The organism is Streptomyces bungoensis (assembly GCF_001514215.1).
Taxonomy (GTDB): Bacteria; Actinomycetota; Actinomycetes; order Streptomycetales; family Streptomycetaceae; genus Streptomyces; species Streptomyces bungoensis.
Map to the genome: position 1 here is coordinate 111,659 of NZ_KQ948855.1, position 45,106 is coordinate 156,764.

At 72.6% G+C, this 45,106-nt stretch carries 43 protein-coding genes and 1 riboswitch (1 of these 44 only partly in view); of the genes, 17 read left to right on the forward strand and 26 right to left on the reverse strand.

Annotated elements, in window-relative coordinates:
• A protein-coding gene (locus tag AQJ66_RS13000; protein WP_061920413.1) for a TetR/AcrR family transcriptional regulator crosses the window boundary here: on the reverse strand, positions 1–449 show its 5' portion. It extends 214 nt beyond the left edge of the window; 449 of the gene's 663 nt are visible here — the first part of the coding sequence; its start codon is at positions 447–449; its stop codon lies off the left edge, out of view.
• A gap of 57 nt (positions 450–506) precedes the next feature.
• Here AQJ66_RS13000 and AQJ66_RS13005 point away from each other — a divergent pair, with 57 nt between their 5' ends.
• Positions 507–1,484, forward strand: a complete 978-nt coding sequence (locus tag AQJ66_RS13005) for a hypothetical protein (protein WP_061920415.1) — start codon at positions 507–509, stop codon at positions 1,482–1,484.
• 73 nt (positions 1,485–1,557) lie between these two features.
• Here the strand turns inward: AQJ66_RS13005 and AQJ66_RS13010 are convergent, their stop codons facing one another.
• Genes AQJ66_RS13010 through AQJ66_RS13025 form a run of 4 tightly spaced genes read right to left on the reverse strand, consistent with a single transcriptional unit; the run spans position 1,558 to position 6,293 of the window.
• Positions 1,558–2,703, reverse strand: a complete 1,146-nt coding sequence (locus tag AQJ66_RS13010) for a hypothetical protein (RefSeq protein WP_061920416.1) — start codon at positions 2,701–2,703, stop codon at positions 1,558–1,560.
• Between the two features lie 44 nt (positions 2,704–2,747).
• Positions 2,748–3,686 carry an N-acetylneuraminate synthase family protein gene (locus AQJ66_RS13015; protein ID WP_061920417.1) on the reverse strand — a complete coding sequence of 313 codons (939 nt, stop codon included), beginning with the start codon at positions 3,684–3,686 and terminating at the stop codon, positions 2,748–2,750.
• Between the two features lie 13 nt (positions 3,687–3,699).
• Positions 3,700–4,938, reverse strand: coding sequence for an N-acylneuraminate cytidylyltransferase (locus AQJ66_RS13020; protein WP_061920418.1), 1,239 nt, complete (start codon positions 4,936–4,938; stop codon positions 3,700–3,702).
• Positions 4,939–4,979: 41 nt separating this feature from the next.
• Positions 4,980–6,293: a DUF6716 putative glycosyltransferase gene (locus AQJ66_RS13025; protein WP_061920419.1), complete on the reverse strand. Its 1,314-nt coding sequence runs from the start codon at positions 6,291–6,293 to the stop codon at positions 4,980–4,982.
• 198 nt (positions 6,294–6,491) lie between these two features.
• Here AQJ66_RS13025 and AQJ66_RS13030 point away from each other — a divergent pair, with 198 nt between their 5' ends.
• From AQJ66_RS13030 to AQJ66_RS13040, 3 genes are all read left to right on the forward strand, one after another.
• A complete protein-coding gene (locus AQJ66_RS13030) occupies positions 6,492–7,469 on the forward strand; it encodes a glycosyltransferase family 2 protein (RefSeq protein WP_061920420.1) in 978 nt (325 codons plus the stop codon).
• Positions 7,466–8,800 (forward strand): alpha-2,8-polysialyltransferase family protein, encoded by a 1,335-nt coding sequence (locus tag AQJ66_RS13035; protein WP_061920422.1) that lies wholly within the window; start codon positions 7,466–7,468, stop codon positions 8,798–8,800. Before AQJ66_RS13030 ends, AQJ66_RS13035 begins: the two co-directional genes overlap by 4 nt.
• Positions 8,801–8,979: 179 nt before the next feature.
• The gene (locus tag AQJ66_RS13040; RefSeq protein WP_061920883.1) at positions 8,980–10,011 is read left to right on the forward strand and encodes an acyltransferase family protein; all 1,032 of its coding nucleotides are present in this window, start codon (positions 8,980–8,982) and stop codon (positions 10,009–10,011) included.
• A gap of 6 nt (positions 10,012–10,017) precedes the next feature.
• On the opposite strand, the gene leuE is transcribed toward AQJ66_RS13040, so the two are convergent.
• Complete coding sequence (leuE, locus tag AQJ66_RS13045; RefSeq protein WP_061920424.1) at positions 10,018–10,668, reverse strand: leucine efflux protein LeuE; 651 nt, start codon at positions 10,666–10,668, stop codon at positions 10,018–10,020.
• A 127-nt stretch (positions 10,669–10,795) separates the two neighbouring features.
• Positions 10,796–12,376 (reverse strand): acyl-CoA mutase large subunit family protein, encoded by a 1,581-nt coding sequence (locus tag AQJ66_RS13050; protein WP_061920426.1) that lies wholly within the window; start codon positions 12,374–12,376, stop codon positions 10,796–10,798.
• 80 nt (positions 12,377–12,456) lie between these two features.
• Between AQJ66_RS13050 and AQJ66_RS13055 the strand changes: the two genes are divergently transcribed.
• Entirely contained in the window at positions 12,457–13,353 is an 897-nt protein-coding gene (locus AQJ66_RS13055; RefSeq protein WP_079060207.1) for a L,D-transpeptidase family protein, read from the forward strand.
• Positions 13,354–13,573: 220 nt separating this feature from the next.
• On the opposite strand, the gene AQJ66_RS13060 is transcribed toward AQJ66_RS13055, so the two are convergent.
• Both AQJ66_RS13060 and AQJ66_RS13065 read right to left on the reverse strand, forming a co-directional pair.
• On the reverse strand, positions 13,574–14,770 hold the full coding sequence (locus tag AQJ66_RS13060; RefSeq protein WP_061920428.1) for a hypothetical protein: 1,197 nt from the start codon (positions 14,768–14,770) through the stop codon (positions 13,574–13,576).
• Entirely contained in the window at positions 14,770–15,432 is a 663-nt protein-coding gene (locus AQJ66_RS13065; protein WP_061920430.1) for an RNA polymerase sigma factor, read from the reverse strand. Before AQJ66_RS13065 ends, AQJ66_RS13060 begins: the two co-directional genes overlap by 1 nt.
• A gap of 302 nt (positions 15,433–15,734) precedes the next feature.
• Between AQJ66_RS13065 and AQJ66_RS13070 the strand changes: the two genes are divergently transcribed.
• On the forward strand, positions 15,735–17,360 hold the full coding sequence (locus tag AQJ66_RS13070) for an IS200/IS605 family accessory protein TnpB-related protein (RefSeq protein ID WP_061920432.1): 1,626 nt from the start codon (positions 15,735–15,737) through the stop codon (positions 17,358–17,360).
• Between the two features lie 183 nt (positions 17,361–17,543).
• Here AQJ66_RS13070 and AQJ66_RS13075 read toward each other — a convergent pair whose 3' ends face one another.
• The 4 genes from AQJ66_RS13075 to AQJ66_RS13090 all read right to left on the reverse strand — a co-directional run bounded on the left by AQJ66_RS13075 (position 17,544) and on the right by AQJ66_RS13090 (position 19,757).
• On the reverse strand, positions 17,544–18,374 hold the full coding sequence (locus tag AQJ66_RS13075) for a hypothetical protein (protein ID WP_061920434.1): 831 nt from the start codon (positions 18,372–18,374) through the stop codon (positions 17,544–17,546).
• Positions 18,375–18,436: 62 nt separating this feature from the next.
• Positions 18,437–19,066 carry an RNA polymerase sigma factor gene (locus AQJ66_RS13080; RefSeq protein ID WP_061920435.1) on the reverse strand — a complete coding sequence of 210 codons (630 nt, stop codon included), beginning with the start codon at positions 19,064–19,066 and terminating at the stop codon, positions 18,437–18,439.
• Between the two features lie 135 nt (positions 19,067–19,201).
• Entirely contained in the window at positions 19,202–19,471 is a 270-nt protein-coding gene (locus tag AQJ66_RS13085) for a hypothetical protein (RefSeq protein ID WP_061920437.1), read from the reverse strand.
• Positions 19,472–19,535: 64 nt separating this feature from the next.
• On the reverse strand, positions 19,536–19,757 hold the full coding sequence (locus AQJ66_RS13090; RefSeq protein WP_061920444.1) for a hypothetical protein: 222 nt from the start codon (positions 19,755–19,757) through the stop codon (positions 19,536–19,538).
• A 229-nt stretch (positions 19,758–19,986) separates the two neighbouring features.
• Here AQJ66_RS13090 and AQJ66_RS13100 point away from each other — a divergent pair, with 229 nt between their 5' ends.
• The gene (locus AQJ66_RS13100; protein WP_061920447.1) at positions 19,987–22,671 is read left to right on the forward strand and encodes an FG-GAP-like repeat-containing protein; all 2,685 of its coding nucleotides are present in this window, start codon (positions 19,987–19,989) and stop codon (positions 22,669–22,671) included.
• A gap of 82 nt (positions 22,672–22,753) precedes the next feature.
• Here the strand turns inward: AQJ66_RS13100 and AQJ66_RS13105 are convergent, their stop codons facing one another.
• The 4 genes from AQJ66_RS13105 to AQJ66_RS13120 form a co-directional block, all read right to left on the reverse strand.
• Positions 22,754–23,155 carry a hypothetical protein gene (locus tag AQJ66_RS13105; protein ID WP_107118926.1) on the reverse strand — a complete coding sequence of 134 codons (402 nt, stop codon included), beginning with the start codon at positions 23,153–23,155 and terminating at the stop codon, positions 22,754–22,756.
• Positions 23,156–23,285: 130 nt separating this feature from the next.
• A complete protein-coding gene (locus tag AQJ66_RS13110; RefSeq protein WP_061920449.1) occupies positions 23,286–23,861 on the reverse strand; it encodes a hypothetical protein in 576 nt (191 codons plus the stop codon).
• A gap of 89 nt (positions 23,862–23,950) precedes the next feature.
• Complete coding sequence (locus tag AQJ66_RS13115; RefSeq protein ID WP_061920451.1) at positions 23,951–24,625, reverse strand: DUF4328 domain-containing protein; 675 nt, start codon at positions 24,623–24,625, stop codon at positions 23,951–23,953.
• Positions 24,626–24,687: 62 nt separating this feature from the next.
• The gene (locus AQJ66_RS13120) at positions 24,688–26,343 is read right to left on the reverse strand and encodes a beta-N-acetylhexosaminidase (protein ID WP_425264276.1); all 1,656 of its coding nucleotides are present in this window, start codon (positions 26,341–26,343) and stop codon (positions 24,688–24,690) included.
• Positions 26,344–26,510: 167 nt separating this feature from the next.
• On the opposite strand from AQJ66_RS13120, the gene AQJ66_RS13125 reads away from it, so the two are divergent.
• The 7 genes from AQJ66_RS13125 to AQJ66_RS13155 all read left to right on the forward strand — a co-directional run bounded on the left by AQJ66_RS13125 (position 26,511) and on the right by AQJ66_RS13155 (position 32,033).
• Entirely contained in the window at positions 26,511–27,080 is a 570-nt protein-coding gene (locus AQJ66_RS13125) for a 2-oxo-4-hydroxy-4-carboxy-5-ureidoimidazoline decarboxylase (protein ID WP_061920453.1), read from the forward strand.
• 189 nt (positions 27,081–27,269) lie between these two features.
• Entirely contained in the window at positions 27,270–27,650 is a 381-nt protein-coding gene (gene sdhC / locus AQJ66_RS13130) for a succinate dehydrogenase, cytochrome b556 subunit (RefSeq protein ID WP_079060209.1), read from the forward strand.
• 7 nt (positions 27,651–27,657) lie between these two features.
• Complete coding sequence (locus AQJ66_RS13135) at positions 27,658–28,140, forward strand: succinate dehydrogenase hydrophobic membrane anchor subunit (protein ID WP_061920457.1); 483 nt, start codon at positions 27,658–27,660, stop codon at positions 28,138–28,140.
• 19 nt (positions 28,141–28,159) lie between these two features.
• Positions 28,160–29,914 (forward strand): succinate dehydrogenase flavoprotein subunit, encoded by a 1,755-nt coding sequence (gene sdhA, locus AQJ66_RS13140; protein ID WP_061920459.1) that lies wholly within the window; start codon positions 28,160–28,162, stop codon positions 29,912–29,914.
• A complete protein-coding gene (locus tag AQJ66_RS13145) occupies positions 29,914–30,693 on the forward strand; it encodes a succinate dehydrogenase iron-sulfur subunit (RefSeq protein WP_061920460.1) in 780 nt (259 codons plus the stop codon). The genes sdhA and AQJ66_RS13145 overlap by 1 nt, the downstream gene beginning before the upstream one ends.
• A gap of 135 nt (positions 30,694–30,828) precedes the next feature.
• On the forward strand, positions 30,829–31,239 hold the full coding sequence (locus AQJ66_RS13150) for a VOC family protein (RefSeq protein WP_061920462.1): 411 nt from the start codon (positions 30,829–30,831) through the stop codon (positions 31,237–31,239).
• Between the two features lie 53 nt (positions 31,240–31,292).
• Positions 31,293–32,033, forward strand: coding sequence for a TetR/AcrR family transcriptional regulator (locus AQJ66_RS13155; RefSeq protein ID WP_061920463.1), 741 nt, complete (start codon positions 31,293–31,295; stop codon positions 32,031–32,033).
• Positions 32,034–32,076: 43 nt separating this feature from the next.
• Here the strand turns inward: AQJ66_RS13155 and AQJ66_RS13160 are convergent, their stop codons facing one another.
• The 3 genes from AQJ66_RS13160 to AQJ66_RS13170 all read right to left on the reverse strand — a co-directional run bounded on the left by AQJ66_RS13160 (position 32,077) and on the right by AQJ66_RS13170 (position 35,547).
• Positions 32,077–33,636, reverse strand: a complete 1,560-nt coding sequence (locus AQJ66_RS13160; protein WP_061920465.1) for an ABC transporter substrate-binding protein — start codon at positions 33,634–33,636, stop codon at positions 32,077–32,079.
• Positions 33,637–33,854: 218 nt separating this feature from the next.
• On the reverse strand, positions 33,855–35,291 hold the full coding sequence (locus AQJ66_RS13165) for a metallophosphoesterase (protein WP_061920467.1): 1,437 nt from the start codon (positions 35,289–35,291) through the stop codon (positions 33,855–33,857).
• Positions 35,292–35,307: 16 nt separating this feature from the next.
• Positions 35,308–35,547 (reverse strand): SCO4848 family membrane protein, encoded by a 240-nt coding sequence (locus AQJ66_RS13170; RefSeq protein ID WP_061920469.1) that lies wholly within the window; start codon positions 35,545–35,547, stop codon positions 35,308–35,310.
• A gap of 91 nt (positions 35,548–35,638) precedes the next feature.
• Here AQJ66_RS13170 and AQJ66_RS13175 point away from each other — a divergent pair, with 91 nt between their 5' ends.
• Positions 35,639–36,892, forward strand: a complete 1,254-nt coding sequence (locus AQJ66_RS13175; RefSeq protein ID WP_061920471.1) for a D-alanyl-D-alanine carboxypeptidase family protein — start codon at positions 35,639–35,641, stop codon at positions 36,890–36,892.
• Here the strand turns inward: AQJ66_RS13175 and AQJ66_RS13180 are convergent.
• The gene (locus AQJ66_RS13180; RefSeq protein ID WP_061920473.1) at positions 36,840–37,808 is read right to left on the reverse strand and encodes a YihY/virulence factor BrkB family protein; all 969 of its coding nucleotides are present in this window, start codon (positions 37,806–37,808) and stop codon (positions 36,840–36,842) included. The genes AQJ66_RS13175 and AQJ66_RS13180 overlap by 53 nt on opposite strands.
• Positions 37,809–37,893: 85 nt before the next feature.
• Here AQJ66_RS13180 and dprE2 point away from each other — a divergent pair, with 85 nt between their 5' ends.
• A complete protein-coding gene (dprE2, locus tag AQJ66_RS13185) occupies positions 37,894–38,649 on the forward strand; it encodes a decaprenylphospho-beta-D-erythro-pentofuranosid-2-ulose 2-reductase (RefSeq protein ID WP_061920475.1) in 756 nt (251 codons plus the stop codon).
• Between the two features lie 53 nt (positions 38,650–38,702).
• On the opposite strand, the gene AQJ66_RS13190 is transcribed toward dprE2, so the two are convergent.
• The 5 genes from AQJ66_RS13190 to AQJ66_RS13210 all read right to left on the reverse strand — a co-directional run bounded on the left by AQJ66_RS13190 (position 38,703) and on the right by AQJ66_RS13210 (position 43,992).
• Positions 38,703–39,281 carry a 2'-5' RNA ligase family protein gene (locus AQJ66_RS13190; RefSeq protein ID WP_061920477.1) on the reverse strand — a complete coding sequence of 193 codons (579 nt, stop codon included), beginning with the start codon at positions 39,279–39,281 and terminating at the stop codon, positions 38,703–38,705.
• 237 nt (positions 39,282–39,518) lie between these two features.
• The gene (gene trpS / locus AQJ66_RS13195) at positions 39,519–40,586 is read right to left on the reverse strand and encodes a tryptophan--tRNA ligase (protein ID WP_279617321.1); all 1,068 of its coding nucleotides are present in this window, start codon (positions 40,584–40,586) and stop codon (positions 39,519–39,521) included.
• A gap of 125 nt (positions 40,587–40,711) precedes the next feature.
• A complete protein-coding gene (locus AQJ66_RS13200) occupies positions 40,712–42,160 on the reverse strand; it encodes a glycine hydroxymethyltransferase (RefSeq protein ID WP_061920481.1) in 1,449 nt (482 codons plus the stop codon).
• Between the two features lie 32 nt (positions 42,161–42,192).
• Positions 42,193–42,282, reverse strand: a riboswitch (ZMP/ZTP riboswitch).
• Positions 42,283–42,441: 159 nt separating this feature from the next.
• Positions 42,442–43,626: a glutathionylspermidine synthase family protein gene (locus AQJ66_RS13205; protein ID WP_061920484.1), complete on the reverse strand. Its 1,185-nt coding sequence runs from the start codon at positions 43,624–43,626 to the stop codon at positions 42,442–42,444.
• A 21-nt stretch (positions 43,627–43,647) separates the two neighbouring features.
• Positions 43,648–43,992, reverse strand: a complete 345-nt coding sequence (locus tag AQJ66_RS13210; protein ID WP_061920485.1) for a hypothetical protein — start codon at positions 43,990–43,992, stop codon at positions 43,648–43,650.
• A gap of 158 nt (positions 43,993–44,150) precedes the next feature.
• Here AQJ66_RS13210 and AQJ66_RS13215 point away from each other — a divergent pair, with 158 nt between their 5' ends.
• Positions 44,151–44,990, forward strand: coding sequence for a DMT family transporter (locus AQJ66_RS13215; protein WP_061920487.1), 840 nt, complete (start codon positions 44,151–44,153; stop codon positions 44,988–44,990).
• Positions 44,991–45,106: the final 116 nt, after the last annotated feature.

Sequence of the window (45,106 nt, forward strand, 5' to 3'; positions counted from 1 at the left end):
GCCGTGGCCGGTGGATGCTCCGCCAGAGCTTCGGCCAGGGCGGCCTCGGCGTGTTCGCCGATCTCGCGTTCGCGTGCGCGCAGAGCGGGGCTGTCATGGATGACCCGCCAGAACCCGGGTGCGCCGGGGTGGAGCCCGAGCATGGGTTCGTTCTGGCGCAGGGCGACCAGCAGGTCGTCGCGAACGACCTCCACCGGGCAGGTCCCGGGTGCCCGGCCGCGCACCAGGGCGGCGAGACGACCCTCGGCCTCGGCCTGACGGTCGAAGAAGAGGTCCTCCTTGGTGGAGAAGTAGTTGAACACGGTGTTGGTGGACACACCCGCCTGCCGCGCCACGTCGGCGACCGTGACCCGGTCGAAGCCGTGCTCCATGAACAGCACCAGCGCCGCGTCGGCGATCGCCGTGCGGGTCCGCTGCTTCTTGGTCTCTCGAAGGCCCACGGCCCACATGATAGTGTCGCCACAAATTTGGTGTGACACCAAAATTATTCTGCAGGGGGATCGACCATGGCTCTGACCTTCGGCATCTACCCGGGCGCGCTCCTGGGCGACGACAAGGGGATCGTCCGTCCGGTCAGGCCGGACCTGCCGGACCGCATAACCGACGCACTCGACGCGCTGCAAGGCACCGCGGCGACCCTGTCGGTCCGCGCCTACCACCCGTTCGCCGAGACCGTGGCACCGCGGGAACCGCCCACGCCCACCGACCCGCAGGCGTACGTGCGACGTGGACGCAGACTCGACCTCGTGCTGCCCTTCCGCGAGCCGTCCGGCCGGCTGGAGGCGTGGCTGGAGTTCATCCGTGAAACCGTCCGGACTCAAGGACCCCGTCTGGCATCACTGCAGATCTGCGAGGAACCGAACGCCGATCTCCCCGTCCTCGACGGCAGCATCCCCAACGTCCTGAACGCCCTGGTCCAGGGAGTCGTCACGGCCAAACAGGAAGCCCTGGCCCAGGGGCACGCTCTGGCGGTCGGCTTCAACGCGGTGCCGACCTTCGATCCGGCCGACACGTTCTGGTCCGAGCTCGCCGCTCTGGCCGGCACACGCTTCCTGGAGAGCCTGGACTACGTCGGCCTGGACTTCTTCCCCGACGTCTTCCGGCCGATCGCCGTCGACCAGCTGGCCGGAGCGGTCACCGCGGTCCTCACCGCCTTCCGGCGCACCCACCTGCCGAAGGCGGGTATCCCGGACACCGTCGCGCTCCGTGTGTGCGAGAACGGCTGGCCCACCGGCCCGGGCCGCCCCGACCAGCGACAGGCCGTGGTCCTCGAGACGGTCGTCCGAACGGTGGCCGCCCTCGCGGCCGACCTCAACATCGACGGTTACTCGTTCTTCTCCCTGCGGGACGCCGACAGCGGGGCCGACGGACTGTTCCACCGGTTCGGCCTCCTGCGCGACGACTACACCCCCAAACCGGCCTTCGAGACGTACCGCCGACTCATCGGCGAACTGGGCGGCCCAGGGGCCGTCCTCCCCCGGTGACACCCCACGCCGGCCCGCGCCACCGGAGGCCGCCGCGACGCCCTCGTCGCCGGTTCCACCTCGCGGGCAGCTCTCAGGCCACCACCGCCGCCAGCCGGTGCACGTCCCGTGCCGTCCCCGTCACCCCCGACAGGAAGCCCTGGGCCCGTGGTGAGGCGTGGTCCGTCAGCCAGGTGGGGTCGATGTCGCAGACGGCCACGCGGACGCCCGTGCCGGTGAGGGCCAGGGGGAGGGTGTGGACGACCGTGGAGGGGAAGCTGAGGATGGTGCGGCCGATGGGGCCGCGGCGGGCTATCAGTTCCAGGGGGAGGTCGGGGCGGACTATCTCCAGGCCCGTCTCGGCGGCCAGGCGGTGGAGTTTGTCGGTGCTCTCGCGGCGGTGGGCGAAGTAGCGGGTGGCGCCGTGGGTCTTGGCGAGGTTGCGCACGGCGTCGAGGTAGCGGTCGCCGTCCACGACTCCCGTCTCCACCAGGGAGGTGCCGACCATGTCGGCCGTCTTCGTGATGCGGGGCGGGCCGAAGCGGGCGCGGGTCCAGGCGAAGTCGTTCGCGGTGACCGTGACGCCGTCCGGGACCTCCGTCATCGGCATGGAGGAGAACACCTCGACCCTGCGGCGGGCGCTCGGGGTCAGGCGGCGGCGGGCCGAGGAGGAGACCGGCGCGAAGAGCAGGTCGCGCGGGCCGGGGCGGCCGCCCTTGCGGTGCCAGCGGACCAGGCGTTCGCCGCGGGCGAGCTGGGCGACGAACTCCATCGTCGCCGTGCCGTCGTCCACGACGACCAGGTCACGGGCGCGCGTGATGGTCAGCAGGAGCTGGACGTAGCGGGAGAAGGGGTCTCCCATGACGATCCGGTCGGCGCGGCGCAGGGGGCCCGCGAGGCCGCCGATGGTGTGGAAGGGGGCCGTGGTGCCGCCGCGGGCCTCCTCCCAGCGCACCCCGTACCCCTCGTCCCGGGCCAGGTCCGCCATGCGGCGCAGCTGGCCGCGGGTCATGGGGTCGGTCGGGGAGAGGACGACGACGGTGAGCTCCGCGCCGGCCGGGGTCGGGCCGCCGGCCACCGTCCGCCTCACCTGTGAGGGCAAGGACGGCAGGGAGTCCTGCCCGGCGCCGCGCAGGCCGTGCAGGTGGGCCCACTCCAGTACGTTCAGCAGCTGTACCGGGCTCTCCACGAAGGCGAGCGTGTGGGCGGGGTGGCCGGCGTGACCGGCGCGGGGGCTCATCGGGGTACGACCGTCCCGTCGTAAGGGAGTCAGGAGAGCGGGGGTCAGACCGCGACCGGCTCGCCCGCCGCGGCCGCGATGTCCGCCTCGGCGACGACGCCGGTGACGCGGCGCAGCTTCTTCATCGGGCCGAGCTCGGAGTCGTAGACCTTCTTGACGCCGTCACCGAGGGACGCCTCGATGGTGCGGATGTCGCGGACCAGGCGGGTCAGGCCCTGCGGCTCGACGGAGGCGGCCTGGTCGGAGCCCCACATGGCGCGGTCGAGGGTGATGTGGCGCTCGACGAAGGTGGCGCCGAGGGCGACGGCGGCCAGCGTGGTCTGCAGGCCGGTCTCGTGGCCGGAGTAGCCGATCGGGACGTTCGGGTACTCCTTCTCCAGCGTGTTGATCACGCGGAGGTTCAGCTCCTCGGCCTTCGCCGGGTAGGTGGAGGTGGCGTGGCACAGCAGGATGTTGTCCGAGCCGAGGACCTCGACCGCGTGGCGGATCTGGCGCGGGGTCGACATGCCGGTGGACAGGATGATCGTGCGGCCGGTGGCGCGCAGGGCGCGCAGCAGCTCGTCGTCGGTCAGGGAGGCGGACGCCACCTTGTGCGCCGGGACGTCGAACTTCTCCAGGAAGGCGACGGCCTCGGTGTCCCACGGGGAGGCGAACCAGGCGATGCCCTTCTCCTTGCAGTACTCGTCGATCTGGCGGTACTCGTCCTCGCCGAACTCCACCCGGTGGCGGTAGTCGATGTAGGTCATGCGGCCCCAGGGGGTGTCGCGCTCGATGTCCCACTGGTCGCGCGGGGTGCAGATCTCCGGCGTGCGCTTCTGGAACTTCACGGCGTCGCAGCCGGCCTCGGCGGCCACGTCGATCAGCTTGAACGCGTTCTCCAGCTCACCGTTGTGGTTGATGCCGATCTCGCCGCAGATGTAGACCGGGCGGCCGGGGCCGGCCTCGCGCGAACCGAAGGTACGGATACGGGAGTTGGTGCTCATGGCTGAGATGTCCTTACTTGGGGAGGGAATCGAGAGAGGGGCCGAGGATCCAGCTGGCGATCTCCCGGATCGCGCCGTCACCGCCGGGGACGGTGGTGACCGCGCGTGCGGCGCCGCGTACGACGTCGTGGGCGCTTCCGACCGCCACCGGCCAGCCGACGAGGGCGAAGCAGGGGAGGTCGTTGACGTCGTTGCCGACGTAGAGCACGCGCTCCGGCGCGATGCCCTGTTCCTCGCACCACTGCTTGAGGGCGAGGTCCTTGCGGTCGATGCCGTGCAGCACCGGGAGCTTCAGCTTCCGGGCCCGGGCGGCGACCACCGGGTTCTGTTCCGTGGACAGGATCAGCATCCGCAGACCGCTCCTGCGCAGGGCGGCGATGCCGAGCCCGTCTCCGCGGTGCACGGAGACGAACTCCCGTCCGTCGGAGTCGATCAGCACCCGGTCGTCGGTCTGGGTGCCGTCGAAGTCGAGGACTACGGCGTCGATGTCGTCGTAGGTGGGGAGCGAACCGGGGAGGTCCGCGTCGAAGAGGGGGGCCAGGGCGCGGGCCCGGGCCAGGTCGTGCGGGTCGTCGATCTCCAGCACGCGCGCGGGGTCGGTGCGGACGAGTTCCGTGCGGCCGAAGAAGCGGTGCCCGTGCTCGCGGAAGCCCGCCGCGTCCATGGCGTAGGCGGCGCCCGTCTCCAGGAAGTCCTGGGGGCGGTCCTGGCGGCGCGGGCGGTAGGCCTTGTCGTGGTTGACGCCCACCCCGCCCTGGGGCTCCGTGTCGGCCTCGCGCCACACGAAGCCGTGGAAGGGGGCCACGGTCACCGCCGTGTCCGCGCCGTCCTCGGCGACCGCGCCGGCCACCCCGTCGATGTCCTCGCGGACGAGGAACGGGCTGGTGCACTGCACGAGCAGGACCACGTCGACCGCCGCGCCGTGCAGCGCCTCGTGGGCGTCCATGGCGTGCAGCACCGCGGCCTCGGAGGTCGCCGTGTCCCCGGCGATGGCGGCCGGGCGCAGCACGACCTCGGCGCCGGCCTCGCGGGCGGCGGCGGCTATGGCCTGGTCGTCGGTGGAGACGACGACGTCGGTCACCAGCCGGGTGGCCCGGCACTCGCGCACCGCGCGGGCCACCAGCGGGACCCCGCCGACGGGGGCGAGGTTCTTCGCGGGCACGCCCTTGGAGCCGCCGCGCGCGGGGATCACCGCGAGCACGCGGCGCACCGAAGCGCCCTGGCCCGCTTCCGGGTTGGCCGGGTTGGACATGGGGTCTCCTTGGAAGGTCCCGGGAAAGCCTGGGAGGGTCGTCACAGCTCCCCCATCCGGCGGATCACCGGGGCGACGCGCTGCACGCCGTGGCGGTAGGCGCCCCGCGCGGCGCGGCGGACGATCTGGCGGACCGGTCCGGGCTCCTTGTCGGCGGCGGGCGCGCCGGGCAGCGGCACGCCGTCGGGGCCGAGGTGGTGCCGGGCGAGGATGCCGGGGAGATAGCCGGGTGCGGTCGCGGGGGTGTAGTAGGGGGTCAGGGGCGGCAGGCCGCCGGGGCGGCCGAGCAGCTTGGTGATGCGTGCGCGGGCGGTGTCGAAGGCCGTCGCGTAGCCGCCGTCGGCGGCGACGCCCTGCCGGGCCACCCACTCCTCGTCCGGCGCCGGCCGGTGCCCGGCGTCGAGCTGGTCCCAGGAGGCGAGGCAGCCGGAGCCGGTGAAGTGGTGGTTGCCGAGCGCCTCGCGCACGCCCAGGTCGGTCAGGACGACCGTGGGGACGCGGCGGTGCAGGGCTTCGAGGGCGGCCGTGGAGCTGACGGTGACCAGCAGGTCGGTGCGGTCCAGCACCTCCCCCATGTGGCCGTAGACCAGGCGGAAGTTGGCGGGCAGATCCCTGCCCTGGACCAGCTTCTGGTACGGCAGCTCCTCGATGTGGGTGGTGTGCTCGCCGGGCTTGGAGCGCAGCTTCAGCAGCACCTCGCGCTCGGGGTGCCTGCGGGCGTGCTCGATCAGCCGGTTCAGCAGGTACGTACGGTCCTTGCGGCTCGCCGGCACGGACGGCTGGGCCGCGAACACCACCGTGTAGGGGTCGTGTTCGCCGGTGTACGGCGCCCCGCCGAGGAAGGGCAGCGCGACCTCGGTGACCGAGGAGGCGTCGGCGCCCACACCCTCGTACACGGCACGGAACCGGTCCGCGTCGTGGCGGGAGTTGGCGAGGACGAGGTCCGCGCCGTGCCGCAGCAGCAGGCCGTCGGCGAGCTTCTCGTAGACGACACCGACGTAGCCGGTGACGACGACGGGCCGCTCGCCGGTGCCGGCCCAGACGGCGCGCAGCCCGTGCAGCATGGCCTGGACGCCGCCGCCGACCAGCGCGAGGACGAGGACGTCGTACGACCCCTCCCGCATGGCGCGCAGGAACTCCACGCCGGTGACCTCGCGCAGGGAGTCGGCGTGGACGCCGACCTCCTGCAGCTGGCGGGCGGTGGGGGTGGCCCGGCCCCGCAGGAGGTAGCCGTCGAGGCGGATTCCGTCGCCGGTGGGGGTGACGCGCTGCGCGGTGAGCGCGCCCCACTTCCACCGGGTGTCGGAATCGGCGAGGACGGCGACCCGCAGGGAGTTCGTAGCACTTGCTGGCACGTCGAAGACGCTAGGAAGCCATTCCGAGGTTCCGCCCAACCCGAAAGCAACAGACGGTTAACAGCACATCGCCGAATGGCGAATCGGGCCGGGAACGCGCGGGAAAAAGGCCTGGTTCACAGCTTCGCCATACGTCGTTCACCCGGCATCAAGCAGGGCGTCAAGACGAATGACGGGCTTCGCCCTAACGTCCCTGGCGTGGTCAAGCTCTCCGTCATCGTGCCGTTCTACAACGTGCAGCAATACGCGCCCGACACCCTCAGGAGTCTGAGCGCGAACGCGCGTGAGGACTTCGAATTCATTCTCGTCGACGACTGTTCCCGCGACGGGACACCAGACATCCTCGCGCGCGCGGAGCGCGAGCTGCCGGGCGCGGTCCTCGTCCGGCACGAGCGGAACGGGGGGCTGGCGACCGCGCGCAACACCGGCATCGACCGGGCGCGCGGCGAGTACCTGACCTTCCTGGACGGCGACGACTGGCTCGCTCCCGGCTACCTCCCGCGGCTGGTCTCGGCCGTCGAGGAACTGGGCTGCGACTTCGTGCGCACCGACCATGTGCAGTGCACGGCGCGGGCCCGCGCCGTGCACCGGGTGCCGGTCGGGCGGCGGAACGTGGTGCTCGACCCGCGCGAGGCGATACTGCCCGCCGACCGGTCCACGTCGGTGGACTACGCGTACGCGTGGGCGGGCGTCTACCACCGCCGGCTGGTGGACCGGGGGCTGCTGCACTTCACCGACGGGCTGCGCACGGCCGAGGACCGGCCGTGGATCTGGAAGCTGCACCGGGAGGCGGAGTCCTTCGCCGCGGTGAGTCTCCTCGGCGTGTTCTACCGGCGCGGGGTCGCCTCGTCACTCACCCAGATCGGCGACATACGCCAGCTCGATTTCATTCGCGCCTTCGACCAGGTCGTCGCGGAAACCGCCACGGACCCGGAGGCGGACGCGCTGCTGCCGAAGGCCGTCCGCACGTATTGCGCCATCATTTCCCATCATCTGGGATCCATCGAAAGGTTCGAGCCCGCGGTGGCGAAGAAACTGAAATCCCTGAGTGCCGCCGCGCTGCGGCGCATGCCGCAGGACGTGCTGGACGAGGCGCTGGACTCCATGGACCTGCTGCGCGCCACCAAGCTGCGCCGGCTGCGCCGCCGTCCCGCCCCCGCGGGAGCCGCCGCGTGAGCACCCAGATCTTCCAGGCGTCGACGCTGTACGGCACGGCCACGCTCGCCGCCGCCCTGGACTCCGGCTGCTTCCGCCCGGCCGGCCGGCGGATCCTGCTGGTCTGCAACAACGCGGCCACGCCCGAGACCACGCCCGGCCTGGACGAGATGCCCGGGTTCGAGAAGCTGCGCGACCGCTTCGACGACGTGATCTCCTACAACGAGACGATCTTCCCGTTCCACCCGGGCGGCTGGGCGCCCCGCGTCGACGACCTGCCGCTCTGGGAGCGTTTCCTGCGCCACGAGTGGCAGCTGGGCGACGAGGACGTCGAACTGGCGGTGGAGTCGATCCAGGTCAACCCGTCCCTGGCGCTCGCGCAGATCTTCACCGGCGCCCCGGTCACGGTCTACGCCGACGGACTCATGAGCTACGGCCCGACCCGCAACAAGATCGACCCGCTGGTCGGCACCCGCGTGGACCGCGTGCTCCACCTCGACCTGGTGCCCGGCCTGGAGCCGCTGCTGCTCACCGAGTTCGCCGTGCCCGGCGAGATCGTGCCGACGCCCGCCTTCACCAAGGTGCTCGCCGAACTCGCCCCGCTCGGCGACGGCCTCCCGGCGGTCGAGGAACCCGCGCTGCTGCTCGGCCAGTACCTGTCCGCGCTGGAGATCCTCACCCCGGAGCAGGAGGAGGCCCTGCACGTCCGGATGCTGAAGGGCGCGGTCGCGCTCGGCCACACCCGGGTGGTGTTCAAGCCGCACCCCAGTGCCCCGGCCCGCTTCACCCGCTCCCTGGAGCAGGAGGCGGAGAGGCTGGGCGCCGAGCTGACCGTGCTCGACACGCCGGTCCTCGCCGAGGTGCTGTACCAGCGGATGCGTCCGGCGCTGGTCGTCGGCTGCTTCTCCACCGCCCTGCTCACCGCCTCCGCACTCTACGGCCTCCCGGTCGCCCGGGTCGGCACCGAACTGCTGCTGGAGCGGCTGACGCCGTACGAGAACAGCAACCGGGTGCCGGTCACCCTCGTGGACGCCCTGCTGCCCGAGCTCGGCGACCGCGCCGCCGTCACCGCGCAGCGCCCGGGCATGGACGTGGCGGCGCTGGGCGCGCTGGTGCGTGCCGTCGGCTTCGCGATGCAGCCGAAGATCCTGCCGGGGCTGCGACCGGAGGCGGAGGGCTGGCTCGCCGGGAACCTGGACCAGCGGACGCTGCGCTACTTCAAGCGCAAGCGGCTGACGTCGCTGGCGCTGCCCGGCGGGGTGCCAGCCCAGCTGGCGTTCATCCCGCGCAACGCCACCGTGCGCCGGATGGCCCGCAAGGCGCGCGGTCTGCGCAGGTCGGTGCGGCGTTGAGGCGCCCGGTGAACGTCCGCCGACGAGTTGGCGGCCCGGGAGCCCGGCGGCCCGGTCCGTGGCGTGAGGCGCCGAGTGCCGCCGAGGCGTCCCGCACCACGTCCGCTTCGTCCCCCACCCTCGACGCCGTTCCCGCCGCGCCGTCCGCCCCCGGCGGGCGCCGGAGCCGGCTGCTCGCCCTGGACGGCCTGCGCCTGGCGGCCGCCCTGCTGGTCTGCCTCTACCACTACGCCGGACGCGGCGGCCCGGTCGCCGCGTCCTGGCACCAGCACCCGGCCCACGTCTTCCCGACCCTGTCCCGGGTGGCCGTCTACGGCTGCCTGGGCGTGCAGTTCTTCTTCGTCATCAGCGGTTTCGTCATCTGCATGAGCAGCTGGGGCCGCACCCTGGGCGACTTCTTCCGCTCCCGCGTGGCCCGCCTCTACCCCGCCTACTGGGTCGCCCTGGTCCTGGTGACCGCGGCGGCCGTCGCCCTCCCGGCCGTCGTGCACCCGGTCCGCCTCGACGAGTTCCTGGTCAACCTGACGATGCTGCAGCAGCCCATGGGTGCCACCCGGGTGCTGGGCGTGTGCTGGACGCTCTGGGTGGAGGTGCGCTTCTACGCGCTGTTCGCGCTGTTCGTCGTCGCGCGGGGAGTCACCTACCGGCGGGTGGTGCTGTTCGCCTGCGTCTGGACGCTCGCGGCCGCCGTGTGCCGCACGTCCGGCAACGAGCTGACGGACCAGCTGCTCATGCCGGAGTACGCGCCCTTCTTCGTCGGCGGTCTGGCCCTGTACCTGATCCACCGCTTCGGCAGCGACCTGCTGCTGTGGGGCATCGTCGCGGTGTCCTGGCTGCTCGCGCAGAGCGAGGCCACGCAGGGTCTGTGGCACCCGGGCGCCCCCGGCGGCGTCCACCGCGACCCGTACGTGGTCGTGCTGATCGTCACCGTGGCCTTCGCCGCCGTGGCCGCCGTGGCGCTGGGGTGGACCCGGTGGGCCTCCTGGCCCTGGCTGGTGACGGCCGGGGCGCTGACGTACCCGTTCTACCTGGTCCACGAGCACCTGGGCTGGTTCGTCATCCGGGTGCTGCACCGGGGGCTGGGTCTGCCGCCGTGGCCGACGCTCGCCGTGACCGTCCTGGGCATGCTGCTGCTGGCCTGGCTGATCCACCGCTTCGTGGAGACGCCGTTGGGCCCGCGGCTGAAGCGGGCCCTGAAGCGGCCGGCGTGAGGCGCCCTACGCGCTGGCGAGCGTCAGCTTGACCGCGAACCCGAGGAAGAGCGCGCCGGCCGCCGAAGTGGCCGTCGCCGACAGCCGCCTGCGGCGCCGGAAGGCGGCGGCGAGACGGGTGCCGCCGAATATCAGCGCGGTGAGGTAGAGGAAGCTGGCCGCCTGCGCGAAGGCGCCGAGGACGACGAAGGAGAGCGCCGGGTAGGCGTAACCCGGGTCGACGAACTGCACGAAGAAGGCGACGAAGAACAGGATCGCCTTGGGGTTGAAGAGGCTGACGACGAGGGCCCGGCGGAAGGGCCGCTCGTACGACGCGCCGGCCGGCGCCGCCTCCTCGACGGTCTCCTCGCGCCGGGTCCGCCACATCTGCCAGGCGGCCCGCATCATCCCGACGGCCAGCCAGGTCAGGTAGCCGGCCCCGGCGTACTTCACGATCCCGAACAGCAGGGCGTTGGCCTTGAGCAGCGAGGCGACCCCGGCGGCGGAGAGCGTCATGAGGACCGTGTCACCGCACCACACCCCGGCGGCGGCGGTGTACCCGGCCCGCACGCCGCGGCGGGCGGCCACGGACAGGACGTAGAGCGAGTTGGGGCCGGGCAGCAGGACGATGAGGACGAGTCCCGCCAGGTAGGTGGGGAGATCGATGACGCCGAACATGGGATGGAGTGTCGCACGGGGGTACGACACTCCGGCCCGCCCGGGTCAGCCGTCACCGCGCTCCACGAGCGTGACCGGGCCCGCGCCGATTCCGCCCGTGATCACTCGTACGAGGTGATCACCCCGCTCAGAACGCGTCCGCCGGCACATGGCTCCCCCAGATCTCCCGGAGGGCGTCGCACACCTCCCCCACCGTCGCCCTGGCCCGCAGGGCCTTCTTCATCGGGTACAGGACGTTGTCCTCGCCCTCCGCCGCCTTCTTCAGGGCGTCCAGGGCCGTGTCCACCGCCCGCCGGTCCCGCTCGGCCCGCAGCTTCCGCAGCCGCTCCGCCTGCCGGGCCTCGATCGCCGGGTCCACGCGCAGGGGCTCGTAGGGCTCCTCCTCGTCGAGCCGGAAGCGGTTGACGCCGACGACCACCCGCTCGCCGGAGTCGGTCTCCTGGGCGATGCGGTAGGCGTTGCGTTCGATCTCCTCCTTCTGGAAGCCGCGCTCGATCGCGGCCACCGCGCCGCCGAGGTCCTCGATCCCGCGCATGAGGTCCAGGGCGGCCCGCTCGATGTCGTCCGTCATGCGCTCCACCGCGTAGGAGCCCGCGAAGGGGTCGACGGTGGCCGTCACGTCCGTCTCGTGGGCCAGCACCTGCTGCGTGCGCAGGGCCAGCCGCGCACTCTTGTCCGTGGGCAGCGCGATCGCCTCGTCGAAGGAGTTGGTGTGCAGGGACTGGGTGCCGCCGAGCACGGCGGCCAGGGCCTGGACCGCCACCCGGACCAGGTTCAGCTCCGGCTGCTGGGCCGTCAGCTGGACGCCCGCCGTCTGGGTGTGGAAGCGCAGCATCAGCGACTTGGGGTTGCGCGCGCCGAACTCCTCCTTCATCACGCGGGCCCAGATCCGCCGCGCCGCGCGGAACTTGGCCACCTCCTCCAGCAGCGTCGTACGGGCGACGAAGAAGAAGGACAGGCGGGGCGCGAAGCCGTCGACGTCCATGCCGGCCGCGACCGCCGTACGCACGTACTCGATGCCGTCCGCGAGGGTGAAGGCGATCTCCTGCGCGGGCGAGGCGCCGGCCTCGGCCATGTGGTAGCCGGAGATCGAGATGGTGTTCCACCTCGGGATCTCGGCGCTGCAGTACTTGAAGATGTCGGCGGTCAGCCGCAGGGAGGGCTTCGGCGGGAAGATGTACGTCCCGCGCGCGATGTACTCCTTCAGCACGTCGTTCTGGATCGTGCCGGTCAGCCGGTCGGCGCCGATGCCCTGCTCCTCCGCCACCAGCTGGTAGAGGAGCAGCAGCAGGGCCGCCGGGGCGTTGATGGTCATCGAGGTGGAGACCTGGTCCAGCGGGATGCCGTCGAACAGCACCCGCATGTCGTCGACGGAGTCGATCGCGACGCCCACCTTGCCGACCTCGCCGTGGGCGAGGGGCGCGTCGGAGTCGTGGCCCATCTGGGTCGGCAGGTCGAAGGCGACGGACAGGCCGGTGGTGCCCTGGGCGATCAGCTGCCGGTAGCGGGCGTTGGACTCGGCGGCCGTGCCGAAGCCGGCGTACTGGCGCATGGTCCAGGGGCGGCCGGTGTACATCGTCGGGTAGACGCCCCGCGTGTAGGGGTACGCGCCCGGTTCGCCCAGTTTCCCCGCCGGGTCCCAGCCGGTCAGGTCGCTCGGCCCGTAGACCGGCTCGATCGGCAGCCCCGACTCCGACTCATGCGCCATCGATGCCTCCGCAGTCCGTTTCGTCCCTCCTCACCATGCCCCGTAGTTCGGCGGCGGTCACGTGGGGAAGCATCCCGGGCATGAGGATCCCGGGGAGATCTGCCGCCGTACGCGCCGCTGCGGCCGTACGCACCTCTGCCGTCGCACGTGGCTCCGCCGCCATACGCGCCTCCACCGCCCTGCTCGCCTGCGTCGCCGCCCTGGCCGCGCTGTGCGGCTGCACCGTGCGGCCGCCGGGCGGCGACGACGGGCGCCACTCGCCGGTGCACATCCGGCTGCCGGGCGCCACGACGGATCCGGCGCCCACCCGGGCGGCGCCGCGGACGCCCGGCCCCGGGACGGCGGGCGACGTCCTGTGGCGGCGCGGGAACAGCGGCTCGGGCGTGCGCGAGCTGCAGGCCCGGCTCCGCCAGGTCGACTGGCTCTTCGACGGGCCGACGGGCTTCTACGACGATCTGACCGAGCGGGCCGTCAGCGGCTTCCAGGGCAGGCGCGGGCTGCCGCGGACCGGTCGGGTGGACCCTGTCACCTGGCAGCGGCTGCTGGCGATGACGCACCCGCCGGGCAAGTGGGAGCTGTACCTGATGGGCGGCCAGCCGGCCGGGGCACCCGACCCGCGCTGTCTGACCGGGCGGGTGCTCTGCGTCGACAAGACCAGCCGCACCCTGCGCTGGATGATCGACGGGCGGACCGTGTCGACGACGGCGGTGCGGTTCGGCTCGCAGTACTCCCCCACCCGCGAGGGCGTGTTCCACATCTACTGGAAGTCACGGCACCATGTGTCGACGCTCTACGACTCCCCGATGCCGTACGCGATGTTCTTCAGCGGCGGCCAGGCGGTGCACTACTCGTACGACTTCGCGGCCCGGGGGTACGCGGGCGGCTCGCACGGGTGCGTCAACGTACGGGACGAGGCGGCGATCGCGGCGCTGTTCGCACAGGTGAGGATCGGCGACGAGGTCGTCGTGTACCGGTGAGATGCGGGGCGCGGGCGGGACCGGGGGAACGTGTCCCGCCCGCGCCAGGTGCACGAGCCGTAGGTACGGGGGGAACCCCGGCTCAGTGCGACGGCCGATGACCAGTCGGCTCACTCAGTACTGCGCGGCGGGGCCCAGAAATGTCACACCTCTCGCGAAGAAATTTTCGCGCCACACGAAAGTGCAGGTCAGAGGGGTGAAGCCGGGGGCGTGCGCCGGTTCAGAGAGTGGTGTAAGACGGGCTCGGCGAGGGCATCGGCGCTCTCGCCCCGCGTCCCCGGGCCGGCGGGGCGAGGCGTGTGGGGGCGGGGGAGGTCACGCCGTCGGGGCGGTGACCGCCGGAGCCGTGTCCCCGGCCCCCGCCGTGGCCCTGGCCCTTGCCTTCGCCCAGGCCTCGGTGGGTGTCGTCGTCACCGCCCTGGCCGTTTCCCGTCCCCTTGCCCTTGCCCTTGCCGCCGGTGCCGTTGCCGTTTCCGGTGCCGGTGCTCTTGCCGCCACCGTTGCCGCCGCCGTTGGCGCCGCCGCTGTTGCCCTGGCCGCCGGTGCCGTTGCCGGTGCCGTTGCCGTTGCCGTTGCCGCCGCCGTTGCCGTTCTGGCCGCCGGCGGTGTACCGGCCCGCCAGGACGGACTTGCAGTACGCGGTGACCCGCGCGGGGCCGCCCGCCAGGCCCTCCAGGGCCTGCCTGCGGCCGGCGCCCAGCTCCTTGCCGTCCCGGATGTCGCGGCAGGCGGCGCCGGCCTCCTGCCACCAGGCGCCGGGGGTTCCGGCGGGGGCGCCGGGAGTGGTGCCCGGACGTGTGCCGGGGGCGTGGCCGGAGGGGCCGCCGCCCGGCGTTCCGCCGGTGCCGGGCGTGCCGGCGCCGGGGGCGAGGCCTTCGGGGGCCGGCGCAGAGGGGGAGGTGAGCGGATGGGCGGGGGTGTGGCCGGCGGAGACGGAGGCGGCCGGCGCGGGGCGTTCGTCGTGGAACGGCACCGGCAGCACCCCGCCGGCGGCCATGGCGACCCCGCCGAGCGTGCCAGCGGCCACCGCCGCGGCGAGCGCGAGCCGGACCGGACGGGCCCAGCGCGGGCGCCGGGAGCGGATTCCGGTACGGCCTCCGGCACCGATGCGGACGAGTCCGGCGTCGGCGCCGCGCGCGGACGCGCCGGACCGGCTGCCGGGGGTGCCGTCGCCCAGGGCGGCGGCGGTGCGCTCGGCCTCGGCCGCCTCGCGGGCCTTGCGGAACGCGGCCAGGGCACTCTGCTCGCCCGGCAGTTCACCGGTCGCGGGAGCCGCCTGCGCGGACAGCGCGCCCAGCGCCTCGGTAAGCCGTTCCGCCTGGTCGCGGGCAGCGGCGTCGACGGCTTCCAGCGACTCACCGCGCAGCAGACGTTCCGCCGTTTCACGATTCAGCCACTTGTCGTGCTCGTCGGCCATCACATGTCCTTCTGCGTCCGCGCACGCGTATGCGTCACAGTTGCGGACGACACCGCGCGACGGCGCGGTTCTCGCTGGGGGGGCAGTGCGTCGAGGACGCCCGCCGATTCCGGATCCTCGCCGAGCAGCTCCGCGAGCCGCTTGAGACCGCGGTGCGCGGCGGTGCGTACGGCGCCCGCGCGCTTGCCGAGGGTCTCGGCCGCGGACTTGGCGTCGAGACCGACCACCACCCGCAGCACGACCGCCTCGGCCTGGTCCTGCGGGAGGCGCGCGATGAGGGAGAGGGCGTGGTCGGTGGTCAGGGCCTCGATGGCCTCGCCGGCGGTGTCGGACTCGGCGGCGCGGCCGGTCAGTTCCGTCTCGTCGCCGCCGATCGCGGGGCGGCGGCCTCGCATCCGTATGTGGTCCAGGGCGCGGTTGCGGGCTATCCGGGCGGCCCAGCCGCGGAACCGGTCGGCGTCCCCGCTGAACCGGTCGAGGTCCCGGGCGATCTGCAGCCACGCCTCGGACGCGACGTCCTCGGCGTCCGCGTCACCGACGAGCGTGCGCACGTATCCGAGCAGCCTCGGGTGCACCGATCGGTACACAGCACGGAAAGCGGTCTCGTCTCCGTCCTGTGCCGCACGCACCGCGGTGGTCAGCTCCGCGTCGTCCCCCAGCACCGCACTCCCTTACGCCTGTCTTCGGATCGGCGCGAAAGGCACGTTACGGCGTGAAACAGCTCGCCGTCCATGTCCGTAGAAGATGCAACTAACTCGTGACCGGGTCCGGATGTGCGCAGGGTGAGGATGTCGGCGGCTGGGATGCGGAACTGCTGCCGGTCTACTGCGCGGGAACACATTCTGGCATGTACGAGTCAGGAAGCCCGGAATCATGGACTCGTGTTCTTCTCTCGAATGCGTGACCTTCGCCGGTGGCCGTCGTTGAAGATTGTGACGGATTGCTGCGACGCGGGGTGGGACGGGTGGGTGCACTGAGGGAACTGGGGGAGCCGTTCGTGGTGCCTGGCCCTTCGGGTGTCGCGGTCCGTACCCGGCTGAAAGGCCTGACGGCCGAGGACGAGCAGGTTTTGCGTCTGGTCGGTGACCACCTGGGGTGGCTGGCCTGCCGTGATCTGAAGGAACGGTGTTCGGCCGGACTGGAGCATGACGGCGACCGGTGGGCCGAGCGCAAGCGTGTGCTGACCGTGGAGTCCTCCTCGCGCTGGGCCGGGTCGCTCACCCGGGCCACGCACGACCAGTGGGCGCTCGCCCGGCGCGGGCAGCTCGCGCACATCCACAGCCTCCAGGCGGGCGTGCGCACGATCCGGCACCGGTCCCTGCCCGTAGGGGAGAAGGGATCCAAGCGGGCGCCGGGCGGTTATCGCAGCAGGCGGGAGTGGTTCGCCAAGTCCCGCCGACTGCAGGTCCTCGAAGACCGGCTCCGAGCGGTCCAGGCCGACTGGCAGGCTGGCGTCGTGCGTGTGGTGCGCGGCGGCAAGCGGCTGCTGAACACCAGCCACCACCTGCAGGCCGCCGGACTGACCCACGAACAGTGGCGATGTCGGTGGCAGGCCGAACGCCGGTTCCTGCAGGCCGACGGCGAGTCCGGCAAGCGGTACGGCAACGAGACCGTCCGCGTCACACCCGGCGGCCAGGTCTCGCTCAAGCTCCCCGCGCCGCTGGCCTACCTGGCGAACGCGCCGCACGGCCGGTACGTCCTCACAGCGAAGGTTTCTTTCGCGCACCGGGGTGAGCAGTGGGCCGACCGGGTGGCAGCGAACCGTGCGGTCGCCTACCGCATCCACGAAGACGTGCAGCGCGGTCGCTGGTACCTGACCGCCTCATGGACCATCCCACCGACCCCGGCCGTGCCGCTGGACGCGGCCCGCGCGAACAGCCTGATCGGTGTCGACACCAACGCCGACCACCTCGCCGCCTGGCGCCTCGACGCGCACGGCAACCCCGTGGGGCAGCCCCTCCGTTTCAGCTACGACCTGACCGGCACCGCCTCACACCGAGACGCACAGGTCAGGCACGCCCTGATCCGCCTGCTGCACTGGGCCCAGCGTCACGGTCTCGCGATCGCCATCGAGGACCTCGACTTCACCGCCGAGACCACCCGCGAGAAGCACGGCCGCCGCACACGCTTCCGGAAGCTCATCTCCGGCATGCCCGTCGCCCGGCTGCGGGCCCGGCTGGTGAGCATGGCGGCCGAACTCGGTATCCCCGTCATCGCCGTCGACCCCGCCTACACCAGCCGCTGGGGCGCCCAGCACTGGCACAAACCCCTCAACAGCACAACTCGCACCACCACTCGCCACGACGCGGCAGCGGTGGCGATCGGAAGGCGCGCCCTGGGGCACCCGATCCGGCGACGGACGGCACCGCCCCGCACCCACCAGAGCGATGGATGCGGGCATCGGACCGTCCAGGCCGAACCGGACACCCCAGGGCGTGAGGAAACCCGCCCCCGCATCCCCGGACCACGGACACGATCCGCGCCACCGGGACGCGACGCGAAAGCGGGCGACCAGTGTGCCCAACACCGTTCGGAGCACACGGCTGAGCACGAGTCCTGGCAACAAGACTCACTCCCACTCAGTCTTTAGGAACGGTGTGACAGAAAACGCACTCGAAGCGCTGAGAAGAGTACGGGCCGCGCGCGGCCCGGACGCGCGACGGCCGGGGCCTCTCCTGTGGGGGGTGGCGGCCCCGGCCGTTGCCCCGTTGACCCGTCGGCGGACGGCGTGACCCGTCGCCGGACGGCGCCCGAGCCGGTCGGTTCCGCCGGGTCAGTTCTTCGCGTGGGACGCGGAGGTGTCGTTCCCCTTGGAGCCGGAGTCGCCGGTCGCACCGTTCCCGCCGCTGTTCTTGCCACTGCCGTTGCCGGAGCCCTTGCCGCCCTTGCCCGGAGCCGCACCGCTCTTGCCCTGGTGCGCGGACCAGTGCGGGTTCCGGGCGTCCGCCCGGGCCAGTTCGGCGGCGCAGTAGGCGGTGACCTCGCCCTCGCCGCCCGCGGCCTTGACGAGCCGCCGCCAGGCGGTGGCGTCGAGGGCCTTGCCGTCCTTGTGCACCTGCTCGTAGGCGCGGCAGTGGGCGAGGGTGTCCGCGGCGGTGGCCGGGTGGCCCGGCCGGGCGGAGGAGGTGCCGGGGGCGGTGCCGTCCCGCGGGGCGGCCGGCTGCCGCGGGGCGCCCGCGGACGGGTGGCCCACCCGCTCGGCGGGATGGCCGCCGTGCGGTGCGGACCCGAACGAACCGACCGACGCGACGGCGACGGCGCCGCCCAGCGTGAGGCTCGCCAGCAGCACGGAGAGGGTGGCCCGCAGCGAGAGCCGGGCGCGCCGGGCCTCCCGCGGCCGCCAGTCGTCCCGGCGCCGGGTGCGCGCCGCGCGGTGGACCCCGGAGTCCCGGGCGGCCCGGAAGGCGGCCACGGCCACCCGTTCGGCCTCGCAGCCGGCGCCGTCGGGGTCGCCGCCCCGGATCACGATGCCGAGCCGGGCCTCGAGCACGGCACCCGGCAGCGGGAGGTCCTCGCCGGGCCGCTCCGGTCGTGCGGAGGTGGTGCCGCCTGGGTGCACACGCCGGCGGCCGGGCACCCCGCCGTCGTCTCGCCGCTCACCCATGTCCGTTCCCGTTCCTCCTGGATCCGTTCTCCCTGATCCATACGGTCCAGAGCCGTCAGCGTTCATGTCGACTCCCCCAGCGTCCGGGGGCCGTCATCCGTCACACCGGCGTCCGGGTCCTGGACGCCGAGCCGGCGGGCGAGTCGTTTCAGCCCGCGGTGCGCGGCCGTGCGCACCGCGCCGGGGCGCTTGCCGAGGACGCGGGCGGCGGCGGGGCCGTCGAGCCCGACCACGACCCGGAGCAGCACGGCCTCCGCCTGGTCGGTGGGCAGGGTGCGGACCAGTTCCAGGGCGCGCGCGGTGGACAGGGACTCCAGTGCCTGCTCGTAGGTGCTGTGCGGGCCGGGCAGTTCCAGTACGTCCTGCTCCAGCGTGGTGCCCCGGGGCCGTACCCGCTGTCTGCGCACGTGGTCCAGGGCCCGGTGCCGGGCGATGGTCGCGGTCCAGCCGCGGAAGCCCGCGCCGTCGCCCTTGAACCGTCCGAGGTCGCGGGCTATCTCCAGCCAGGCGTCGGACGCCACGTCCTCGGCGTCGTCGCCGACGATGCCGCGCAGGTAGCCGAGCAGGCCCGGCTGCACGATCCGGTAGACGACCGCGAAGGCGCTCTCGTCCCCGTCCTGGGCCCGCGCCACGGCCTCGCCCAGTTCCCCGTCGCGCGCCTGCAGGCGCCGGGACTTCCCTCCCTGGCCCAAGAACCGTCCTCGTCCGTACCCGGCGCGGTGCTCGTGCCCGCGCTCGCACCGAATCCCCCCGCAGTCCCCCGCGCGCGACACGGCAGCCCGCGTCCCACGCCCCCAGGGTGATCAGCGCCGCGTCTCACAGATTTGTCACAGCGCCCAGCCGGGCGCCCGGCGGCGCCGGCGTCGGCCGATGGCGATGCGCGGATGTCCGCGTGGAGCTGGCGAGCGTCGCCCCGTACCGGCGCTGTGGGCCACGGGGCGACCGCCGTGGATCGGCAGCTTCCAGGGCTCGCCGGCGTCCACTTCGGGGACACCGGCTGCGGCGTAGAGGTCGTCGACGAAGCTCCAGGCCTTGTCGATCGAGTCGGCGACACCCGCTGCGTACTCGTCGGGGTGGTGGTTCCAAGCCGTGGCCATGAACGCCGCGAGCCAGGTGTGGTCGTCGTCCCGGATCTCGGAGCGACCGGAGATACGCGGCAGGTCATTCCACCCCGGACGGCAAGGTCACGGTTCCGCCGAACACCCCACGGTTGTCGGCCCGTACCTCCTGGCTCACCGTGATGTCGCCGCTTCGGAACGGCACGAGGAACGTGAACGCGTAGCGGTGTGACGTGACCCGGTAGCCCTGCTCTTCGTCGCCCAGGTCCCACACGCGGCGGACCGTGCTGGTGCCGCTCGGGCGGCCGCCGCTGGTGTCGATCACGCTGGGTGAGAAGGGCGGGCGTGTCAGCTGCTCGCTGGCGGTGCGCGGCCGGCATGTCCAAACCGCCTCCGCCTACGGCAAGTTCGGGCGGGCCACCTGCCAGGCCGAACTTCCCTCACCGACGCCCACCGCCGCGGCCGGGTGACGGTCCGCGAGGTCGGTGCGCTGTACAAGTTGCCACCTGTGAGACAGGTGATGCCATCGTGTTGATTCCCTAGGGGTGGGACAGTTGAGTCCTCGAAGTACCCATGCGTACAGACCGCTCAGCCTCAAGCGCCGGGCGTGGCTGACGCTCGGCGCCGTCGTGCTGGGCGGGGCGGGAGCCGTCACCTACGCGGTCGCGTCTCCCGGCCGGCAGGACGGCAAGGAGGCGACCCGCAAGGCGTCCGTGCACACGCTGAAGCTGCAGAACCGCGGCTCGGGCCGCAGGGGGCTGGACCAGCAGAGCACCGACCGGTTCAGCGCACTGCTGCTGACCTGGGACGACGCCCAAGCCGAGGCCAAGGGCACGCCCGAGGTGCGGACCAAGGACCGGGAGACCGGCAAGTGGTCCGGCTGGCAGAAGCTGCCGGACGACCCGTACCAGGCCGACGGCGCGGAGGCGAAGCGCGCGGGCGACACCCGGGGCGGCACCGCCTCGCTATGGACCGGTGACTCCGACGGCGTGCAGGTGCGCCTGGTGAAGTCCGACGGCACGGAGGCGGGCGGCCAGCCGGCCGGCATGGACGTCAAGCTGCTCGACCCGGGCACGGACCCGGCGGGCGGCCCGAAGCCGGCCGCGTACGCGGCGGACACGACGACGGCGGCCGCGAGCGACTCCCCGTCGCCTTCGGACTCGGTCGTGCCGACGGACTCCCCCTCCGCGTCGGCGTCGCCGTCCGACTCGGCTTCGGCGTCGGCCTCCGCCTCCGACTCGGCACCCGCCTCACCGTCCCCGTCCGACTCGGTCTCGCCGTCCCCGTCGTCCACCGTCCCCGCCCCCGTGCCCTCGACGGTCGCCAAGCCGCCGATCATCACGCAGGCCGAGTGGGGCGCGTCCACGGACTACGACGGCACGCCGAGCTACGGCACCGAGATCAAGGCCGCCGTCATCCACCACACCGGTGTCGACAGCGACAACACGATCCCGTGCACCGACTCCCGGGCCCGGATGCGCACCATCCAGCAGGAGCACTTCTCCCGCGGGTACTACGACATCGGCTACAACTTCGTCGTCGACCGCTGCGGCCAGATCTTCGAGGGCCGCAGCGGCGGCATGGACCTGCCGGTGGTCGGCGCGCACGACATCGGGTTCAACACGAACACGGTCGGCATCTCCTACATCGGCAACTACATGACGGCGAAGCCGTCGCGGGCCGCGCTCGACTCGATCGCGCGCGTCGTGGCGTGGAAGTTCGGCATGTACGGCGTCGACCCGACCGGCAAGGTCACGCTGACCTCCGGCAGCCCCAAGGGCCAGGACGGCAACCTGGTCGACCAGGGCCAGCAGATCACGCTGCCGCGGGTCTTCGGGCACCGGGACACCAACGCCACCGCCTGCCCCGGCGACAACCTGTACGGCAAGCTGCCCTTCATCGCCGCGCTCGCCAAGACCCCGGGCATCTCGCACGCGCTGCCCACCTCGGACTACAACCGGGACGGTGCGGCCGACCTGGTGGCCGGCACGCCGAAGGCCAACTCGGTGACGGTCGTGCCCGGTGGGACCGACGGCCTCGTCCAGGCGGACAAGCTGACGCTCACGCAGAGCAGCCCGGGCGTGCCCGGCACCTCCGAGTCCGGTGACCAGTTCGGTGCCGCGACCGCCTGGGGCGACGTCAACGGCGACGGCTACGCCGACCTCGCGATCGGCGCGCCCGGCGAGGACGACACCAGCGGCCACGCCGACCGGGGCGCGGTGACGGTCCTGTACGGGCCGGGCCTGGACTCCGGTTTCTCGTACACCACGTCGGGCGTGACGGCGGCCGGGGCCAAGCTCGGCTCCGCGGTCGCGGTCGGCGACTTCAACGGCGACGGGAAGGCGGACGTCTTCTCGGCCGGCACCGGCCAGGGCGGCAACTTCAACGTCCGGCTGACCGGCGGTGCCACCACCTCGGGCACGCTGACCACGGCCACCGGCTCGGTGGCCTACCTGGACGCGGCGACCGGTGACTTCAACCGCGACGGCTACACCGACGTGGCCCTGAACTACCGCGACAACGGCGGCATCGGGCGCGTGGTCCGGTTCGCGGGCTCCGCGAGCGGGCTGACGAAGGCCGGCGTGATCTCGGTCAAGGGCGGCCGGTCGGTCGCCGCGGCCGACTTCGACACCGACGGCTACGACGACATCGCGATCGGGCAGCCGTACACCGCGGAGTCCGGCGCCTACGCGGGCGGCCAGGTCACCATGGTGCGCGGTTCGTCCACCGGGTTCACCACCACGGGCCTGCGGACGATCCACCAGGACACCGGCGGGGTCCCGGGTGCCGCCGAGTCCGGCGACGCCATGGGCGCCTCGGTGTCCGCCGGCGACTACAACGGCGACGGCTACCCGGACCTGCTCGCGGGTCTGCCGGGCGAGGACATCACCCGGGACGGCACGAGCCGCACCGACGCGGGCTCGGCCGTGCTGCTCAAGGGGACCTCGACCGGTCTGTCGGGCAGCGGCGCGATCTCCGTCTCGGAGGACACCTCGGGTGTGCCCGGTGCCACCGAGAGCGGTGACGCGTTCGGTACGTCGGTGTCGCTGACCGACCTGTCCGGGTGGGGCCGGGCCGACCTGACGTTCGGCGTGGCCGGCGAGGACAGCGGTGACGGCATCCTGATGTACCTGCCGAGCAACAGCTCGGGGCTGGGCTACTCCCAGACGACGGTGCTCAGCAAGTCCACCCTCGGCACGCCGGCGGGCGCCCGCCTGGGCACCACCCTGACGCCGTGACCCGGTAGGCCCGTACCTGCGCGTCACGCCCGTCTCCGGTCCGGCCGGGACCCCGCTCAGCGGGGTCCCGGCCGGACCGCGTTCAGCGGGCGGCGGTCGCGTCCCGGCACAGCAGGCGCAGGGAGCCCTGGCCCTCGAAGCACCGGCGCGCCTCCTCCAGGGGGTCCCACAGGCGGCCGTCGGGGGTGCGGATCCAGTGGTCGCCGCCGGTCGCCCACCACTCGGCGCCGGTCTCGCGGACGAGGACCTCGCCGGCGTAGGCCCCGAGGCCGCGCAGCACGTTCTCGATCGCCGCGAGCGGCGGTCCCTCCCGCCGTATCTCGTCGATCAACCGGTCGACCCGCCACACGCTCCGCGCCGAGTAGTCGAGCCGCACCCGCGCGCCCTCGCGCAGGGTCGCCACCGCGTCGGCGGCCCACCGGGCGGGCTTCGCGGCGGCGTGCGGCCTGGTCTCCTGCTGTGCTGTCAGAAAGTGCGCTGTCACATAGGGAAGAGCGGGCCGGGCGGGGCATCCGTCACGCGGACCGGGGATGTCCCCGCAATCCGCGCAGGACCGCCCCGCGGCCCTCGCAGGACGGTCACCGGACTTACCCGGAAAACGGGTTTGGCGCCGGTCAGCCGCGTCCGCGGGCCCGCCGGGAGACCACCGCGCGCAGCACCCGGCGGCCCTCGACCGAGACGTCCAGGGCGCGGCGCAGGCCGCCCGCGCCGTGCTCGGCGAGGAGTTCCAGGACGACGGTCTGGCGGCGCAGTTCGGCGGCGACGAGCGGCGAGAGGTCCTCGGTGGTGCCCGCGCGTGCGGCCTCCAGGTCCTCGTCACCGGCGCCGGCGTCGGTGGCCGGGCAGAGGAGGTGGTGGATGCGCAGGGCGGCGAGGGAGCAGGCGTCGGCCCAGGCGCGTACGGCGTCGGCGGTGCGCTCGGCCGGGGCCTCGTCCAGCATGCGGCGGGCCAGCAGGGCGGCCTCGTCCTCGCCGGGTCCACCCGGCCCGCCGGAGTCCGCGGGGGCGAGCGCGCCGCGCGCCTTCTCCAGGCCCGCGGTCCAGTCGGAGCCGTCGGCGAGGTTCGCCCACAGCGGGCGCAGCACCTCGTCGTCGCCGCCGAGCAGGGCCACGCACCGATCCAAACAAGCCAGGCCGCCTGCGGCCAGTGCACGTTCGTCGGCCTGCGCGATCAGTTCCACCAGGCTCATCGACCCCTCCCTCGCAGGGCCCTCTTTCACGGAGCCCGCACTTCCCCTTACTGCGTGCGACGGCATGAGCCTGTCACAGCAGTGGGTTTTCAGCCAAGGGCCGGGGCGAACACGGGCTGGGTGAGAGCCTTCTGCTCCTGCATGCGGGTCAGCCGCAGGACGAGGCGGATCGCCAGGGCGGCGGCGACGATGTCGACGGCGTCCGCGGCCATCACCTGCTGCGCCGCGGCACGGAAGCCGGCGGCGGTGTGCGCCGAGTCGTAGAGGTCCGTCATGAGCCGGCCCACGTTGATGGAGACGAGCCACAGGGCCCACCACAGGTTGATCAGCCCGTGGCGAGGGCGCGCGCCGGCGGGGACACTGGCGTCCCACACGTCCAGGATCACCCGGCGCGGGTACCAGAGGTTGGCGAGGGGCACGACCCATCCGGCGATCACCCACGCGCGCGCCTTGCTGTGCCCGTCCGGGTCGAACACCTCGGCGTTGACCCGCACCCGGTAGAGCCAGAGCACGAACACCACCCCGCAGCCCAGCAGCGCCAGCGACTGGAACCCGCCGGCCACCGAGTGCACGAGGTCGGCGCGGTGGGCGCGCGGGGACAGGCGCCCGCCGAGGGCGCCGGCGCCCGCCGCGAGGTCGCCGGCGGCGCGGTGGACCTCGGTACCGGCCCAGAGGTCGAGCAGGTCCGTGACGGCGACCAGCCCCAGGGCCGCGACGGCGACCCGGCCGAGCACGTGTGGTGAGCGCAAGCGTGTACTGGGCATGACAGTCCCCCGGGTCCCCGTGTGAGGTGGCGCACGCGGACGATACCGCGCCCCGCGGGAGGTCAGCCCAGCCGGTCCGCCAGCGCCCTGAACTCGCTCCACGACAGCGCCGGCGCGCCCGGGTCCCACAGCTTCTGCACGGTGGCCCGCAGCGGCATCCGGATGCCCGCGGCGACCTGGGCCTCGGTCTGCGCGTTCGGGAAGTCGCTCCACACCGCGAAGGAGCCGCCGGGGATCTGCGCGTCGTAGCGTGCCGGCACGGAGGTCGTGCCGCGCAGCACGCGCGGGTTCCACCGCTCGTAGATCCGCTGTCCCGTCGGGTACACGAAGGTCTGCGGCTGCCCGAGCACGTAGTACAGGAACTCGTCGTTGTAGTTGAGCACCTTCCGTCCCGCGCTCAGGTACTCGACCGGCTGCCGGGCGCCGATCTCCTTGCCGGTCCAGTAGGCGACCTGGAGGTCCTTGGCGGGCTGCACGGAGGTGCCGCGGAAGAAGCCGTCGTTCCACGCCCGCAAGGCCCTGCCGTGGGCGCGGACGGTGGCGGCGCGGTCGTTCAGCCAGCCGGTGGCGAGGTCGGCGACGGTCCCGCCGGAGCCGTACCTCTGCCGGGCGGCGGCCGCGAGCTGCGGGTAGGAGGCCTCGGGGTTCGCCACGGTGAGCGCCTGGTACTCGTCGCCGCCGAGGTGCCACTGGCCGCCCGTGAAGAGCCCCGCGTACTCGTTCAGCAGGTCGTCGAGCAGCTTGGCGGAGGCGGCCTTGGAGATGTCGATCGCGCCGCGCGTGGGGGTCCCGCTCGCGTTGCGCAGCTGCAGGTCGGGGTGGGCGGCGAGGACCGCGCCCAGGTGGCCGGGCGAGTCGATCTCGGGCACGACGGTGATGTGCCGGCTCGCCGCGAGGGCCACGATCTGCTTGACCTGCGCCTTGGTCAGGTGGTCCTTGGAGACGATCTCGGGGTGGCTGGTGGACTCGATCCGGAAGGCCTGGTCGTCGGAGAAGTGCAGCCCCAGCTCGTTGAACTTCAGGTCCCCCAGCTCGCGTATCCGGTCCTCGATCCAGGAGGCGCTGTACGGCTTGCGGGCGATGTCCAGGTTGAAGCCGCGCACGGGCTTGGCGGGCTGGTCGCGCACGACGCCCTCCGGGGCCGTGCCGCCGCCGCGGACCTCCTGCTTCAGGGTCCGGGTGCCGTAGAACACCCCCGTGTCGGCCGGCCCGCCGATGTCCACGCGCCCGCCGCGGACCGTCATGGTGTACGACTCCGGGCCCCCGCTGCCGCCCAGTGCCAGCCGCACGTCCCCGGCCCGTGCGTCGCCCCGCTGCCCCGCGTACGTCAGGCCCAGCTCACCGGCAGTCAGCCGGCCCTCGTCGGCCAGCCGGGGGTCGCTCACCACGACCCGCCCGCCCGGCCGCGGGCGCCAGCCCGGACCGCGCTCCGGGGTGTGGGAGCGCACCGCGGGAATGGTGCGCGGCGCCCGCGAGAGCGGATAGCTCCGGCTCGGGCTGGGGGTGCTCGGGGCGGCGGCCCGGCCGGACGCCGGGCGGGACGCCCCGCCCGGCGACGACGCCGCAGCGCTCCCCGCCGGTCCCGGCCCGCCGCCGTCCGCCGAGGCCCACACGCCGACGCCCACGGCGAGCGCGACGGTCCCCGCGAACGCGGTGGCGACCACCGCCCGCTTCCGCCTCAGGTGCTGCGCCGAGGCCCGGCGCCTGTGCTGGATCACCCCGCCAACGTACGTCCGATCGGCGGTTCGCCCGTCACCGAGGTGTTCGCAAACTCTCCCGTTCGAGTGAAATTCGCGCATCCGTCGGACACGCAGTGACCACTCTCGATAACGTGACGACACACTTTTCACAGGACCCCCTGCCACATCCCCCTGACACACCGCATGTGACGCGAGGACCCACGCTGCCCGCCCATCGTCTGCCCTGCCTCCCCAAGCCGCTGGACGCCTTCAACGTCGCCCCCGCCGACGAGGCGGACGCGCTCCTCCGGCGTTGCCTGCGCAATCCGCGCTGGTCCCGCCGGGTCACCGCACACCGCCCCTACCCGGACCTCGAGTCCCTGCTGGCGGCGGCGGACGAGGCGGCGTACGACCTGTCGGCCGCCGAGATGGCCGAGGCCCTGGCGGGCGAGCCGCTGCCGGAGCTGCCCGCGGACACCTACTCGGCGGCCCACATGGCCCTGAGCGCCGCCCACGCGGCCTACGAGTCCCGATTCGGACACACGTTCGTCATCTACCTCGGCGACACGCCGCCGAACGAGTCCCTCGACCGCGTCCTCGAGGCCATCCGGTCACGATTGGCGAACGATCCGGAGGAGGAGCGGGTGACGGCGGCGGAGGAACTCCGGCGCCTGGCGCGCAGCAGGCTGGAGGCGCACCTGAGGGGCTCGGGGCCGTGCGGGTCCGCCGCTGCGCGGGGCGCGACCAGCCACAACGCGACCACACCCGGCGCATAACCGGCCACATCCGCCGCAATCCGTCCCATTAGGCCACCCGCGTGCCACTTTGATCACACAAGTAGGCCCCCCGTAAGCCTCACCCGACCGCACGGATACGATGCATAGGGCCGGTGGACCGTACCCGGCCGGGCCCGACCGACAGTGAAGCCGGCGCGGCCCTAGTCCCCGCTCCCGGAGGGTTCTTCCGTGCCGGCTGGAACGCTGTACCGCGGCCGGGAAGGAATGTGGTCCTGGGTGGCTCACCGAGTCACCGGCGTCCTCATCTTCTTCTTCCTGTTCGTCCACGTCCTGGACACCGCACTCGTGCGTGTCTCCCCCGAGGCCTACGACAAGGTCGTGGCCACGTACAAGACCCCGATCGTCGCGCTGCTGGAGTACGGCCTCGTCGCCGCCATCCTCTTCCACGCGCTCAACGGCCTGCGCGTCATCGCCGTCGACTTCTGGTCCAAGGGCCCGCGCTACCAGAAGCAGATGTTCTGGACCGTGATGGGTGTCTGGGTCGTCCTGATGGCCGGAGCGCTCTACCCGGTCCTCGGCCACGCCTTCCGTGTCGTCTTTGGGAGCTGACGCCGCCATGTCCACGACTGAAACCACCGCGTCCGGAGTGGGCCCCGTCGAGGGCGCTCCGGTCCACTCCGTCGACAACCCGGCCCCGCTGATCGAGGCGCCGCGCAAGCGGACCAAGAAGTCCCCCAAGTCGACCCGGGGCAACTTCGAGCTGGCGGCCTGGCTGTTCATGCGCCTGTCCGGCATCGTGCTGGTGATCCTGGTCATCGGCCACCTGCTGATCCAGCTCGTGCTGGACGGCGGTGTCTCCAAGATCGGCTTCGCCTTCGTGGCGGGCCGCTGGGCGTCCCCCTGGTGGCAGGTCTGGGACCTGCTGATGCTCTGGCTCGCCATGCTGCACGGCGCCAACGGCCTGCGCACGGTCATCAACGACTACGCGGAGCGTCCCGCCTCCCGCATGTGGCTGAAGGCCCTGCTGTACACCGCCACGGTGTGGACCATCCTGCTGGGCACGCTGGTGATCTTCACCTTCGACCCGAACATCCGCTAGGCACGGGGCTGCGAGAATCATGAAGATCCACAAGTACGACACCGTCATCGTCGGCGCCGGCGGCGCGGGCATGCGCGCCGCCATCGAGGCGACGAAGCGCAGCCGCACCGCCGTGCTGACCAAGCTCTACCCCACCCGCTCCCACACGGGCGCCGCGCAGGGCGGCATGGCCGCCGCGCTGGCCAACGTGGAGGAGGACAACTGGGAGTGGCACACCTTCGACACGGTCAAGGGCGGTGACTACCTGGTCGACCAGGACGCCGCCGAGATCCTGGCGAAGGAGGCCATCGACGCCGTCCTCGACCTGGAGAAGATGGGCCTGCCGTTCAACCGGACCCCGGACGGCACCATCGACCAGCGCCGCTTCGGCGGCCACTCCCGCAACCACGGCGAGGCCCCGGTCCGCCGGTCCTGCTACGCCGCGGACCGCACCGGTCACATGATCCTCCAGACGCTGTACCAGAACTGCGTCAAGGAGGGCGTTGAGTTCTTCAACGAGTTCTACGTCCTGGACCAGCTGATGACCGAGGTCGACGGCGTCAGGAAGTCGGCCGGTGTCGTCGCCTACGAGCTGGCGACCGGCGAGATCCACGTCTTCCAGGCGAAGGCCGTCATCTACGCCTCCGGCGGCACGGGCAAGTTCTTCAAGGTGACCTCCAACGCGCACACCCTCACCGGTGACGGCCAGGCCGCCGTCTACCGCCGGGGCCTGCCGCTGGAGGACATGGAGTTCTTCCAGTTCCACCCGACCGGCATCTGGCGCATGGGCATCCTGCTCACCGAGGGCGCCCGCGGTGAGGGCGGCATCCTGCGCAACAAGGACGGCGAGCGCTTCATGGAGAAGTACGCTCCCGTCATGAAGGACCTGGCGTCCCGCGACGTCGTGTCCCGGTCCATCTACACGGAGATCCGCGAGGGCCGCGGCTGCGGTCCCGAGGGCGACCACGTCTACCTGGACCTCACCCACCTGCCGCCGGAGCAGCTGGACGCCAAGCTGCCGGACATCACCGAGTTCGCGCGCACCTACCTCGGCATCGAGCCCTACACGGACCCGATCCCGATCCAGCCGACCGCGCACTACGCGATGGGCGGCATCCCCACCAACGTCGAGGGTGAGGTCCTGGCGGACAACACCACCGTCGTCCCGGGTCTGTACGCGGCCGGCGAGGTCGCCTGCGTGTCGGTGCACGGCGCCAACCGCCTGGGCACCAACTCGCTGCTGGACATCAACGTCTTCGGCCGCCGCGCGGGCATCGCCGCCGCCGAGTACTCCCACAAGGCCGACTTCGTCGAGCTGCCGGAGAACCCGGAGTCGTTCGTCGTCGAGCAGATCGAGCGGCTGCGCAACTCCACCGGCAACGAGCGGGTGGCGACCCTGCGGCGCGAGCTGCAGGAGACCATGGACGCCAACGTCATGGTGTTCCGCACCGAGCAGACGATCAAGACGGCGGTCGAGAAGATCGCCGAGCTGCGCGAGCGGTACAAGAACGTGGCGATCCAGGACAAGGGCAAGCGGTTCAACACGGACCTCCTCGAGGCCATCGAGCTGGGCAACCTGCTCGACCTGGCCGAGGTCATGGCCGTCTCGGCCCTGGCCCGCAAGGAGTCCCGCGGCGGTCACTACCGCGAGGACTACCCGAACCGCGACGACGTCAACTTCATGCGGCACACCATGGCGTACCGCGAGGTCGGCGCCGACGGCTCCGAAACCGTCCGTCTCGACTACAAGCCGGTCGTCCAGACCCGCTACCAGCCGATGGAGCGTAAGTACTGATGGCTACCCCCGTTCTGGACAAGGAAGAGGCGGCCGGCAAGCCCGAGCCCGGTTTCGCCGACTCCCCCTACATCACGGTCACCTTCCGGATCCGCCGGTTCAACCCGGAGGTCTCGGCGGAGGCCACCTGGGAAGACTTCCAGCTGGAGATCGACCCCAAGGAGCGCGTCCTCGACGGCCTCCACAAGATCAAGTGGGACGTCGACGGCACCCTGACCTTCCGCCGCTCCTGCGCCCACGGCATCTGCGGCTCCGACGCCATGCGGATCAACGGCAGGAACCGCCTGGCGTGCAAGACGCTGATCAAGGACATCAACCCCGAGAAGCCGATCACGGTCGAGCCCATCAAGGGCCTCACGGTCCTGAAGGACCTGGTCGTGGACATGGAGCCGTTCTTCCAGGCGTACCGGGACGTCATGCCGTTCCTGGTCACCAAGGACACCAACGAGCCGACCCGCGAGCGGCTGCAGTCCGCCGCGGACCGCGAGCGCTTCGACGACACCACCAAGTGCATCCTGTGTGCCGCGTGCACGTCGTCCTGCCCGGTGTTCTGGAACGACGGCCAGTACTTCGGCCCGGCCGCGATCGTGAACGCCCACCGCTTCATCTTCGACAGCCGTGACGAGGCGGGCGAGCAGCGCCTGGAGATCCTCAACGACCGCGACGGCGTGTGGCGCTGCCGCACGACCTTCAACTGCACGGACGCCTGCCCGCGCGGTATCGAGGTCACGAAGGCGATCCAGGAGGTCAAGCGGGCGCTGATCACGCGCCGCTACTGAGGTCCGCCGCGCCGTACCCCGCCGAGGGCCCCGTTCCGCACGGAACGGGGCCCTCGGGCGTGCTCCAGGGCGTTCCCGGGCCCTTCACCGGCGCGCTTGAGCCGCCCCGGCGCACCCGCGCCCTAATGTGACGACATGTCAGACGAAGAGTCGTACGAGCTGCTCGGCTTCGACAACGTACTGCTCCCCGTCGGCGACCTCGCGGAGGCCGTCGGCTTCTACGAGCGCGCCGGGTTCACGGTCGGGTTCCGGCTGGACGAGCTCGGCATCGCGCTGCTGAAGGTCGGGGGCGAGACGCCCGGGATCCTGCTGCGGGCGGAGGAGGAGCTGGGGCACCGCAGCCCGCCCTGGCCCTCGCCGCGGGTGTGGCTGGAGGTGCCGGACGCGCGGGTGGCGGCGCGGGAGCTGGCCGCCGCCGGGATCCCGCCGCTCGACGAGGTCTCCCCCACGGCCACCGGCTGGACCGTCGAGATCGCCGATCCCTGGGGCAACGTGCTCGGCTTCACGGACTACGCCAAGCGGCCGGAGCTGGCCCGCCGGGGCTGACCCCGCCCTCCTCGCGCCGGCGGGGCCCGCGGCACTCGTTAGGCTCTTGCCTCGTGCCCGTGAAGAACGACGGCCCCGACGCGGCCGGCCCCCAGAGCAAGTCGGAGCAGACCCGCGCGCTGATCCTGGAGACCGCCATGCGGCTGTTCCAGGAACGTGGGTACGACAGGACGACCATGCGGGCCATCGCCCAGGAGGCCGGGGTCTCCGTCGGCAACGCCTACTACTACTTCGCGGGCAAGGAGCACCTGATCCAGGGCTTCTACGACCGGATCGCCGCCGAGCACCAGGTGGCGGTCCGGGAGGTCCTGGACCGGGAGACGGACCTGGAGGCGCGGCTCGCCGGGGTGCTGACCGCGTGGCTGGACATCGCCCGGCCGTACCACGAGTTCGCCGTGCAGTTCTTCAAGAACGCCGCCGACCCCGACAGTCCGCTCAGCCCCTTCTCGCCGGAGAGCGAGCACGCCCGCGAGCAGGCCATCAGCGTGCACCGGGAGGTGCTGGCCGGCTCGAAGTCCAAGGTGGCGCCCGAGCTGCGGGAGGTGCTGCCGGAGCTGATGTGGCTGTCCCAGATGGGGCTGGTGCTGTACTGGGTGTTCGACCGGACCGAGGGCCGCGAGCGCAGCTACCGGCTCGCGCGGCGCGGCGCCCGGCTGACCGCGCGCGGTGTCGCCCTGGCCCGGTTCCGGGCGCTCAGGCCCCTGGTGCTGGAGGTCCACGAGCTGTTCACGGACTTCCTGCCCGGCATGACGAGGGCGCTGCCCGACCCGGGGAAGCGGGCCGGCGGGACCTGACCGGCCGCCGGCCCGTCAGGTCCCGCCGGTCGGATACGGTCGGTCAGATCCAGTCCAGGCGCCACAGGCGGAACACGCCCGTGCCGTCCGCGAGGTACTGGCCGCCGCCGACGTCCTCGGTGGTGACCACGTACTCCTTGCGCTGCCACAGCGGGATCAGCGGCACGTCGGTGGCCACGTCCCCCTGGAGGGTGCGGAAGTCGCTCGCGGCGCGGCTGCGGTCGGCGTAGCGCTGGCTGTCCTGGATGAGGTGGTCGACGACCTTGTTGCTGTAGCCGGTGCTCATGGTGGAGCCGGTGCCGACCAGCGGGGAGCCGAAGGTGTCCGGGTCCGGGTAGTCGGCCACCCAGCCGACCGCCCAGGCGTCCATCTTCCCGGCGGCCCAGCGCTTCTGGAAGTCGGTCCACTCGTAGCCGCGCACGTCCACCCTGAACAGGCCGCCCGCCTCCAGCTGCTTCTTCAGCGCCGCGGCCTCCTGCTCGCCGGCGCCGCGGTTGCGGCCGTAGCCGAGGGTGAAGCGCACGGGCAGGGTCACGCCGGCCTGGGTGAGCAGCTGACGGGCCTTGGCCGTGCTCTGCGTCGGGTAGGTGTCGAAGAAGGACGTGGTGTGGCCGGTGATGCCGGCCGGGATCAGCGAGTACAGCGGGTCGACGGTGCCCTTGTACACGGTGGCGGCGAGCTGCTCGCGGTTGACCAGCCAGGCCAGGGCGCGGCGCACGTGCACGTCGTGCAGCGGTGAGGCGGCGCGGGTGTTGAGGTAGAGGTTGCGGGTCTCGGCGCTGTCGGACTCGGTGACCCGCTTGTTCGGGTCGCTCGGGTTGAGCCCGGAGAGCAGGTCCGGGCTCAGCGTGCGGGTGGCGACGTCGACCTGCTGGGCCTTCCACGCGCTGTCGAGCTTCTCGGAGTCGGCGTAGTAGCGCAGCTCGACCGGGCGCCCGGTCTCCTTGAGGTTGCCCCGGTACGCCTTGTAGGGCGCGAGGACGGCCTGCTTGTCCTTGGTGTACGAGCTGAGCGTGTACGGGCCGGTGCCGTCGGCGCCGTCGCCGGTGCGCAGCGCGGTGGCCGGGTACCTGTCCTTGTCGACGATCGAGCCGGCGCCGGTGGCGACCTTCTGCGGGAAGGTGGCGTCCGCGGACGACAGGTGGAAGGTCACCGTCGTGGCGTTGTCGGCGGTCACCGAGGCCAGGGTGGACAGCAGCGACGCCGGGCCGACCTCGGAGTTGATCTTCTTGACCCGGTCGAAGGAGAACTTCACGTCCTCGGCGGTCATCTTGCGCCCGCTCGGGAACGTGATGTCGTCGCGCAGCCGGCAGCGGTACGTGCGCAGGTCCGTGCCCTCGAAGGCGCAGCTCCGAGCCGCGTCCGGGACCGGGTCGACACCGCCCGGCTCGAAGGTGAGCAGTGTCTGGAACACGTTGCTGAACAGGGCCCACGAGCCGGCGTCGTACGCGCCGGCCGGGTCCAGTGAGGTGACGGCGTCCGTCGTACCGACCGTGATGGTCCTGTTCTTGTCGTCCTGCGACGGCAGCAACTGCCAGGCGCCGACGCCGACGACGGCGACTACGAGCAGCGTCACGAGAATGCGCATGCGAACAGATCGCATGGTGGTGCCCTCCCCAGGCCCGCCAAGGCCCTACCCCTGGCACAGCACAAAAAGCGCCACCCCCCTTGGTGGCAGCGGCTTACCTAATCACACCGGTTTCAGCCCAGGGAAGAGCGATCCGACCCGAATGGGCAAGAACTTACCGAGCCGTTGTTTTCGGAGGGTTTCACAAGCCCTTCACGGGGGCATCGGGCCGCCCTCACCGGGGCTCGGCGGGCTCAGGCGCGCGTCGCGGCCAGCTCGATCACCGTCACGTCCGACGGCGCGCCCACCCGGGTGGGCGGGCCCCAGGCGCCCGCGCCCCGGGTGACGTAGAGCTGCGTGTCGCCGTAGCGGTCGAGGCCGGCCACGGTGGGGTTCGCGGCGGCCGCGACGAGGTTGCCGGGCCAGAGCTGGCCGCCGTGGGTGTGGCCGGAGAGCTGGAGGTCGACGCCGTGGCGGACCGACTCGTGGATCTGCACCGGCTGGTGGGCGAGCAGCACGCACGCGCGTGCCGGGTCCCGGCCGGCGAGCGCCCGGTCGAAGTCCGGCCCCTGCCCCTCGCTCTCGCCCTGCAGGTCGTTGACCCCGGCCAGGTCGAAGTACGGCAGCTCGCTGCGGGCGTTCTCCAGCGGGTGCAGGCCCAGCGTGCGGACCTCGGCGACCCACTGCTCGGCGCCGGAGAAGTACTCGTGGTTGCCGGTGACGAAGTACGCGCCGTGCCGGGCCCGTAGCCGGGCCAGGGGCGCGGCGGCCGGGCCGAGGTCCTTGACGCTGCCGTCCACCAGGTCCCCGACGACCGCGATCAGGTCGGGCTGGGTGGCGTTGACGGTGTCGACGACCCGCTGCGTGAAGTCCCTGCCGAGGATCGGGCCGAGGTGGATGTCGCTGACCACCGCGATCCGGAAGCCGTGCGCGGCCCGCGGCAGCTTGCCGAGCGCCACGGTGACCCGCTTCACCCGCGGGCCGCGCAGCACCCCGTAGGTGCCCTGCCCGACGGTCGCCGCGGCGGCGGCCGCGGCGGTGCCGCCGACGACCCGGGAGACGAAGAGGCGGCGGGTGGGGGCGGGCTGGGCGGGCGAGGCCGCCGTGACGCGGGCGTCCGGCGCGGGGTCGGCGTGCGCCCCCACGGCCGCGGGAGCGGTGTCGACGGGAGCGGGGTGGGCGTCCGGCGCCGGGGTCTCGGGCGCTTCGGCCGCGGACGCCGGGTCGGCGCCGGGTTTCCGGCCGGGGCGGGCGAGTCCGCCGGTCGGGGGCGCGGTCGCCGGGGTGGCCGGAGCGGCCGCCGCGGTCCGGGCGAGGGGCGCCGGTGCGGTGGTGGAGGCCGTGCCGGTAAGGGCGGTCCGTCGTGCCGCGCGCCGGGCGAGGGTGCGGTTCAGCACCGGGCGCAGGACTTCGCCGGCCGCCACCGCCAGGAGCAGGTACAGCGCCAGGGCCATCCACAGGAACCCCGGCCAGGCGAGGGCGCGCTGGAGCCAGAAGGGGGCGCCGGAGCGCTCGGCCGCCAGGGCCGAGACCATCAGCAGAGGCCCGGCGACGAAGACGGCGGTCCCCGCGCGGCGGGCGGGGCCCGGGCCACGGGTGGTGTCGCGGACCAGCCGGCGCCACACGTACCAGTGCCCGAGCGCCAGGACGGCCAGGACGGCCAGGGCGACGAGAACGAAGACGACCACCACGCGCGCGTGCCCCCCGCTATGACGTCCGGCGCAGTGCGCGCAGTCCGCGCAACCCGATGACCCCGATGACCGTCCCCAATACGAAGGAGACGACCGCCAGCAGCAGGTGCACCCAGAAGTACGCGGTCGGGTGCCCGTGGTCGAAGGCGAGCCCGCTGCTGTCCTTGACCAGGTTCTTGACGAAAGTGACCCAGATGACCCAGCTCCACACCCCGAAGGCGAGCAGGAACCAGGAGACCGGGCGGCTGAGCTTCATGGGGTCAGTATCGCCCGGCGGTGGCCGGTTCCGTGTCCGGGGTGGGGGTCGCGGCGGGACTTCACGGTCCGCGGCGGGTACGTTGCCGACCGTGCCCGCGTACCGGAAGACCGCCCGGCGATCCCTGCTGGTCGCCTCCGCCACCCTGCTGACCATGTCGGCCCTCGCACCCGCGGCTCTCGCGGCCCCGGCGAGCCCGGCCCCCTCGACGAGCCCGACCGCCGTGCCCCCGGCGCGGATGTCGCAGGTGGGGGGTGCGCGGCTCGGGCTGCCGGGGACGCAGGTGAACCTGGCGGCCGGCGTGCCGGTGCTGCCCGAGGGCCTGACCGCGCGCTCCTGGATCGTCTCGGACGCCGAGAGCGGCGCGGTCCTCGCCGCGCACAACGCGCACTGGCCGCTGCCCCCGGCGAGCACCCTGAAGATGCTGTTCGCCGACACCCTGCTGCCGAGGTTCCCGAAGACGACGGAGCACAAGGTGGTGCCGTCCGACCTGGCGGGCATGGGCGCCGGCTCCAGCGTGGTGGGGATAAAGGAGGGCCGCAGCTACTCCGTGCACGACCTCTGGCTCGGTGTCTTCCTGCGCTCCGGCAACGACGCCGTGCACGTGCTGGCGGCGATGAACGGCGGGGTCCGCCGGACCGTCGGCGACATGCAGGACCACGCCCAGGAGCTTCAGGCGCTGGACACGCACGTGGTCAGCCCGGACGGGTACGACGCGCCCGAGCAGGTCTCCTCGGCGTACGACCTGACGCTGTTCGCCCGCTCGGGGCTGCAGAAGAAGGACTTCCGCGACTACTGCTCGACGGTGACCGCGACGTTCGGCTCGGCCGAGATCCGCAACACCAACCGGCTGCTCAGCGGTGACACCGACGTGCCCGTCTACCAGGGCATCGCCGGGGTGAAGAACGGCAACACCACGCACGCGGGCGCCACCTTCACCGGCGTCGCCGAGCGGGGCGGCAAGGTGCTGCTGGTCACGGTGATGAACCCGGAGAACCACACGCACAACGAGGTCTACAAGGAGACCGCGAAGCTGTTCGACTGGGGGTTCCGGGCGGCCGGCAAGGTCACGCCGGTGGGTGAGCTGGTCCCGCCGAAGAACGCGGCGACCGCCCCCGCGGGGGCCGGGCCCAGCCCGTCGTCGTCCGCGGCGGCGGCGGCGCTGGGGTCCGGTGGTTCCGGTGCGAAGCCGGTGGCGAGCGCGACCGGCGGGCACGGTGCGGGTGGTGCCGGGACGGCCCTGGGCGTCGCCGGCGGGCTGCTGGTGCTGCTCGCGGGCGCGGCCTACCTGGTCAACCGCCGTTGGCCGCTGCCGGATCTGATGCGCCGCCGGACGCGCCCCTGACGTCACCACGTTCGGGCTCGGCGGGGCCGGCCGGCTCCTCCGGCTCCTCCGCCTCGGCCGGCTCGGCCTGCTTGCTCGGCGTCGCCGTCCAGGAGGCGCAGAACAGCACGAGCTTCGCGGTGAAGTTGATCCACAGCAGCAGCGCCACGGGGACGCCGAACGCGCCGTACATGCTCTTCGCGGCGACTCCCTGGATGTAGCCGCTGAGCAGCAGCTTCAGCAGTTCGAAGCCGACCGCGCCGGTCAGCGCGGCCACCAGCAGGCGGCGGCGCGTCGGCTCGACGCCGGGCAGCAGGGTCAGGACGTAGAGCAGGACCAGGAAGTCGGCGAGCACGGCGACGGCGAACGCGGCGACCTGCAGCAGCACGACGCCCCACCCGTGCTCGGCCAGGCCCAGCGTCCGGGCCAGCCGGCCGACGGCTGCCGACGCGAGTGTCGAGGCGGCGAGCGTCACCAGCAGGGCACCGCCGAAGCCGAGCAGGATCCCGGCGTCCTTGGCCTTGGTCAGGACCGGGTTCTCCTGCCGGTCGGGCAGCTCCCAGACCGCGCGCAGGCAGTCCCGCACCTGGCCGACCCAGCCGATGCCGGTGAGCAGCAGCACGGCACCGGCGATGACGCCGACGGTGCCGGCGTTCTGCACCAGGGTGGTGATGTCCAACTGGTCGGCCAGGCCCGGGAACTGCGCGCCGATCTTCTGCTCGACGTTCCGCTGCTGGCCGGGGCTGAGCGTGGCGGCGGCGATCGCCGCGCCGACGGTCAGCAGCGGGAAGAGGGCGACGAAGCTGACGAAGGTCATCGCGGCGGCCAGCCGCGTCCACTTCACCCGGTCCAGCCGCTCGTAGGACCGCCAGGCGTGCGTGAGCATCAGCCGGGCGACGACCGGTCCGATGCCGGGCAGTGTCTTCAGCCAGTCCATGATCCGACTGTGCCCCCTTCCGGGGACGGTGAACACCGCGTTTCTCCGCCAAGACGGACATATCTGGGCGATACGGTCGGCTGTCATGAAGGATGCCACCGCACTGCCCCGGTCCCTGCTCGTCCTCGGCGGCACGTCCGAGATCGCGCTGGCCACCGCCCGCCGGCTGATCGCCCGCCGCACGCGCACCGTCTGGCTGGCCGGCCGCCCCTCCCCGGCCCTGGACCGGGCCGCCGAGCAACTGCGCTCGCTGGGCGCGCAGGTGCGCACGGTCCCCTTCGACGCCCTCGACCCGGGCTCCCACGAGACGGTGCTGGAGAAGGTGTTCGCCGAGGGCGCCCTGGACATGGTGCTCCTCGCGTTCGGCGTCCTCGGCGACCAGGCCCACGACGAACGCGACCCGGCGCGCGCGGTGCGGGTCGCCCAGACCAACTACACGGGGGCGGTGTCCGCGGGACTGGTGGCGGCCCGCTGCCTGCAGGCCCAGGGCCACGGCTCGCTGGTGGTGCTCTCCGCGGCCGCCGGCGAACGGGCGCGCCGCGCCGACTTCATCTACGGCTCCAGCAAGGCCGGGCTCGACGCCTTCGCCCAGGGCCTCGGTGACGCGCTGTACGGCACGGGCGTGCACGTCATGGTGGTCCGCCCCGGCTTCGTCCGGACGAACTCCACGGCAGGCCGGCCCCCGGGCCCGCTCGCCACCACTCCCGGGGCGGTCGCCACGGCCGTCGAACTCGGCCTGCGCCGCGGCTCGGAGACGGTGTGGGTGCCGGGCGCCCTGCGCCCGGTGATGACGGCCCTGCGGCACCTTCCGCGCGCGCTGTACCGCCGGCTGCCGCTGTGACGGCGGGCCGTGCGTGCCAGGCGTCGCGCTGCAGGCGGATCGTCAGACAGGGTCTAGCGGCTCGCGATGGTCCCGCGCTGCAGGTGGCTGCCCTGCGGCGGCACCACGGAGCCGCCGAAAGGGTACTCGCGCAGCTTGCGCCACACCCCGTCGGAGCCCTGCTCGTAGAAGGCGAAGCCGGTGCACGGCCACTCGGCGTCGAAGCCGGCCAGCTCCGCGAAGGCGCGGTCCATCGCCGCCTCGTCGATGCCGTGCGCGACCGTGACGTGCGGGTGGTAGGGGAACTGCAGCTCGCGCGCCAACGGCCCCGAGGCGTCGCGGATCCGCTGCTGCAGCCAGGTGCAGGCCCCGGCGCCCTCGACGACCCGCACGTAGACGACCGGTGACAGGGGCCGGAAGGTACCGGTCCCGGACAGCCGCATCGGGAACGGCCGGCCGGCCGCGGCGACCCGGGTGAGGTGCGCCTCGACGGCCGGCAGGCCGGCCGCCTCCACCTCGGTCGGCGGCAGCAGCGTGACGTGCGTGGGGATGCCGTGAGCCGCGGCGTCGCCGAAGCCCGCGCGCCGCTCCTGGAGCAGGCTGCCGTGGGGCTCCGGGACCGCGATCGACACTCCGATCGTTACGGTCCCCACGTCGTCTCCCGTCGTCGTGCCGGTTCTGTGCCGGGTGCCTGTGTGCTGCTGTCTGTGGCGCGTTCTGTGCCGGGTGCCTGTGTGCTGCTGTCCGTGGCGCGTCTGTGCTGCGTCCGTGTTCCGTGTGTGTCCCACTCGGTCGTCGGCATCGACTGTACGGCCACGGGTGTCCTGTCGGCAGGCGCAGCGGAAGTGATGTGCAGCGCTCCGCCGGTGGACGTGTGTGCGGTCGTACGCTCAGTGCTTGGCGGGCAGGAAGCCCACGCGGTCGTACGCCTGCGCGAGCGTCTCCGCCGCGACGGCACGCGCCTTCTCCGCACCCTTGGCCAGGACGGCGTCGAGGGTCTCGGGGTCGTCCAGGTACTGCCGGGTGCGCTCCCGGAACGGCGTCACGAACTCGACCATGACCTCGGCGAGGTCGGTCTTGAGGGCGCCGTACATCTTGCCCTCGTACTCCTGCTCCAGCTCGGCGACCGGCTTGCCGGTGAGGGTGGAGTAGATGGTGAGGAGGTTGGAGACGCCCGGCTTGTTCTCCACGTCGTAGCGGATCACGGTGTCGGTGTCAGTGACGGCGCTCTTGACCTTCTTGGCGGTGGTCTTCGGCTCGTCGAGCAGGTTGATCAGGCCCTTCGGCGTGGACGCCGACTTGCTCATCTTGATCGACGGGTCCTGCAGGTCGTAGATCTTCGCCGTCTCCTTGAGGATGTACGGCTTGGGGATGGTGAAGGTCTCGCCGAAGCGGCCGTTGAAGCGCGTGGCGAGGTCGCGGGTCAGCTCGACGTGCTGGCGCTGGTCCTCGCCGACGGGGACCTCGTGGGCCTGGTAGAGCAGGATGTCGGCGACCTGGAGGATCGGGTAGGTGAACAGGCCGACGGAGGCCCGGTCGGCGCCCTGCCTGGCGGACTTGTCCTTGAACTGGGTCATGCGGCTCGCCTCGCCGAAGCCGGTGAGGCAGTTCATGACCCAGGCGAGCTGGGCGTGCTCGGGGACGTGGCTCTGCACGAAGAGGGTGCAGCGGTCCGGGTCCAGACCGGCCGCGAGGAGCTGGGCGGCGGCAAGGCGGGTGTTGGCCCGCAGCTCCTTCGGGTCCTGCGGGACCGTGATCGCGTGCAGGTCGACGACCATGTAGAACGCGTCGTGGGACTCCTGCAGGGCCACCCACTGGCGGACGGCGCCGAGGTAGTTGCCGAGGTGGAACGACCCTGCGGTGGGCTGGATTCCGGAGAGCACGCGCGGACGACGCTGCGGGGCGGAGCCATTCCCCTGAGGGTGGTGGTGGGCGACGGGCGGGCGGTCGTTGGCCATGTTCACCATTCTCTCAGGTGTCGGGGGGCATTCCGGAACCGGTGGGGGCCACGGACACGCGGCGCGGCGGCCCGGTGCCGTACCGGGCCGCCGCGTGCGGTTCCGCGTCGGGAGCGCCTGGCGGGTCAGCCGAGGTCGACCTCGGGGTACAGCGGGAAGCCCGCCACCAGGTCGGTCGCCCGGCGGGAGATCTCGTCGGAGATCTTCGCGTCGAGCACGTGCTGGGCCTTGGACGGCGCGCCCTTGCCGGTGGTGCCCGGCTCGGTGGCGGTCAGGACGCGGTCGATGAGGGCGGCGACCTCGTCCATCTCGGCGGTGCCGAGGCCCCGGGTGGTCAGGGCGGGGGTGCCGACGCGGATGCCGGAGGTGTACCAGGCGCCGTTCGGGTCGGCCGGGATGGCGTTGCGGTTGGTGACGATGCCGGAGTCCAGCAGGGCCGCCTCGGCCTGGCGGCCGGTGAGGCCGTAGGAGGCGGCCACGTCGATCAGGTTGAGGTGGTTGTCCGTGCCGCCGGTGACCAGGGTGGCGCCGCGCCGCGTCAGCCCCTCGGCGAGGGCGCGGGAGTTGTCGACGATGCGCCGGGCGTAGTCCTGGAAGGCGGGCTGCCGGGCCTCGGCGAGGGCGACGGCCTTCGCGGCCATGACGTGCGGGAGCGGGCCGCCGAGGACCATCGGGCAGCCGCGGTCGACCTGGTCCTTGAGGGAGTCGTCGCACAGCACCATGCCGCCGCGCGGGCCGCGCAGGGACTTGTGGGTCGTCGTGGTGACGATCTGGGCGTGCGGGACCGGGTCGAAGTCGCCGGTCAGCACCTTGCCGGCGACCAGGCCGGCGAAGTGGGCCATGTCGACCATGAGGGTCGCGCCGACCTCGTCGGCGATCTCGCGCATGAGGCGGAAGTTCACCAGGCGGGGGTAGGCGGAGTAGCCCGCGACGATGATCAGGGGCTTGAACTCGCGGGCCTGGGCGCGCAGGGCGTCGTAGTCGATCAGGCCGGTCGCCGGGTCGGTGCCGTAGGAGCGCTGGTCGAACATCTTCCCGGAGATGTTCGGGCGGAAGCCGTGGGTGAGGTGGCCGCCGGCGTCCAGGGACATGCCGAGCATGCGCTGGTTGCCGAAGGCATGGCGCAGCTCGGCCCAGTCGGCCTCGGACAGGTCGTTGATCTGGCGGACGCCGGTCTTCGCCAGGAAGGGCGCCTCGACGCGGTCGGCGAGGACGGCCCAGAAGGCGACCAGGTTGGCGTCGATGCCGGAGTGCGGCTGGACGTAGGCGTGCCGGGCGCCGAACAGCTCGCGGGCGTGCTCGGCGGCCAGGGACTCCACCGTGTCGACGTTGCGGCAGCCGGCGTAGAAGCGGCGGCCGACGGTGCCCTCGGCGTACTTGTCGCTGAACCAGTTGCCCATCGCCAGGAGGGTGGCCGGGGAGGCGTAGTTCTCGGAGGCGATCAGCTTGAGCATCGCGCGCTGGTCGGTCACCTCCTGGGCGATGGCGTCGGCGACCCGGGGCTCGACGGCGCGCACGACGTCGAGGGCGGCGCGGAAGGCGGTGGACTCGGTGGAGAGGGACTTGTCGTGCATGGGGACCTCCGGACGACAGGCATCAGCGTTCACGGTTCGGCCCAGGCGCACGGCACACGGTCTCGCCAGGACCGCTCCCCGATGGTCCGTCCCATCCCAGCGCGCCAGTCACGGCCCGTCGGCCAGCCTACCGGGCAGGTGGGAACGGGGTGATCGCACGTCCACCATGCGGGCGAGGGCGGGGAGGGGGTGATCTCCACCTTCCGGAGCCGCCGCGACCCCTGCGGAGGACCTCCTCGCCCCCCGGCGGACGGACACGGCGCCCCGACGCAGGATTCCGGCTAGAGGATCACGTGCGGCAGGAAGCGGGCGTACTCGTCCGTGATCAGGCCCGAGGACTCGCGGATGCCGAGGCCGGCGGACTCGTCGCCGACCACCCAGGCGCCGAGGACCACGTGGTTGCCGTCGAAGGCGGGCAGCGGCGCCAGCTCCTGGTAGCAGCAGGGCTCGTCGCGGACGGCGGGGGCGGCGCCGGGCTCGTGGACGGTCACCCCGGCCCCCTCGCGGCCGAGCAGCGGCTTGGCGACGTACCCGGTGGTGCCGGCCAGCTCGCGCGGGCCGTCGAGGTGGGCGGGGAGCAGGTTCGGGTGGCCCGGGTAGAGCTCCCACAGGACGGCCAGCAGCGCCTTGTTGCTCAGCAGCATCTTCCAGGCGGGCTCGATCCACAGGGTGCTGCCCGAGCCGCCGCCGTTGTCGAGGGTGTCCAGGACGTGGTCGGCGAAGCGGTCGGTGGTCAGCCACTCCCAGGGATAGAGCTTGAAGCAGCTGCGGATGAAGCGGAGCCGGTTGTCGACGAACCGGCCGGACAGCGGGTCCCAGCCGATCTCCTCCATGGAGATCCAGTCGGTGTCGAGGCCGGCCTGCTCGGCGGTCTCCTTCAGGTAGGCGACCGTCATCAGGTCCTCGCCGAGCTCGTCGGCGGAGGAGTGCGCGAAGTACAGCGGGCCGCCGGGCGGCAGGAGCGGGGACTGCTTGCGCCAGGCGGCGACGAGGCGTTCGTGCAGGGAGTTCCACTGGTCGGCGCCGGGGAAGCGTTCCTCCATCCAGAACCACTGCGGTGAGGCGGCCTCGACCAGGGAGGTCGGGGTGTCCGCGTTGTACTCCAGGAGCTTGGCCGGGCCGGTGCCGTCGTAGCGCAGGTCGAACCGGCCGTAGACGGTGGGCAGTTCGGCGCGCCGGTGCCAGGCCTCGGCGACCGCCCGCGCCACGCGCGGGTCGGTGATGCCGAGGTCGGCGAAGCGGTCGGTCTCCACGATGTGCGCGGCGGCGGCCAGGCACATGCGGTGGAGTTCCTCGACGGTCCCCTCCAGCGCCTCGACCTCCGCCAGGGTGAAGACGTAGTACGCGCTCTCGTCCCAGTAGGGGCGCAGGACGCCGTCGGGGTGGCGGGTGAGGGGGTAGACGAGTCCCTGTGCCTCGACGGTCCGCTGCCAGTCGGGGCGGGGGTCGGTGGTGCGGCGGTGCATGGCCTGCGTCCTCGTCCCGGGTCAGCCGCCGGAGCTTCCCTTGCCGCCGCCGAAGCCGCCGCGGTCGACGCCGCCGTGGCCGCCGCCGGAACCACCCGAGCCGCCGCGGGGCTTGGTGAGGGAGCCGCCGGCCACCCAGCCGCTCTTCTTCTTGCCGCCGTAGTACCAGACGCCGTGCACGGAGGTCTTGGCGGACTTGCAGTTCTTGTCGGAGACGACCTTGTAGCCGCGCAGCGCGTTGTAGCTGTCGCGGTCGACGCAGCGCTTGTCGGGGTCGGAGGAGCAGGCGGTCAGCGTCGCCGCGAGGAGTCCCATGCCCCCGAGTACGACCGCGCCCGAGCGAAGTTGCCGACGTGCGTCCGCCATGTACGTCTCCCCGTTGTCCGTTGCCCGTGGTCCGTCGGCCGTCGGCCGTCGGCCCATCCTGGCCGGTTTCCGGCCGCCAGCCTAGAGATCGGTGAGAGCGTCCGGGCGCGGGGCCTGCGGAACTTCCTTTCGCATAGCATCGTTTCGTGCTTTTTGGAATGGTGTGCGCACTGGGTGCGGCGGTCTGCTTCGGTACGGCGACGGTGTTGCAGGCGGTGGCCGCGCGGGCGGCGGGCGCCGACGGGGGTGGCGGCGAGGCCGCGCTGCTGCTGCGGGCGCTGCGGCAGTGGCGGTACGTCGCCGGGCTGGCCCTGGACGGGCTGGGTTTCCTGTTCCAGATCGCGGCGCTGCGGTCCCTTCCCATCTACGCCGTCAGCGCGGCGCTGGCGTCCAGTCTCGCCGTGACGGCGGTGGTGGCGGCGCGCCTGCTGGGGGTGCGGCTGAGCGGCCGGGAGTGGGGCGCGGTGGCCGTGGTGTGCGCCGGGCTCGGGATGCTGGGGCTGGCGTCCGGACCGGAGGGGAACGAGGACGGGTCGGACACGCTGCGGTACGTGATGCTGGCGGTCGCGGTCGGGATGCTGCTGCTCGCGTTCGCGGGCGGGCGGCTGTCGGGCCGCGGGCGGGCGCTCGTGCTGGGGCTGGGGGCCGGTTTCGGGTTCGGGGTGGTGGAGGTGTCGGTCCGCCTGATCGACGACCTGTCGCCGGCCGCCCTGCTCACCAACCCGGCGGCCTACGCGCTGCTGATCGGCGGAGGCGCCGCCTTCATGCTGCTGACCTCGGCCCTCCAGCGCGGCTCGGTGACCACGGCCACGGCCGGCATGGTGATCGGGGAGACGATCGGCCCGGCGACGGTGGGCGTGGTGTGGCTCGGCGACCGCACGCGGGAGGGCCTGGCCTGGCTGGCGGCGCTGGGCTTCGTGGTGGCCGTGACAGGCGCACTGGCACTGGCCCGGTTCGGGGAGGCACCGCTGGAGGAGGCACCGGCCGGGGAGGGCTGACGGGTTGCGGGGCGTGGGCGGACCGCGCCGCCCGCACGCTGTGCCCGGCGCCCCTGCGGCCCCCTCGGCCCTAGCCTGACCGCTGGAGCTGCGGCGGGAGGAGGCCGTACGGACCG

What these genes read in the sequence shown, in the direction of transcription:
- AQJ66_RS13005 (WP_061920415.1), top strand. Translation starts at nt 507, where the DNA reads ATGGCTCTGACCTTCGGCATCTACCCGGGCGCGCTCCTGGGCGACGAC.
- AQJ66_RS13010 (WP_061920416.1), bottom strand. Translation starts at nt 2,703, where the DNA reads ATGAGCCCCCGCGCCGGTCACGCCGGCCACCCCGCCCACACGCTCGCC.
- AQJ66_RS13015 (WP_061920417.1), bottom strand. Translation starts at nt 3,686, where the DNA reads ATGAGCACCAACTCCCGTATCCGTACCTTCGGTTCGCGCGAGGCCGGC.
- AQJ66_RS13020 (WP_061920418.1), bottom strand. Translation starts at nt 4,938, where the DNA reads ATGTCCAACCCGGCCAACCCGGAAGCGGGCCAGGGCGCTTCGGTGCGC.
- leuE (WP_061920424.1), bottom strand. Translation starts at nt 10,668, where the DNA reads ATGTTCGGCGTCATCGATCTCCCCACCTACCTGGCGGGACTCGTCCTC.
- AQJ66_RS13050 (WP_061920426.1), bottom strand. Translation starts at nt 12,376, where the DNA reads ATGGCGCATGAGTCGGAGTCGGGGCTGCCGATCGAGCCGGTCTACGGG.
- AQJ66_RS13055 (WP_079060207.1), top strand. Translation starts at nt 12,457, where the DNA reads ATGAGGATCCCGGGGAGATCTGCCGCCGTACGCGCCGCTGCGGCCGTA.
- AQJ66_RS13060 (WP_061920428.1), bottom strand. Translation starts at nt 14,770, where the DNA reads ATGGCCGACGAGCACGACAAGTGGCTGAATCGTGAAACGGCGGAACGT.
- AQJ66_RS13075 (WP_061920434.1), bottom strand. Translation starts at nt 18,374, where the DNA reads ATGGGTGAGCGGCGAGACGACGGCGGGGTGCCCGGCCGCCGGCGTGTG.
- AQJ66_RS13085 (WP_061920437.1), bottom strand. Translation starts at nt 19,471, where the DNA reads ATGGCCACGGCTTGGAACCACCACCCCGACGAGTACGCAGCGGGTGTC.
- AQJ66_RS13110 (WP_061920449.1), bottom strand. Translation starts at nt 23,861, where the DNA reads ATGAGCCTGGTGGAACTGATCGCGCAGGCCGACGAACGTGCACTGGCC.
- AQJ66_RS13115 (WP_061920451.1), bottom strand. Translation starts at nt 24,625, where the DNA reads ATGCCCAGTACACGCTTGCGCTCACCACACGTGCTCGGCCGGGTCGCC.
- AQJ66_RS13135 (WP_061920457.1), top strand. Translation starts at nt 27,658, where the DNA reads ATGTCCACGACTGAAACCACCGCGTCCGGAGTGGGCCCCGTCGAGGGC.
- sdhA (WP_061920459.1), top strand. Translation starts at nt 28,160, where the DNA reads ATGAAGATCCACAAGTACGACACCGTCATCGTCGGCGCCGGCGGCGCG.
- AQJ66_RS13145 (WP_061920460.1), top strand. Translation starts at nt 29,914, where the DNA reads ATGGCTACCCCCGTTCTGGACAAGGAAGAGGCGGCCGGCAAGCCCGAG.
- AQJ66_RS13150 (WP_061920462.1), top strand. Translation starts at nt 30,829, where the DNA reads ATGTCAGACGAAGAGTCGTACGAGCTGCTCGGCTTCGACAACGTACTG.
- AQJ66_RS13160 (WP_061920465.1), bottom strand. Translation starts at nt 33,636, where the DNA reads ATGCGATCTGTTCGCATGCGCATTCTCGTGACGCTGCTCGTAGTCGCC.
- AQJ66_RS13170 (WP_061920469.1), bottom strand. Translation starts at nt 35,547, where the DNA reads ATGAAGCTCAGCCGCCCGGTCTCCTGGTTCCTGCTCGCCTTCGGGGTG.
- AQJ66_RS13180 (WP_061920473.1), bottom strand. Translation starts at nt 37,808, where the DNA reads ATGGACTGGCTGAAGACACTGCCCGGCATCGGACCGGTCGTCGCCCGG.
- dprE2 (WP_061920475.1), top strand. Translation starts at nt 37,894, where the DNA reads ATGAAGGATGCCACCGCACTGCCCCGGTCCCTGCTCGTCCTCGGCGGC.
- trpS (WP_279617321.1), bottom strand. Translation starts at nt 40,586, where the DNA reads ATGGCCAACGACCGCCCGCCCGTCGCCCACCACCACCCTCAGGGGAAT.
- AQJ66_RS13200 (WP_061920481.1), bottom strand. Translation starts at nt 42,160, where the DNA reads ATGCACGACAAGTCCCTCTCCACCGAGTCCACCGCCTTCCGCGCCGCC.
- AQJ66_RS13205 (WP_061920484.1), bottom strand. Translation starts at nt 43,626, where the DNA reads ATGCACCGCCGCACCACCGACCCCCGCCCCGACTGGCAGCGGACCGTC.
- AQJ66_RS13210 (WP_061920485.1), bottom strand. Translation starts at nt 43,992, where the DNA reads ATGGCGGACGCACGTCGGCAACTTCGCTCGGGCGCGGTCGTACTCGGG.
- AQJ66_RS13215 (WP_061920487.1), top strand. Translation starts at nt 44,151, where the DNA reads ATGGTGTGCGCACTGGGTGCGGCGGTCTGCTTCGGTACGGCGACGGTG.